Annotated in this window: 64 protein-coding genes and 2 pseudogenes (1 of these 66 cut by a window edge); 33 read left to right on the top strand and 33 right to left on the bottom strand. The window is 60.0% G+C overall.

Annotated features, from left to right (window positions below; all coding sequences use genetic code 11):
• The 8 genes from M1R55_RS28680 to M1R55_RS28645 form a co-directional block, all read left to right on the top strand.
• On the top strand, window positions 1-98 hold the 3' end of the coding sequence (locus M1R55_RS28680; protein ID WP_249396431.1) for a transposase. Its footprint begins 598 nt before the window's first position; only the last 98 of its 696 coding nucleotides appear in the window; its start codon lies off the left edge, out of view; its stop codon occupies window positions 96-98.
• 841 nt (window positions 99-939) lie between these two features.
• Window positions 940-1,452 carry a hypothetical protein gene (locus M1R55_RS28675; protein ID WP_249396430.1) on the top strand — a complete coding sequence of 171 codons (513 nt, stop codon included), beginning with the start codon at window positions 940-942 and terminating at the stop codon, window positions 1,450-1,452.
• A gap of 228 nt (window positions 1,453-1,680) precedes the next feature.
• The gene (locus M1R55_RS28670) at window positions 1,681-4,017 is read left to right on the top strand and encodes a hypothetical protein (RefSeq protein WP_249396429.1); all 2,337 of its coding nucleotides are present in this window, start codon (window positions 1,681-1,683) and stop codon (window positions 4,015-4,017) included.
• Window positions 4,018-4,280: 263 nt separating this feature from the next.
• Window positions 4,281-7,058 carry a DUF11 domain-containing protein gene (locus M1R55_RS28665; protein WP_371827334.1) on the top strand — a complete coding sequence of 926 codons (2,778 nt, stop codon included), beginning with the start codon at window positions 4,281-4,283 and terminating at the stop codon, window positions 7,056-7,058.
• Between the two features lie 43 nt (window positions 7,059-7,101).
• Entirely contained in the window at window positions 7,102-11,886 is a 4,785-nt protein-coding gene (locus M1R55_RS28660) for a DUF11 domain-containing protein (protein ID WP_371827333.1), read from the top strand.
• On the top strand, window positions 11,883-15,173 hold the full coding sequence (locus M1R55_RS28655; RefSeq protein WP_249396427.1) for a DUF11 domain-containing protein: 3,291 nt from the start codon (window positions 11,883-11,885) through the stop codon (window positions 15,171-15,173). Before M1R55_RS28660 ends, M1R55_RS28655 begins: the two co-directional genes overlap by 4 nt.
• Window positions 15,174-15,505: 332 nt before the next feature.
• Complete coding sequence (locus tag M1R55_RS28650) at window positions 15,506-15,850, top strand: transposase (protein WP_249396426.1); 345 nt, start codon at window positions 15,506-15,508, stop codon at window positions 15,848-15,850.
• Window positions 15,851-16,050: 200 nt separating this feature from the next.
• Window positions 16,051-16,545, top strand: a complete 495-nt coding sequence (locus M1R55_RS28645) for a transposase (RefSeq protein ID WP_249396425.1) — start codon at window positions 16,051-16,053, stop codon at window positions 16,543-16,545.
• Between the two features lie 113 nt (window positions 16,546-16,658).
• On the opposite strand, the pseudogene M1R55_RS28640 reads toward M1R55_RS28645, so the two are convergent.
• The 5 genes and pseudogenes from M1R55_RS28640 to M1R55_RS28620 form a co-directional block, all read right to left on the bottom strand.
• Window positions 16,659-17,253, bottom strand: a pseudogene (locus M1R55_RS28640) (IS6 family transposase).
• 121 nt (window positions 17,254-17,374) lie between these two features.
• Window positions 17,375-18,385 (bottom strand): HD domain-containing phosphohydrolase, encoded by a 1,011-nt coding sequence (locus tag M1R55_RS28635; RefSeq protein ID WP_249396424.1) that lies wholly within the window; start codon window positions 18,383-18,385, stop codon window positions 17,375-17,377.
• Complete coding sequence (locus tag M1R55_RS28630) at window positions 18,386-18,907, bottom strand: IS630 family transposase (protein ID WP_249395437.1); 522 nt, start codon at window positions 18,905-18,907, stop codon at window positions 18,386-18,388.
• Entirely contained in the window at window positions 18,892-19,413 is a 522-nt protein-coding gene (locus M1R55_RS28625; protein WP_249396423.1) for a helix-turn-helix domain-containing protein, read from the bottom strand. The genes M1R55_RS28630 and M1R55_RS28625 overlap by 16 nt, the downstream gene beginning before the upstream one ends.
• The gene (locus M1R55_RS28620; protein ID WP_249396422.1) at window positions 19,388-21,061 is read right to left on the bottom strand and encodes a PAS domain S-box protein; all 1,674 of its coding nucleotides are present in this window, start codon (window positions 21,059-21,061) and stop codon (window positions 19,388-19,390) included. The genes M1R55_RS28625 and M1R55_RS28620 overlap by 26 nt, the downstream gene beginning before the upstream one ends.
• A 227-nt stretch (window positions 21,062-21,288) precedes the next feature.
• Between M1R55_RS28620 and M1R55_RS28615 the strand changes: the two are divergent.
• From M1R55_RS28615 to M1R55_RS28605, 3 genes and pseudogenes are all read left to right on the top strand, one after another.
• Window positions 21,289-22,001, top strand: a pseudogene (locus M1R55_RS28615) (DDE-type integrase/transposase/recombinase).
• Between the two features lie 157 nt (window positions 22,002-22,158).
• Window positions 22,159-22,533: a hypothetical protein gene (locus M1R55_RS28610; protein ID WP_249396421.1), complete on the top strand. Its 375-nt coding sequence runs from the start codon at window positions 22,159-22,161 to the stop codon at window positions 22,531-22,533.
• Window positions 22,534-22,626: 93 nt separating this feature from the next.
• Window positions 22,627-22,989, top strand: a complete 363-nt coding sequence (locus tag M1R55_RS28605; RefSeq protein ID WP_249396420.1) for a hypothetical protein — start codon at window positions 22,627-22,629, stop codon at window positions 22,987-22,989.
• 268 nt (window positions 22,990-23,257) lie between these two features.
• On the opposite strand, the gene M1R55_RS28600 is transcribed toward M1R55_RS28605, so the two are convergent.
• From M1R55_RS28600 to M1R55_RS28590, 3 genes are all read right to left on the bottom strand, one after another.
• A complete protein-coding gene (locus tag M1R55_RS28600) occupies window positions 23,258-23,515 on the bottom strand; it encodes a hypothetical protein (protein ID WP_249396419.1) in 258 nt (85 codons plus the stop codon).
• A 67-nt stretch (window positions 23,516-23,582) separates the two neighbouring features.
• The gene (locus tag M1R55_RS28595) at window positions 23,583-24,146 is read right to left on the bottom strand and encodes a GIY-YIG nuclease family protein (protein ID WP_249396418.1); all 564 of its coding nucleotides are present in this window, start codon (window positions 24,144-24,146) and stop codon (window positions 23,583-23,585) included.
• Window positions 24,143-24,361, bottom strand: coding sequence for a helix-turn-helix transcriptional regulator (locus M1R55_RS28590; protein ID WP_249396417.1), 219 nt, complete (start codon window positions 24,359-24,361; stop codon window positions 24,143-24,145). The genes M1R55_RS28595 and M1R55_RS28590 overlap by 4 nt, the downstream gene beginning before the upstream one ends.
• A 152-nt stretch (window positions 24,362-24,513) precedes the next feature.
• Between M1R55_RS28590 and M1R55_RS28585 the strand changes: the two genes are divergently transcribed.
• The 3 genes from M1R55_RS28585 (at window position 24,514) to M1R55_RS28575 (ending at window position 26,778) form a co-directional block, all read left to right on the top strand.
• A complete protein-coding gene (locus M1R55_RS28585; protein ID WP_249396416.1) occupies window positions 24,514-24,957 on the top strand; it encodes a hypothetical protein in 444 nt (147 codons plus the stop codon).
• 368 nt (window positions 24,958-25,325) lie between these two features.
• Entirely contained in the window at window positions 25,326-26,402 is a 1,077-nt protein-coding gene (locus M1R55_RS28580) for a nitronate monooxygenase family protein (protein ID WP_305880284.1), read from the top strand.
• Between the two features lie 199 nt (window positions 26,403-26,601).
• Complete coding sequence (locus M1R55_RS28575; protein ID WP_249396415.1) at window positions 26,602-26,778, top strand: 4-oxalocrotonate tautomerase family protein; 177 nt, start codon at window positions 26,602-26,604, stop codon at window positions 26,776-26,778.
• 160 nt (window positions 26,779-26,938) lie between these two features.
• On the opposite strand, the gene M1R55_RS28570 is transcribed toward M1R55_RS28575, so the two are convergent.
• From M1R55_RS28570 to M1R55_RS28555, 4 genes are all read right to left on the bottom strand, one after another.
• Window positions 26,939-27,220 carry a hypothetical protein gene (locus M1R55_RS28570; RefSeq protein WP_249396414.1) on the bottom strand — a complete coding sequence of 94 codons (282 nt, stop codon included), beginning with the start codon at window positions 27,218-27,220 and terminating at the stop codon, window positions 26,939-26,941.
• A 518-nt stretch (window positions 27,221-27,738) separates the two neighbouring features.
• Window positions 27,739-27,975 (bottom strand): WGxxGxxG family protein, encoded by a 237-nt coding sequence (locus M1R55_RS28565; protein WP_249391336.1) that lies wholly within the window; start codon window positions 27,973-27,975, stop codon window positions 27,739-27,741.
• A 225-nt stretch (window positions 27,976-28,200) separates the two neighbouring features.
• Complete coding sequence (locus M1R55_RS28560) at window positions 28,201-28,464, bottom strand: hypothetical protein (RefSeq protein WP_249396398.1); 264 nt, start codon at window positions 28,462-28,464, stop codon at window positions 28,201-28,203.
• Window positions 28,465-28,541: 77 nt separating this feature from the next.
• Entirely contained in the window at window positions 28,542-28,769 is a 228-nt protein-coding gene (locus M1R55_RS28555; RefSeq protein WP_249396397.1) for a hypothetical protein, read from the bottom strand.
• 508 nt (window positions 28,770-29,277) lie between these two features.
• Here M1R55_RS28555 and M1R55_RS28550 point away from each other — a divergent pair.
• Both M1R55_RS28550 and M1R55_RS28545 read left to right on the top strand, forming a co-directional pair.
• Complete coding sequence (locus M1R55_RS28550) at window positions 29,278-29,523, top strand: hypothetical protein (protein ID WP_249396413.1); 246 nt, start codon at window positions 29,278-29,280, stop codon at window positions 29,521-29,523.
• 322 nt (window positions 29,524-29,845) lie between these two features.
• Complete coding sequence (locus tag M1R55_RS28545; RefSeq protein ID WP_249396412.1) at window positions 29,846-30,358, top strand: hypothetical protein; 513 nt, start codon at window positions 29,846-29,848, stop codon at window positions 30,356-30,358.
• A gap of 362 nt (window positions 30,359-30,720) precedes the next feature.
• Here M1R55_RS28545 and M1R55_RS28540 read toward each other — a convergent pair whose 3' ends face one another.
• From M1R55_RS28540 to M1R55_RS28525, 4 genes are all read right to left on the bottom strand, one after another.
• On the bottom strand, window positions 30,721-30,984 hold the full coding sequence (locus M1R55_RS28540) for a hypothetical protein (RefSeq protein WP_249396411.1): 264 nt from the start codon (window positions 30,982-30,984) through the stop codon (window positions 30,721-30,723).
• A gap of 62 nt (window positions 30,985-31,046) precedes the next feature.
• Window positions 31,047-31,274 (bottom strand): hypothetical protein, encoded by a 228-nt coding sequence (locus M1R55_RS28535; RefSeq protein WP_249396410.1) that lies wholly within the window; start codon window positions 31,272-31,274, stop codon window positions 31,047-31,049.
• Window positions 31,275-31,482: 208 nt separating this feature from the next.
• A complete protein-coding gene (locus tag M1R55_RS28530) occupies window positions 31,483-31,713 on the bottom strand; it encodes a hypothetical protein (RefSeq protein WP_249396409.1) in 231 nt (76 codons plus the stop codon).
• A gap of 156 nt (window positions 31,714-31,869) precedes the next feature.
• Window positions 31,870-32,184 (bottom strand): hypothetical protein, encoded by a 315-nt coding sequence (locus tag M1R55_RS28525; RefSeq protein WP_249396408.1) that lies wholly within the window; start codon window positions 32,182-32,184, stop codon window positions 31,870-31,872.
• 568 nt (window positions 32,185-32,752) lie between these two features.
• Here M1R55_RS28525 and M1R55_RS28520 point away from each other — a divergent pair.
• The 3 genes from M1R55_RS28520 (at window position 32,753) to M1R55_RS28510 (ending at window position 35,716) form a co-directional block, all read left to right on the top strand.
• Window positions 32,753-34,204, top strand: a complete 1,452-nt coding sequence (locus M1R55_RS28520; protein ID WP_249396407.1) for a hypothetical protein — start codon at window positions 32,753-32,755, stop codon at window positions 34,202-34,204.
• Between the two features lie 390 nt (window positions 34,205-34,594).
• On the top strand, window positions 34,595-34,816 hold the full coding sequence (locus M1R55_RS28515; RefSeq protein ID WP_249396406.1) for a hypothetical protein: 222 nt from the start codon (window positions 34,595-34,597) through the stop codon (window positions 34,814-34,816).
• Between the two features lie 54 nt (window positions 34,817-34,870).
• The gene (locus tag M1R55_RS28510) at window positions 34,871-35,716 is read left to right on the top strand and encodes a hypothetical protein (RefSeq protein WP_249396405.1); all 846 of its coding nucleotides are present in this window, start codon (window positions 34,871-34,873) and stop codon (window positions 35,714-35,716) included.
• Window positions 35,717-35,770: 54 nt separating this feature from the next.
• On the opposite strand, the gene M1R55_RS28505 is transcribed toward M1R55_RS28510, so the two are convergent.
• Window positions 35,771-35,962: a hypothetical protein gene (locus M1R55_RS28505; RefSeq protein ID WP_249396404.1), complete on the bottom strand. Its 192-nt coding sequence runs from the start codon at window positions 35,960-35,962 to the stop codon at window positions 35,771-35,773.
• A 197-nt stretch (window positions 35,963-36,159) separates the two neighbouring features.
• On the opposite strand from M1R55_RS28505, the gene M1R55_RS28500 reads away from it, so the two are divergent.
• The 5 genes from M1R55_RS28500 (at window position 36,160) to M1R55_RS28485 (ending at window position 38,333) form a co-directional block, all read left to right on the top strand.
• Window positions 36,160-36,330, top strand: coding sequence for a hypothetical protein (locus M1R55_RS28500; RefSeq protein WP_249396403.1), 171 nt, complete (start codon window positions 36,160-36,162; stop codon window positions 36,328-36,330).
• 88 nt (window positions 36,331-36,418) lie between these two features.
• Window positions 36,419-36,883, top strand: coding sequence for a response regulator (locus M1R55_RS28495; RefSeq protein ID WP_249396402.1), 465 nt, complete (start codon window positions 36,419-36,421; stop codon window positions 36,881-36,883).
• 173 nt (window positions 36,884-37,056) lie between these two features.
• A complete protein-coding gene (locus tag M1R55_RS32530) occupies window positions 37,057-37,365 on the top strand; it encodes an IS1 family transposase (protein WP_371827332.1) in 309 nt (102 codons plus the stop codon).
• A gap of 14 nt (window positions 37,366-37,379) precedes the next feature.
• Window positions 37,380-37,778 carry an IS1 family transposase gene (locus tag M1R55_RS28490; protein ID WP_371827331.1) on the top strand — a complete coding sequence of 133 codons (399 nt, stop codon included), beginning with the start codon at window positions 37,380-37,382 and terminating at the stop codon, window positions 37,776-37,778.
• 90 nt (window positions 37,779-37,868) lie between these two features.
• Window positions 37,869-38,333, top strand: a complete 465-nt coding sequence (locus tag M1R55_RS28485; protein WP_249396401.1) for a response regulator — start codon at window positions 37,869-37,871, stop codon at window positions 38,331-38,333.
• A gap of 108 nt (window positions 38,334-38,441) precedes the next feature.
• Here the strand turns inward: M1R55_RS28485 and M1R55_RS28480 are convergent, their stop codons facing one another.
• On the bottom strand, window positions 38,442-38,678 hold the full coding sequence (locus M1R55_RS28480) for a hypothetical protein (protein ID WP_249396400.1): 237 nt from the start codon (window positions 38,676-38,678) through the stop codon (window positions 38,442-38,444).
• A 498-nt stretch (window positions 38,679-39,176) separates the two neighbouring features.
• Between M1R55_RS28480 and M1R55_RS28475 the strand changes: the two genes are divergently transcribed.
• The gene (locus M1R55_RS28475; protein WP_249396399.1) at window positions 39,177-39,383 is read left to right on the top strand and encodes a hypothetical protein; all 207 of its coding nucleotides are present in this window, start codon (window positions 39,177-39,179) and stop codon (window positions 39,381-39,383) included.
• A gap of 272 nt (window positions 39,384-39,655) precedes the next feature.
• On the opposite strand, the gene M1R55_RS28470 is transcribed toward M1R55_RS28475, so the two are convergent.
• The 6 genes from M1R55_RS28470 to M1R55_RS28445 form a co-directional block, all read right to left on the bottom strand.
• A complete protein-coding gene (locus M1R55_RS28470; protein WP_249396398.1) occupies window positions 39,656-39,919 on the bottom strand; it encodes a hypothetical protein in 264 nt (87 codons plus the stop codon).
• A gap of 77 nt (window positions 39,920-39,996) precedes the next feature.
• Entirely contained in the window at window positions 39,997-40,224 is a 228-nt protein-coding gene (locus M1R55_RS28465) for a hypothetical protein (RefSeq protein ID WP_249396397.1), read from the bottom strand.
• Between the two features lie 184 nt (window positions 40,225-40,408).
• Entirely contained in the window at window positions 40,409-41,254 is an 846-nt protein-coding gene (locus M1R55_RS28460) for a hypothetical protein (protein ID WP_249396396.1), read from the bottom strand.
• Window positions 41,255-41,304: 50 nt separating this feature from the next.
• Complete coding sequence (locus M1R55_RS28455; RefSeq protein ID WP_249396395.1) at window positions 41,305-41,496, bottom strand: hypothetical protein; 192 nt, start codon at window positions 41,494-41,496, stop codon at window positions 41,305-41,307.
• A gap of 290 nt (window positions 41,497-41,786) precedes the next feature.
• Window positions 41,787-42,476 (bottom strand): transposase, encoded by a 690-nt coding sequence (locus tag M1R55_RS28450; RefSeq protein WP_249396394.1) that lies wholly within the window; start codon window positions 42,474-42,476, stop codon window positions 41,787-41,789.
• A gap of 41 nt (window positions 42,477-42,517) precedes the next feature.
• Complete coding sequence (locus M1R55_RS28445) at window positions 42,518-43,072, bottom strand: helix-turn-helix domain-containing protein (RefSeq protein ID WP_249396540.1); 555 nt, start codon at window positions 43,070-43,072, stop codon at window positions 42,518-42,520.
• A gap of 73 nt (window positions 43,073-43,145) precedes the next feature.
• Here M1R55_RS28445 and M1R55_RS28440 point away from each other — a divergent pair, with 73 nt between their 5' ends.
• Genes M1R55_RS28440 through M1R55_RS32520 form a run of 3 tightly spaced genes read left to right on the top strand, consistent with a single transcriptional unit; the run spans window position 43,146 to window position 44,251 of the window.
• The gene (locus tag M1R55_RS28440) at window positions 43,146-43,616 is read left to right on the top strand and encodes a helix-turn-helix domain-containing protein (protein ID WP_249392343.1); all 471 of its coding nucleotides are present in this window, start codon (window positions 43,146-43,148) and stop codon (window positions 43,614-43,616) included.
• A 20-nt stretch (window positions 43,617-43,636) separates the two neighbouring features.
• Window positions 43,637-43,909 carry a hypothetical protein gene (locus M1R55_RS32525; RefSeq protein WP_371827114.1) on the top strand — a complete coding sequence of 91 codons (273 nt, stop codon included), beginning with the start codon at window positions 43,637-43,639 and terminating at the stop codon, window positions 43,907-43,909.
• A gap of 21 nt (window positions 43,910-43,930) precedes the next feature.
• Window positions 43,931-44,251 (top strand): transposase, encoded by a 321-nt coding sequence (locus M1R55_RS32520; RefSeq protein WP_371827178.1) that lies wholly within the window; start codon window positions 43,931-43,933, stop codon window positions 44,249-44,251.
• A gap of 195 nt (window positions 44,252-44,446) precedes the next feature.
• Here M1R55_RS32520 and M1R55_RS28430 read toward each other — a convergent pair whose 3' ends face one another.
• From M1R55_RS28430 to M1R55_RS28395, 7 genes are all read right to left on the bottom strand, one after another.
• Window positions 44,447-44,896, bottom strand: coding sequence for a hypothetical protein (locus M1R55_RS28430; RefSeq protein WP_249396393.1), 450 nt, complete (start codon window positions 44,894-44,896; stop codon window positions 44,447-44,449).
• A 15-nt stretch (window positions 44,897-44,911) separates the two neighbouring features.
• The gene (locus M1R55_RS28425) at window positions 44,912-45,577 is read right to left on the bottom strand and encodes a hypothetical protein (RefSeq protein ID WP_249396392.1); all 666 of its coding nucleotides are present in this window, start codon (window positions 45,575-45,577) and stop codon (window positions 44,912-44,914) included.
• A 75-nt stretch (window positions 45,578-45,652) separates the two neighbouring features.
• On the bottom strand, window positions 45,653-45,925 hold the full coding sequence (locus M1R55_RS28420; protein ID WP_249396391.1) for a hypothetical protein: 273 nt from the start codon (window positions 45,923-45,925) through the stop codon (window positions 45,653-45,655).
• Window positions 45,926-45,936: 11 nt separating this feature from the next.
• On the bottom strand, window positions 45,937-46,191 hold the full coding sequence (locus M1R55_RS28415; protein ID WP_249396390.1) for a DNA methyltransferase: 255 nt from the start codon (window positions 46,189-46,191) through the stop codon (window positions 45,937-45,939).
• A gap of 1,005 nt (window positions 46,192-47,196) precedes the next feature.
• Window positions 47,197-47,727 (bottom strand): hypothetical protein, encoded by a 531-nt coding sequence (locus M1R55_RS28405; protein ID WP_249396389.1) that lies wholly within the window; start codon window positions 47,725-47,727, stop codon window positions 47,197-47,199.
• A gap of 128 nt (window positions 47,728-47,855) precedes the next feature.
• On the bottom strand, window positions 47,856-48,308 hold the full coding sequence (locus M1R55_RS28400; RefSeq protein ID WP_249396388.1) for a hypothetical protein: 453 nt from the start codon (window positions 48,306-48,308) through the stop codon (window positions 47,856-47,858).
• 358 nt (window positions 48,309-48,666) lie between these two features.
• The gene (locus M1R55_RS28395; protein ID WP_249396387.1) at window positions 48,667-48,810 is read right to left on the bottom strand and encodes a hypothetical protein; all 144 of its coding nucleotides are present in this window, start codon (window positions 48,808-48,810) and stop codon (window positions 48,667-48,669) included.
• Between the two features lie 310 nt (window positions 48,811-49,120).
• Here M1R55_RS28395 and M1R55_RS28390 point away from each other — a divergent pair, with 310 nt between their 5' ends.
• Entirely contained in the window at window positions 49,121-49,429 is a 309-nt protein-coding gene (locus M1R55_RS28390; protein ID WP_249396386.1) for a hypothetical protein, read from the top strand.
• Window positions 49,430-50,383: 954 nt separating this feature from the next.
• Here the strand turns inward: M1R55_RS28390 and M1R55_RS28385 are convergent.
• Both M1R55_RS28385 and M1R55_RS28380 read right to left on the bottom strand, forming a co-directional pair.
• Window positions 50,384-50,899 (bottom strand): hypothetical protein, encoded by a 516-nt coding sequence (locus M1R55_RS28385; RefSeq protein ID WP_249396385.1) that lies wholly within the window; start codon window positions 50,897-50,899, stop codon window positions 50,384-50,386.
• A 44-nt stretch (window positions 50,900-50,943) separates the two neighbouring features.
• Complete coding sequence (locus M1R55_RS28380) at window positions 50,944-51,378, bottom strand: hypothetical protein (RefSeq protein WP_249396384.1); 435 nt, start codon at window positions 51,376-51,378, stop codon at window positions 50,944-50,946.
• A 201-nt stretch (window positions 51,379-51,579) separates the two neighbouring features.
• On the opposite strand from M1R55_RS28380, the gene M1R55_RS28375 reads away from it, so the two are divergent.
• The 4 genes from M1R55_RS28375 (at window position 51,580) to M1R55_RS28360 (ending at window position 55,086) form a co-directional block, all read left to right on the top strand.
• A complete protein-coding gene (locus M1R55_RS28375; protein ID WP_249396383.1) occupies window positions 51,580-51,831 on the top strand; it encodes a hypothetical protein in 252 nt (83 codons plus the stop codon).
• A gap of 307 nt (window positions 51,832-52,138) precedes the next feature.
• Complete coding sequence (locus M1R55_RS28370) at window positions 52,139-52,675, top strand: DoxX family membrane protein (RefSeq protein ID WP_249396382.1); 537 nt, start codon at window positions 52,139-52,141, stop codon at window positions 52,673-52,675.
• 418 nt (window positions 52,676-53,093) lie between these two features.
• Entirely contained in the window at window positions 53,094-54,038 is a 945-nt protein-coding gene (locus M1R55_RS28365; protein WP_249396381.1) for an aldo/keto reductase, read from the top strand.
• A gap of 124 nt (window positions 54,039-54,162) precedes the next feature.
• Entirely contained in the window at window positions 54,163-55,086 is a 924-nt protein-coding gene (locus tag M1R55_RS28360) for an NAD(P)-dependent oxidoreductase (protein ID WP_249396380.1), read from the top strand.
• The last annotated feature ends 251 nt before the right edge of the window (window positions 55,087-55,337 follow it).

The raw sequence follows: 55,337 nt of genomic DNA, 5'->3' as shown, positions 1-55,337 counted from the left end.
CGTGGCGTGCCTTCACGACGGCTGAGCCACCCAAGACGCTGCTCGCGTTGCTCAGGCAAGTTGGGCAGGGACAGCCCCTGTCTCTCTATGTCACGTGAATGCCGTCCACAAGGGCATTCTTCTCAAGAGTCAACGGAGTACCAATAAGTTGCCAGAACCGGCACCGCCACGAGCGCTGGAGCCGTTCATGATCTGACACTGTTCCGTCAGTCGGGCAGGCGGTCTCCTCACGAGACGGCCCTGATCGGGGATGCCGGATATCAGGGCCTGTGGAGAAACCACAGGCCTGCCATCACGATCCATCAGGCGACGCGAGCGTCGCCCCTCTCCGCCGAATAGCGTCAGGAAAATCGCGTGCTCGCCCGTACCCGGCAGGGCACCCGGCATGTCATCCGCTGCATGAAGGTTTTTCGCGTGCTGAAGGGGACATACCACCATCGGCGTCGTCGGTTCGCCCTTCGCGTTCAACTCATTGCGGCGCTCTGCAACCTGACCCGGTCATGTCAGTCATGACTTTCGTAAGAGGTCTAGTGAGTACGCTTCCGTTCATTGATGACGCGCTGGCAGGCGTGGCTCAACTATGCGTCAAAGGGAATGAAAGATAGATCTCCTATCCAGTTAGCATCAATCTTCCACTCTTTAAGTACTTGGCCCAATAATAGTTTTTTCGATCGTGTGAGCTTAAAGTACTGATTAAATAATCGTGCGGTTTTTTGTCAGGCGTTAATTGATTTTAGGATTTAATGGGAACTGTAATTATATACAAACTAGCTAAGATTCAGAATCAGGAACGATTACCAGGAAACGGTCAACTTCATCTGTAAGTTATATGGAATGAGTATCTCATTACTCTGGACGAAGTCGCCGTCCTCCTGAGTCGGCTGGCCTTACCGATTGGTCGCTGTTTTCGTCTTACCCTCGCTCATTCAAGGAGCTGTCATGAGAAGTTATTCCTTACTGGTGCTGCTGACTGGAGCATTACTCAGCAGTGTTGCCCTGGCCCAAGTTGCCATTCCTCTGACCCTGACCCTCGCCCAAGCACTGGTGCGTACGGTAATGGTGGATGGCAAAGCCACCGAGCAACTTGTTGCCAATCCCAAAGGCGTGGGTCCCGGTGACGTTCTAAGCCAGTTCATCACTGCCCGCAATACGAGTGGCAAAGCGCTGACCAATGTCATGGTGCGTCTGCCTGTGCCTAAAGGCACGACATACCTGAAGCCCGAAACTGCTATGAACATGGCAGAAACGGCCAAGGCTGAGTATTCCATCGACGGCGGCAAAACCTATGCCGCAGCGCCCCTCAAAAAGACCATCACAGTGATGGAGAACGGCAAAAGCCTGAAGAAAGAGGTGGAAGTCAAGCCTGCCGAGTACACCAACGTCCTCTGGATCTTGCCCCGTATCGAATCAGGCAAAGAACAGAAAGTTGGTTTTCGTATTCAGGTCAATTGACCCCATCAGGACCAAGAACTACCTTCCTTGGCCTGCCTCTCCCCAGTTCCTAAAGACCCCAGTCAGAGAAACGTCAGTACCAATCAGAAACGCTGTAATTAAGGTGAGTACCCGATGTGGCCAGGGTAAATCTTATAAAAGTCTAACTTTAAACCTTTCTCCTCCACATTTTGACCACTTGACGCCACATCACTTGCAGATTCCCGCCGCCCTCTCAAGGAGCACCGCATGAACATGAATTCCCGTTTGATCGCACTCATGGCCGCACTTGCCGCCGGTTCCGCTGCTGCCGCTACTGCTGGCACTACCGCTGGCACCACCATCCAGAACGTTGCGCAGGCCACCTTCGACAATCCCGACGTCCCCGGCACCCCAGCGACCCCAATAACCTCAAACTTCGTCTACAGCACGGTCAATGCGATTGCTGCCTTCGACATCGTGTACACCGACGGCAGCCTAGACGGCAATACGGCCACGACCCCCGCCACGAGCTACGACAAGGCCAATGTCCTCCCCGGCAGCACAGTGACCACACCGTATACAGTGGTGAACAACGGCAACATCGACAACTTCGTGGTGAACTTGGCCGCTGATTCCACAGGCACAGCCAACGCACCTGCCAGCGTCGTCTACTACTTGGCCAGCGACACGAGCTTCACGACGCCAATCACCTTGGTCACGATTCCCAACGGTGGTCAGGTGGACATCGTGCAGCGCCTCACCGTCCCGATGTCTGCTGTCGCAGGAACCACCTATTCAACCAGCCCTCACGGCACCTCGGCAGCGGGCACCATTAGCACTACACTTCCCGACACTACCGTCGTTACAACGCCTTACGTCGCTAAAGACGAAAGGGATAACATCAACCCACCCGCTGTAGCCCCTGTCAACAGCGACTTGCAATTTACCCGCGCCACAATCTACGCCCCGATCATTACTCCCCCCGCAGCGCCCATCACTCCCCTTTCGCCTGTGCTGATACCGCCGACCACGCCTGGTACCCCACCCGCGGATCCGAACAACCCCCCCAGCGCGCCAGGAACACCCACGGTCCCCAGCGACCCCACGACACCTGGCTACCAGGATCCAAACCCCCCTACAGGCACCACGCCCACTCCTGGGGGCACCACGCCGATCACCTCAATTGCGATATCGGGGAACGACCAGTTCGCTTACCCACCCGCGGGTGTCACACAGGTCACGTTCAACAACAACGTACGCAATGGTGGTGCAGTCACCGACGTCATTCAGATTTTCCCCACCGATCCAGCCACCGGCCTGCCCATCGGCGGAACCCCGACCAGCGCTGGCGTGTACACAGTTTCGGCTGTCGGGACCGTGGGTACCTCTGGGTACGTTCCTGGCTACACGGTGCAGTTCCTGAGCAGCACCGGCGCACCCCTGACCATGACCACCGCACCGGGGGGGAGCGTGGCCTACCCGAGCGTGAGCGTGATCTCAGGAAGCGACGTGCAGTACCGCACGGTCGTGACTTACCCGGACCAAGCGTTGGTTGCCAATGCTGATCCAGTCAGTATTCCCGTGCCTGTCGGCCTCAGCTCCACCAACAAGGGGACCGCGCCCACGAAGGCCGACACCTTCTCGACGGATACCATCTTGCCTCCTGGCCTGCTGTTCGGCGACTCGGCAACCCCTCACCCTGATCCTTCGTTGATTGGCCCTGGAAATACCGCGCAGGTCGTTGTCCCCGGTACGACTGCTGTTCCCGGTGTCCCGGCCAGTGGCGCACCAACAACAAACCCAGCGAGTGATCCGACCGCCATCTTCCCGATGGACATCAAGAACACCGGTCAGTACAACGACACGTACACCCTGACCAAGAGCACCGTAAAAATCTTCCTGAACGACGGCAGTTCCGTCGATGTGCCGGTCCGTTATGTCTACGCCAGCGGCGCCGCCGTATCGACTGACACGGCAGGCAACTTCATCACAAACGTCGTGGGAGCCAACACCACACTTACCGTGTACGCCGTCGTTGACGTTCCTAACAATGCCAAGGCCACCACGGGTACCATTGGCTTGAATCCCAACCCTGTCCTGAACCAACCTATCGTGAGCAACTTCAGCAACTCCAGTTACACCGACACCAACGATCAGCTCAAGATAGGCAGCACTGGCACCATCACCATGGTCAAGACGCAGGCTGTCAACAGTGGTGCTTACAGCACTGCCAACGCCACTCCTTTGCCCGGCGATACCCTGAAGTACAGGATCGTGGCCACCAACAGTTACAACGCCTCGATCTTCAACTTCAAACTGGTCGACAGCAGCGCGAACACGGCCTTCACGTACACCAACTTCGTTACAGCCAGCGTGACGCTCACTGGATTCGGTGGTCAGACGCCTGCTCTGGCCAGCATGACCCCTTACTACAGCACCAACAGCGGGGCAAGCTTTAGCAGCGCGGTTCCTACTGCTGCGGCTGTCGCTGCAGGTGGCCTCACGGTTGCCATCGACACCGACAACAGTGGCACCATCACGGTAGCGGATGTTCTCCCCGGCAGCGCGACCATCACGCTCGACATCACCACCACCGTCAAGTAAGCCGTTTTTCCCTGGTGCGTCCTGTGGAAGTGGGGCGCATCAGTTCTTAACCCGTGGGCAGCGTGTATGTAGCCCCTGCTCCGGGTTCACCGCGCTGTCAGGGAGAGGTCAGCACCGCTCCAGCGCAGTCGAAGACGTGCAGCGACTTCTGCTGATCTCACAGCAATTTTGGGGTACCACAAAATTTTAGACCTTCTTTGAATTCCCAATTTCACCGTCCACAAGCTTCTTTGCCCCTTTTCACCGAGGAGAACATAACGATCGTGAGCTACTTGCCCTCTCCACCTCTCCAACTGATGTCTGCTCTGCTGGCGCTTAGTGCGTGTGCAGGCAACCAGTGGGCCAACGCTGCCGGGACGCCCGCCGGAACCAAGATCACCAACATTGCTACGGCCTTGTATGAGCCGCTGGTGCCAGGCGGTCCCACGACGGCCCAGAGCAATCTGGTCACAGCCACCGTGCAGGCCCTGTGCGCAGTGAGCATTGCGCCCAATGGCTCGGTACTTGCACCCGGGCAAAGCACCACACTGCTGCCCGGGGAGACCGCGGCCCTGAAGTACACCCTCGTCAATGCAGGAAACGCAGCGGCAACCTTGGGTGTGGTCGCCCAAGTCGAAACCGCCAGCGCTTTTACGCCTGTGCTGGCTGTACACCACGATCTCAATAACAACGGCGTTCTAAACGCCAATGAGCCCACGATCAGCAGCGTGGATCTGCCTGCCGATGGGAGCGCCAATCTGCTGGTTGTGGTCAGCACGGCCGAAAGCGCACGCGGGGAGGCCTTCGTCAACCTGATCGGCTCTTGTAACGGCGTTGCCGATGCCGACAACGTGAGCCGCATTACGGTGGGACCGCCACCCGAACTGGCCGTGGAGAAGAGCTTCTCTCCTGCATTGGTCCGCCCCGGGACCGAAACCACAGTGACAGTGAATACGGTGAACGGCGGTCAAGGTGAGAGCCGCGAAGTTGTCTTGACCGATCTTCTGACGGATCAACTGGCACTGGGCCTAAGTTTTGTGGCAGGCAGCGCCAGGGTCGGCAACAATGTGGCCGATACCGTGCTGGAATACAGCGCAGACAGCACCACTTGGCAGGCCACCGAACCCGCCCAAGTGCGCGGCGTGCGGATTCGGGTACCAACACTTCAGGCAGGCGCTCGTCTGAGCCTCAGCTTCCGGATGCTGGCCGGGCCGACCGCCGAAAACCGCATGATTCCCAACGTGGCGACCGCGACCACTGGGGGCAAGCAGGCCAGCGGCACCGCCACCGCCGACGTGCGTTACCTGCCCGCTGTCATCATCGGGCCAGAAAGCAACCCAGAAGCGCCCGAAGGTACGCCTGCCGACAGCCAAAGCAGGCCTCTCGCCGTGGTAGGGCAAGTGGTCTGCTTTGACCATACCGTTAAGAACACGGGCGATGTGCGCGACAACTTTACCGTCACCGTGACTTACCCGCAGGGCGCAGCCAAAGCTGAATTCCTGAATGCCAGTGGCGGCCCATTGGTGCAGCCCCTGCTGCTCGATCCGGGCCAGACCGCCTTTGTGCGGGTGTGCTACACCCCCGCGCAGGCCGGGCCGCTCGAAGCCCTGTTGACCGTGAAGGGTGACCGGAGCACCAGCAATCAGACCCGCGACCTGATCGCCAGCGTAGAAGGCGGCCTGCCCGAATTGGTCAAATCCAGTTCGGTGGCTGTCAACGTCACGGTGGCGACTGGGGACAACATGACCTACACCCTGTCAGTGCGCAATCCCTACACCCGCCCGTTGACCAACGTGGTGATCAGTGATCCGGTTCCGGCACATACCGATTTTGTGAAAGCTTCTGACGGCGGCGTGGTGGCAGGTGCAGCAGGCACACAGGCCGTGACCTGGACACTGGGTACACTACAGCCCGGCGAAACCCGCACCCTGACAATGGAGACGCTGGTCTCTACCCGCGCCATTGACGGCGAGGAACTGAAGAACATCTTCAATCTGGTGAGCAGCGAGTTACCCGCGCCGGTTGCCAGCAATGAGGTCAAAACGCCCGTGTGGAGCGCGCGCCTGATCATCACCAAAGAAGTGAACGCCAAAGTCGCGACTTACGGTGACCGCCTGACCTACACGCTGCGGATTCGTAACCTGTCGCCCACCACCGATATTGTGAACGCCATCATCAGCGATAAGCTTCCCGTGGGTCTGGAGTACATCACAGGCACCACCACGCTGGCCGGAGCTACCTACGGTGACCCAACGGCAGAGAGCAGCCTGAAATGGCCTGTGGCTGTCATTCCGGCCAACAGCGAAATCGTGCTGACCTACGCCACCCGCGTGACTCCGCAGGCGACCGGAAACCTGATCAATACCGTAGAAGTAATCGGCAACGGTGCAGGTGGCCCCAACCGGGCCATTGCCAGCAACACTGCCGAAGCCAGCACCCGCCTCGACCCTCTGAAGTTTGCGCCGCTGGGCGACGTTCTGGGGATGGTGTATATCGACCGCAACCGCAACGGTCTGTATGAGGAAGGCTTCGATACGCCGGTAGACCGTGCCCGCATCATCATGGCTGGAGGCCGCCTGGCGCTGACCGACAAAAATGGCCGCTATCATTTCGCCAACGTGCAGTACGGCACCCAAGCCTTCCGTCTCGATCCCAACACCACGCCTTACCCACCCCTTAAAGTGGCTGCCGACAGCGACCTGAGCGGTACCCAGACCGTGCATGTGCGCGGCCTGACCAGCGTGGATTTCCCGCTAGCCCCGCTGAGCGGCGACATCAACGTGGTCCGCCGGACGGTCCTGATCGCAGGCGCTGTGCGGGTCGAAAAACAGGTGATGTCAGTCACGGGCGGCTACATCGTGAACCTCAAAATCACCTCGCCCAACGCTCTGCCCAACTTCGTGCTGACCGATCCCCTGCCCGTAGGCGCGACCTTGAAAGAAGGGCGCAATAGCCTCACGGCTAACTTGAATGCAGGTGAAACAAACCTCACCTACCGCTTCGAAGGACCAGGGGAAGCCCGCGCGGCCACCACCGATCCTCTCGTGAGCTGGAGGTACTGAAGTGAACTTCAAAGTAAGATCATCTCTGGCTGCCCTGACCGCCTTGACTGCCCTTCTGGCAGCAGGTTCGGTGGCGCAGGCCCAGGAAATCGGTACCAGCCTTCCCTTGACCAGCATCGGCGACAACCTGATGTGGACGGTGGGCGATCAAAGCCTGAACCTGAGCGTGCCGATCACAGGCCGCATTAAACTCGATCTCTACAGCCCCCGCGTAGATCAGAGCGACTACCGCAGCGACGCCTACTACGGTGACGAGCAATACGACGCCAACCGTTCGTCCGTGGCGACCACCTTTACGCTGACTGACGCAAGCGGCACCGTGGTGCTGCAGCGCACCTTCACGCCTGGGACTCATGCCTGGGAAACCCTGCTGGAACAAGATCTCACGGCCGGCCAGTACCGCCTGAACGTGGACACCAAGGGCAACGGCAAGAACACTTTTGCCGTGCGCCTGACGGGTGTCAGCGCCGACGTGACCGCCGAGCGCCTGACCGTCAACGTTCGTTCTCAGAATTGGGTGCCCGTCATCAATGTGACCACCGACGGCACCGTCCCCTACGTTGTTCGGATATACGACGGCGATGGCCAGAGCGAACTGGAAGCCCAGTTGCGCGACGAACAGGGCAAGCTTACGCCCCTGAGGGTCAGCGGAGATCTGGAGTGGACAGATCTGGCGTTGCCGGGAGCCGCCGGACGTTACGTGATTGAACTGCGCCAGCCCAGCACCGCTCAGCAGTACTCCAACACCGCTGGGTTTAGCCTGCTGCGTGCGGGGACGGCCACCCCGATCACGCTGACGCGCGTGGACCAGACCGGACAACTGCGCGTGACGGCTGAACTGATTTTGCCCGGCAGCACGGCAGCCACCAGCGCCGACTTCACTCTGAACGGCAAGGCCGAACGGGTAGACGGCAGCCTGACCCGCCGCGTTCCTGTAGGTGACTACGCGCTGAGCGCCGCAAACGTCCCTGGAGCCTCAGTGACGTTGGATCAGAGCAAGTTGAGCGTGCCCAAAGGCGGCATCGCTGAAGGGCGGATTCAGATTCGCCCCGAAGTAGCCCTGAGCATGCAAGCTGACAAAACTGAACTCTGCATCGGTGACCGCGTGACTGTTACGGCCCGGGCCACCACTGCTTTCGTAGGCGACCTGCCCATGAACCTGACGCTGGATATGCCTGGACTCGATGTCAGCAGCGTGAACACACTGGACGGTACCCTGAACGCAGGGCGTCCCGGTGAACTGACGGTGACTGGCACCGCCACCGTGGCTGGCCCCCTGACCGTCAGCGCCCGCCTGAATCCTTGGGAACAAGGCCAGACGGTCAACCTGAATGTGTTGCCCAGCGCCACCAGTCTGCAACTGAGCCGTACACCGCTGGCCGCTGCCCGCGTTGGCGACGAAGTGACCGTCGGCTTGACGGTGAAGAACACTGCCGCCCAGAGCGTGCCCTTTGCCCTGACCGATACCCCCGGCGCAGGCCTGGTGGCCCTCGGTCCCACCGCTTTTGAAGGCACGCTGGCCGCTGGCGAAAGCCGCACGCTGACCTACCGTGCGCGCGTTGAGGCAGCCGGCGAAGCCACGCTGAACGCCCAACTGAACAGTCCCTCCTGCCCTGCGCCTCAACTGGTGAGCGGCCTGCTGACGGCCGCGCCAGTTCCCCTCCCCGAACCCGTCGTGGTGGTGCCCGAAATTGTGGCGCCCGAAGTGCGCCCCGCTCCGACCCAACTCCGTGAAAGCATACTCAGCCTGCCTTACGACGCTCCTGCGGGCTCCACTGAACTGGTGATCTCACATCTGCCTCCTGTGGGCGCAAGCGTGACTCCAGGCAGCAGCCGCCTGAATGATCAGCCGATGGCCGACCCTGTGGTGGGGCCGAGCGGCACACTGTACTGGGTCATCCCGGTCACAGGTGCCAAAGCGCAGCACGGTACCGTGAGTTATGAGTTGACACATAGTGACGTACTGGACGTTCTGGCCGCACCTTCCCTGCTCAGCCGCCTGACGGGGAGCCGCAGCGAACTGCTGGGGGGCACCTTCAACGCCGCCGACCTGAACGCCGCCCGTTTGCTGGCCGCTCCAGCAGCCGCTGCAAGCGCCGAAAACGCCGGAATGATCAAATTGCCGCTCGCAGGCAGCCTGGTTCGCACCCGTGACCGCATCAGCGTGGTTGTGGAAGCGCCGCTGGGCGACCTGCCCGCCCTGACGATCAACGGTCAGCCTGTGGATTCCTCAAGCATTGGCACCAACACTCAGGACGGCGTGCGCGGTGTGCAGCGCCTGACCTACGTGGGCGTGCCTCTGAAGCCCGGTCCCAACGTATTGAGCGTGGGCGCAGACAGCGTCTCCGTACAACTGGTGGGCGGCACCGCCCAAATTCAAGTGCTGGCGACCCAGATGCTGGCTGACGGCAGTACACCGCTACGGGTCAAGTTCCGGGCCCTGGACGCCTTCGGCAACCTCGCTTCCCTGAGTGACGTGACGGTGCGGACCAGCCTGGAACCCCGCACCCCCGATGCCAACCCCTCGGAGAGCGGCTATCAGGTGCGCCTTACGGACGGCGAAGGCCTGCTGGAGCTGCAACCGCAGTCTTCCCCCACCACCCTGAAACTGGATGTGCTGAGCGGCGACCAAGTCCAGCGCCAGAGCTTTGAAGTGCGCCCCGACGCCAGCCGCGTGGGTGTGGGCCTGATCAGCGCGACGCTGGGCCTGGACGGCAGCCTGAGCCTGCAAGACGACCTGACGTGGCAAGCCAAGGGCTATTACGAGGGCCCGCTGGCTGGAGGCAAACTGTATGCTGCCGCCGACAAGGACGGCTTGCCTACCAATGAGAACACCCTGATCCGCTCCCCGGTGGCTGGAGACGCCAGCACCGAGAGCGTGCCGCTGCAAGGCATTGATCCTGTAGCGCTGGAATACGATCACCCGACCTTCCGCGCGCAGTACCGCACCAGCGCGCTGCCAATTGACGTGCTGGCCGTGGGCGAGCAGTTCACGGCCCTCAGTGCCTACACCAAGACCAACCCGTCGGTGGCCGCCTTTGCCGCATTGGTGCCGCGTGACCGCATTACCGATACGCCTCTGACGCCCGAGGGCACGCGCATCTTGCGTCTGCCCAACAGCGACCTTGCCGAGGGCAGTGAGACGCTGGTGCTGGTGACGTTGGAACGGACGCTGCAAGCCGATGGCACCCGGAAAGAACTCAAGCGCGTGACCCTGATCCGCAACGTGGACTACGTACTGGACGTGCGAACTGGCATCGTGACGCTGGCCCGCGCACTGGAAGCCGTGGATAACGACCTGAACACCCTGCGTGTCCTTGCCAGCTACCGCTTGCTGAACGCCGAGGATGGTCGCCGCGTGGCCTTTGGAGCGCAGGTCAAGCAGACGGGAGAACACTACTCGGTGGGAGCTGCCGCTGTGAGCCTGGACGACCGCGTGACCTATGGCGTGCGTGCCCAGTACGACAACGGCACCCTGAACGCCGGTGCGCTCCTGGCCTACTCGGGTGGCATACAGGCCAGCGCTGACCTGAGCACCAAACTGGGCGACGACAACCTGAGTGCCCGCGTGCGCTACCAGGCCGAAGGCTATGCAGGCCTGAACGGGTTCGGCGTGGGCCTGAATGCGGCTGCCAGCTACAACGCGCGCCTCGGTGCGAATCTGAACGCCATTGCCGACGGCGAATATCACCGCACCCCCACGACTGAAGGCGGCAGTGTAGGTGCACGCGCAGAATTCCGGGTGGCTCCCTTTACAGTGGGCGGCGGCTTTAAGTACGCCTACGGCGACGTGTACGGCCTCGGTGCAGTGGGCAGCATCGGCTACCACCGTGCTCCGCTGGATGTCGACGTGGTGCATGTGCAGCCCCTCAGCGGCAATCTGGACGCCACCACCAACATCACGGCCAAGTACCGCTTTAACGACAAGGTCACCCTGGGCCTCAGCGACGCGATTACCTGGGGAGTGGGCAGCACCACCAACATTACGCAGTCGGCGACCCTGACCCTTGATTCCCGACTGGGCAACGTGAACTACGCGCTGGGCTACGAACTGCCCACCGCCAGCGGCGCAGGCAACCGCGCCCGCTTCGGCGTCAGCACCGCCCTGACCCTCAGTGAGCGCGTGAACGTGGGTCTGCGCGGCAGCGCCCTGTACGACCTCGGCAAGAATGAGGTCCAACTGGGGGCAGGCGCGGACGTGAACTACCGCAGCGACAGTGTCAGCGCCACTACCGGCACTGACCTGACCTACAGTGGCGGCAAATTCGGCGTGGTCGTGCGCGGCGGCGTGACCGGCACCATCACTCCCCACCTGACCCTCACCGCCGACGCGCTGGCCGAATGGGTTGGCGACAAGACTGGACTCCGGGCCAGCCTGGGCTACGCTTACCGCAACCGTACCTTCAGCAGCCTCGGCTACGCCCGCTACCTGCAGGGCAGTCTGGGCGGCACGCAGCCTGAACTCAGCACTGGCCTGAGCGCCGAATACCGCCAGCCCACCTGGACTGCCCGTGCAGGCGTAGAGACCCGCACCCTCCTCAACGACGCTGCCAGCTTTACTTTGCAGGCGCAGATCGGCGGCACCGCTTACCTCACCGACCGCTTTGGCGTTGGCGCATGGGGCCGCATGCTGACTCAGCCTTCCAGCAATAGCACTGCTTACGGCTACGGTTTGGAAGCCAGCGTGCGCCCCCTTCAGGGCACGTGGCTGACTGCCGGCTACAACTTGCGCGGGTTCGAAGGCTTGCCCAGCGCCACCTATACCCGGCCCGGCCTCTACCTGCGCCTGGATCTCACGCTTGACGAAACTATTGGGGAACAAAAGTGAACAGATCTCGACTTTTCTGGGCTCGCCTGGTCGCCCTTCTGGCGTTCCTGTTCGCGGTAGCAGCCCAGGCACAGGGCAGCACCTATGTCTGCGACGCCCGCTTCTATCAGATCAGGCAACCTACCGGCAGCACCGGTTCGAACCTCTACCTGCTTGACCGCCGAAACCTTGCGGGCGGGGGGGTAGCGCAGTGGCCGTCGGTATCCAATCTGCCGCTCAACGCTCTGGCGTATAACAAGGCCGACGGCTACTTTTATGCGGTCAACGTCAACCCCATCACCACAGGTGGAGCACCATACCGTCTGTATCGCCTTGGCACCACGGGCGCGGTTGAGTTGGTCCCCCTCGCAAATATCCCGTCAGCCAGTACGGTTGCTGCGGGCACAGTTGATGCCGACGGTAAGATGTATATCAAACTCCTGCAGGCAGACAGCACGATCTACACCGTGCAACTGCCTACCAGTGCAGGCGGTGCTGTTGGTGGGACAGGCGCCATTACACTGACGGGTGCCTCTGTGCCTGTTGCCTTGGCCGATATGGCTTTCGATCCGGTCACCAATCAGTTGTATGGCGTGTATACCGCCAACACTCCCGGGTCGGACGGCGCCTCCGTGGCTGGTGTGGTGTACAGGATTGACCCCAATACGGGCGCTGTGACTCGAAACGGTACGGCGCTAACCGTCAGCGGCACCAACGCGATCGGTACAGCCTTCTTCGACATCAGTGGCACGTTGTACGCCTATCAGAACGGCGGAACGTTCGGTACCATCAACCTGAGCACAGGGGCGTTCACGCGTATTACCGCGGCGAGCGCTGCTACCCAGTCTGACGGCGCCTCCTGCGTATTCCCAGATGAACGCATCAGCGGCAGTAAAGTTGCTGGTGCCGTGCAGGCCATCAGTCCCATGGTCTTCGATGTGCCCTACACCGTGACCGTCACCAACACGGGCGCTATCCCCGACCGCAACGTGCAAATTACAGAAGACCTCACACGCACATTCAGTACTGGAACGCCCACCCTGACCATTACCGCAGCGCCGGCTATCACGAGCGGCACAGCCACGGCCAACACTGGTTTCAACGGGACCTCGGACACCCGTCTGCTCAGTGGCATCAACACGCTCGCTCCGGGGGCAAGCGTGACGGTGCAGTTCACAGTGCGCGTTACCTACCCGAATACAGGCAGTGTGCCTGGGGCTGGTTCGCCCGTAAACAACACGGTGTACGCTACCAGTACAAGCACCGGTCCTAATACTGGCTACACCTTCCCAGGAGGCACGCCCCTTCCTCCGGTAGATCTGCTCGCCACCTACACCACCCCTCCAGCACCCGCGACCGTTCGCGGTGAAGTGGATCTGAACATCACCAAGAGTGGACCGAACACCGCCGTGGCAGGCACAGGCATCAGTTACGTGCTGACCCTTACCAACACCGGCCCCAGCGCTGCAAACGGCGCCACCTTCAGTGACAATGTGACCAGCGCTCTGACCGGCGTCACCGCCGTGTGTCAGAACGCCACGGGCAGTGCCAGCGGTTGTAACGCGACTGTCGGAGCTGGAAACGTCGTCACAGGGAGCGTTGCTGCCCTGCCATCTGGCGGAACGGTAGAGGTGGAGATCAGAGGCACTATTCCTGCCAATGCCACGGGTAGCCTGAACAATCAGGCGACCATCACTGCCCCAGGCGGCACCACTGAAACCAATATCAGCAACAATACCAGCAACACGGTGACTACCACCCTGACTCGCACCGCCGACCTCGCGGTCGATAAGAGTGCGCCCGCCGCTGTGGGCGCAGGCGGCGCCCTGACCTATACGGTCCGCGTCTGGAACAACGGTCCAAGCACCGCCAGTGCCGTGTCTGTGAATGACGTTCTGCCCGCTGGCTTCACTGTCACGGGTGTCAGCTGCACCGTTACAGGCACGGCTACCTGTGACACCCAGAGCTTTACCACCAGCAGTGCCACGATTGCTACGGGTACGCTCTCAGGCGATACCCTTCCCACCAATGCAGTTCCTGACGGCAACTTCCTCACTTACCTCATCACAGGCACAGCCCCCAATAGCAGCGGAATTTTGGATAACACTGCCAGCATCACGGTTCCGAGCGGTGTCACAGACAGCGTGAGCAGCAACAACACCAGCGGCCAGGTACAAACCCGGGTAGTTAATGCTGTGAACGATCCCGGCGTCACGCTGGCCGTTGGCGCGGGTGGCGTTGTTTCCGTGCTGACCAACGATACGAACGGGGCCGTAGCCGCCACGACGAGCAACAGCCTGGCGACCGTGAGCAACGCGGGCGGCCTGACTGGCCTGAGTGTCAACGCCAGCGGCCAACTGGTCGTCCCTACCGGCACGCCTGCAGGCACGTACACCGTCACTTATCAGCTGTGTGACACTACGATTACCACGGCCTGTGATAGTGCCACTGTCCCTGTGACGGTCTCGGCCACCACGCCCAACCTAAGCCTGGCCATCACCGGACCAGCTTTCGCGCGGCCCAGCACTGTAGCCAGCACGAATCCACCGGTGGCCGCAAGCGATCAGTTCGTCACTTACACCTTGACGGTAACAACGGCCACGGCCAACGCGACCGGTACCACTACGGTCACCACAACGCTGCCGAGTGGCTTGAGTTGGGGGGGCGCGTACACAGCCACACCAGGGAACTGGACCTGCAGTGTCAGCGGACAGGTCATCACGTGTACCACGCCCAGCACCATCACGGTGGGCACCCCACAGACCCTTACGCTAAGCAACGTCAAAGTCGCTCCGGGTACGGCTGCCGCGCCGAGCTTTACGACCAGCAGCACTGTCAGTAATGCGAATGAGTCGCCCACGGACGCGGCCACTGGGAACAGTACCAGCGTTACCACCCAGCTGATTTTGTCTACCTTGACCAAAGCCGTGCGTAACGTCACGGTGGATGCCCGGGATAACAATGGGGTGGCGCGCTTTGGTACCAAGAGCAACGGCTTGCCTACAGAAGTACTGGAGTACTGCCTTGACATGCAGAACCTCGGGGGCGCAAATCTTCCCAATTATGTGCTTACAGACGCCCTCGATAGCCTGGGAGTAGCGCTGACTGCGGTCACGACTGACGCAGCGTATGGGGGGAAAGCCATCAAGTGGACCCGTATCACCCCCAGTGTTGCGACGACGGCCGGCAACTATACGGCAGTGGCCGGTGATGATAGTGGCACCCTCAACACCAACTTGCAGGTGACATTCGGAACTCTTTTAGCCGGCGAAATGGTGCGCACCTGTTTTCAAACTCAAATTAGGTAACCTTCTGGGACATCATGAGAGCAAAGGGCCTACCATCACGCGGTGGGTCCTTCGCTAGTCCAGACTGGGTAACTATAGGATTGTATTGCCTTCGCTACGTTTGCCGCACCAACAACATTTTTCTTCCCTCAGTTCTGGCAACTTTGTGTGTTGAGCCAAGCCGTGGGAAGCTTGGTTCGTCACTCCCACTCGAGCCGACAAGCCTGCTGGCAACTTTGGTCATCCAAGACCGTGAGTTAAATCCTGGCCGGCTCGAGGCCCTTTCGATCAGGCGCAACAGTATTCGAGGCGTACGAGCCTGCACACAAAATTCCGCCGACCGGATCCGGGTAGTGACCCGCTTTTCCTTTCTGGGGGGTTGTATGTTTGTTTTGGGTCTTGACGTCGGTAAAAGCGAGCTGTACGCCCGTCTTCTCCAGATTCCTGAACCGGGGAAGTTTGTCCCTTTGGGAACGGGGAAAAGTGTTCCCAACACTGCCAAAGGGCATGAACAACTTCTCGCATGGATGAGGAAGTCTGGTGCGGGTGGAGAAGGGACTTCAGTCGTGATGGAATCCACGAGTGTGTATTGGGAGCGGGTCGCCATGACCTTGTACGAAGCAGGGTGTCGTATCAGTGTTGTCAATGCAGCACAAATCAAATTTTTGCAAAGAGCACGTTGCGAAGAGGAAAACTGACAAGCTGGATGCAGACTTGATCGGTAGGTTTGGAGCGGTGATGCATCCAGCACGCTGGATGCCCCCTGCAGCAGACCTAGTCGAACTCCGTGCCCTGCTGCATGCTCGGGACAATATTGTCGAGCTCTCGACGGTCGAGGCGGGCCGTCATCACGCCATGGATCACCGGTATCAACCCTCTTCCAAAGCACTCGGCTTTTGTGAAGCACGTCAAGCACCTCGCTCAGCAACTGGTTGAAGTGAACGAGGCGATCAACGCGCTGGTTCTCACGTCGGTCCGTCTTCAAACGGACGTGACGTTACTGCGTTCCATTCCTGGGATTGGTTCATTGACTGCGGCAGTACTGCTCGTGGAGACGATGCATCTGAGCCAGATGGAAAGCTCGAACCAGTGGGCAGCATATGCAGGCCTTTCCCCCGTTCCAAGACAGTCGGGCAACTTCACCGGCCGAACGCACATCTCAAAAATAGGAAACGCACGTCTCAGACGTGCATTTTATCTCTGTGCGCTGACAGCCTCTCGAATGAAAAATGGGTTTGGGAACTTCTACCGACATCTGACATCACAAGGCAAACCTAAAAAGGTCGCCCTCATTGCCCTAGCTCGTAAGTTGCTCCGAGTCGCCTTTGCGGTTCTGAAGTCGGGCCAAAAGTTTAATCCGGATTACCAACGTCCCTCGCCTATGGCCGCTTGACGTTCCTGAACCAACACAGTATTTAATCAGCGAGGGGCCGACTGGGAGAAGTGGCCGTCTGACGTTCAGACGGCCACATCAACCGTGTTTTGCCCTGCCCAGTGGGCACGGTGCTAGTTCGATCTTCGGAGGTGGGCGGGAACGGTCGTGCGGGTGTGCTGCAAAAGGTTTGAACTGCGGGCCTGCAGGGCGAGAAAGTTCTGTGCTCGTCTCTGATTTTTGAAGCCCATCGGGCTTCGCTCGTGTGGTCGGGTCGGCCGATGGGATGGTTCAATCAGGGTATAGCAGCGAGCGGTTGAGATGACTTGGACGTGCTCGAAGGGCTGCTCCGGAGCTCCAGAGCGTGTCGGTGTGCATCACCTCTGGCACGTCGTCATTGACCAAGAACCGTTCAAGACAGGTGCTCGCCGCCTGGGGAGCTCGCCGAGCGTGCAGGAGAAGGTCCAACACTGCGCCGGAGGCATCGACGGCTCGCCACACCCCGAGCTGTTGGCCCTTGATCTCGAGGCAGACCTCGTCCAGAAACCACCGGGAACAGGGGCGGGGTTCCCGGTGCCGCCACTCTTCGCTCAGGCGCGGTGCAAACTTGATGTTCCATATGCGTCGCGTCTCGTGCCTCCCCTGGATTCCGCGCTCTTGGCGCAGGTCCTGGACGTCGCGCTGGCTCAGAGAGAAAGGATAGTCGAGCCAGAGAGCGTCCTGGATGATGCCGGGCGGAAAACCGTGGCGATCGGGGTTGCGGTCTGTCCCAGACGATCAGCCTATCGCGTTTAAATTGCCAGAACCGCGCAGTGAGAGATCTCTGTTGGGTTCAGTGCTTCCCAGAGAATCAGTCCCTAAACTCCTCCTCTTGCTGAAGCATGGCCAGAAAGACCTGCACCACCTGGGGGTCAAAGTGCGTGCCTGCCCCGGCTTGAATATGCTCCAAGGCCCGCTCCCTAGTCCAGGCACTCCGGTAGGGGCGGTCACTCGTGAGCGCGTCAAACACGTCCACCACCGCGAATGCCCGGGCCGTCAGGGGGATCTCCGTGCCCTGAAGTCCCCGAGGATAACCCGTTCCATCCCACTTTTCGTGGTGGTAGTGCGGAATGTCTAAGGCTGGGCGCAGGAACCGGATCGGCGACAGCAGCTCCACTGCCGTGTCCGGATGCCCTTTCATGACGATCCATTCCTCATCGGTCAGCGGACCCGGTTTCAGCAAGATGGCGTCAGGAATCGCGATCTTCCCCATGTCATGCAGCAGCGCCCCCCTCCGAACCGCCACGAGCGCCTCGGAGGCCAAACCGAGCGCCCTGCAGAGCTCAACCGTCCGCTCCGTCACCCGCCGGGAGTGCCCTTCCGTTTCTCTGTCCCGAAGATCCAGTGCCCGTGCCCATCCCTCGATGGTCTCGTCATACGCCAGGCGCAGCGCCAGATTCTGTCGCTCCAGTTCCTCGAACAGGTTGCAGTTCTCCACGGCAATGGCCAGCTGGCTCACCAACAGATCCAGGCTGTCGAGCCAGGGCCCCGAGAGCTCGAAGGAAGCCCGGTGCAACACCTCGATCACGCCTAGAACCTTCCCCTTCGAGAGAACAGGGGTGGCGTAATACGACGTGAAACCTTCCTGTTGCAACACGCGCTGCCATTCGGAATCGAGCGAAGCGGCCTGTTGAACCGCTGGGAAATGCCAGGGGCGACGTGACAAGGCCACCTGGCCAGCCAACCCACGGCCAACACGTTCACTCCGGCGGGGCAGCGCCGAGGAGAAGCCCCGAGTTCCTGCATACTCTAGGGTCAGGCCGTCCGGAGCCAGCAACAATACGGTGACGGCGTCTGCCTCTAAGTACACCGCATTTAACATCTAGATAAACTTCGCTTGAAGTATCTTTAGCCCGCTGAGAAGTGCGGCACGAAGTTCAGCGACCGAGTTGTAACAGCGGCGAGGCATGAGGAGGCCCTTGAGCTTGCGCCAGACCTCCTCAATGAGGTTGAGACAGGGCGCGTAGGGTGGAAGATAGCGAAGGTACAGGCCCTGTTTCTCCCATCCCATCGTCTTTTCCTTGAGTTTCGCTCCCTTGTGAAAGGGAGCGTTGTCCAACACGACGACCGTCAGCTGGTCAGGACGACAGTTGCCTGCCAGCGTGTCCAAATAAGCGATGACCTGATCCCCATTGCACGTGCCTTCCAGTTCGCGAACCTCCAGCACTTCTTCGCAGGTGTGAAGGCTATAGCTACCGATGAGATTGATCCGTCCAGAGGATCCCCACCGGGTGGGGATCTCAAACTGCTGCCCAGAACCCCGCTTGAACCACGTCGCCCCCACCGAGAGCATCAGAGAAAGGCCGGTCTGGTCGAGATATTTGAGAGTCAGCTTGCCGTCCAATGCCCCCTTTTTAAGGTCTCCAAGGAGGCCTGATGTGTTTCAGCGACTGCAGGATCGAGTGTCTGGGCGGGTGAATATCGGGCGCGTTTCCAGCTGTACCCCAGGCGTTGCAGGTGATTGGCCAGCGCACGAGGTCGAATTATTACCCCGAACTGCTGTGCGAGGCCCTCGCACAGCAGTGGAGCGTTCCAGAAGCGCTGCTCTCGCAGTTTCTCGTGGAGGAACTGCTCCATCTCGGGTGTGACTTTCGAAGGTTGTCCGGGTGGACACTCGTCGGCCAATCCGAGGATGCCGCGCTCCTCGAAACGGGTGAAATCGTGGTGGATGGCCTGATGGTTTCGGCCAAAATGCCTGGAGAGCTGGGGAATGCTCCAGCCCTGTCGGTGCAGTCGGAGGATGCTGGCCCGCAGGCGAACCTTCGGGTGCGTATAGGGACTGGTCTCCAGTTCCCGAAGCAGCTCATCAGCGTCTTCGGAAATGTCAATGCGGCGAGCAGGACGGGCCATGCTTAAGTCTACATGTTAAATACGTTGTACTTAACACCTGCATCAGGTGATCGATGATCATCCGGAGCGTCAGGGAAAAGTCCAGTCCCGAACTGATGGCCCGGTCGATGTCCCGCAGGCCTGTGAGTTGACGCAACTGGTGCTGGAGGCTCCGGTTCAACTCCTGAATCTGCACTTCGGCCGTCCGGCGATGCGTGATATCCCGGGCCACGCAGTACATGGTCGGATCTCCCGGAAGGACGACTGCGGCCCATTCCAGCCAGACCACCGTGCCGTCTTTCTGGAGATAACGGTTCCGGAAGGCTGCGGTGGGATGGCCTTCCGTGATGATCTCGTCCTCGCTGACGGTCATGGCTCGGTCCTCTGGATGGACGAGTTCCAGATAGGGTCGGCCAATCAGTTCCTCCGGCGTATATCCGAGAATCTCGGTGCTCGAGGCACTCACGGTGAGGAAACGCCCCTGCGAATCAAAGGACGTGATGAGGTCCAGAGACATATCCAAGGTACGCTGCATGTCTGCGGCCAATCGGCGGGAACGGGCCTCGCTGTCTTCCATCGCCCGCCGGACGCGGTTCTCCTCAGTCACGTCCTGAACCAGGCTGATGACGCATGGCTCGCCCGCAATCTCGATCGGTACAAAGGAAATGAAGCAGTCGCGAATCTGTCCGGATTTGCTGCGGAGGCTCACCACCCGTCGTTGAGCGGAATGACCATCAGCCATGGCCTGGAGAGCCTCCAGACGCTCAGCATCATGAACCCAGAGGTTCAGCTCCGGGGATGGACGACCAATCACCTCATCGCGGCGGTACCCCGAGAGGTGCTCGAACGCGAGGTTGGCATCGAGAAAGACCCGATCTGTCAGCCGGGTCAGGGCCACGGGCATGGGGCTGGCTTCAAAGATGGTGGAGACGCGCTGCTCACTTCGTTGGAGGGCGACCCGGGCCTGATGACTTTCGGTGACGTCCCGGGTGAAGATGGAGACGCCGTCCTGAGCGGGGTACACGGTGACCTCGATCCATTGTTGCAGTTCGGTCAAAAATGCTTCTTCTCGCCACGGGGTCATGGCGTTCTGGGCGCGCAGGATGGCTTGACCGAGCGGAAGGGTGGGCGCTGTGGGGAACACCTCCAGGAGTCGGTGGCCGATCAAGTCCGCGGGCGTCTTTCCAGCCATGGAGGCGGCCGAGGCATTCACGTAGGTGATGACGCCGTGGCGATTCAGGGAGGTGACCCCATCTGTGACCCGATCGATCGTGGAAGAGATCATGGAGGAGAGCTCTGCCGCGTGGTGCTTGGCCTGCTCGCGCTCGGTCACATCGTTTTGAAACCCGAGGTAATGGGTGACTTGACCCTCTGCATTCCGGATGGGGCTCAACGTGAGTTCATTGTGGAAGAGTGTGCCGTTCCTGCGGTAGTTGCGTAAAATGACGGTGACGCTATGACCCTGTGCCAGCGCTTGACGAAGGTTCTCCAGACCAGGCTGCTGCCGATCCTCGCCTTGAAGGAAGCGGCAGTTGCGACCCAGCACTTCGGCTTGACTGAACCCGGTCAGGTGCTCAAAGGCAGGATTGGCATACACGATGCGGTGGTCGCCCTGAAGGGCGTCGGTGATGACGACACCGACGACACAGGCCTGAAGGGCCTCGGTCATGAGCGGAGATGGGAGCGCGGATGCGGACATAGGTTGAGCCCCTTCAGGATGTATTCCTCGGAGACCGTGGTCGGTGGTGAAGGAACCGTCTGAATCATGCTTCAGACTCCCCGGGGATGACGCACGAGAATTGCACTTTCCCAGCCAGAGGCAGTTTCTTGGATCACGTCCAATTTCATGCTGAACGGTTGTGTTGCTTTAATCGGCTTGGGGTCGGCTGATCCGCCGTGACCGACCCTCAGCCCGACTGCCACCGATTCAAGGTGACGCTCATCCAGCCTGCCGTTTGGCTGGATCACCGGTTCCCCCTCAGTGACCGTGACGTGCAGGACTGGCTCCACCAGCGCGGCCCAACCGGTCAGCCACGAGACCCGCCGTGAAGGGTGCCTCCCCTTCAGCGCCCACTTCACGGAGGCACGGCGCCACCGGGAACCCCGCCCCTGGTCCCGGTGGGCTCTGATTGAGGGGTGCACGCGTGTCGATGGTGTCCGACACGGGCTCTGGCGGGCCGCCTCGGCGCACGGGTTCGTGCAGGGTATCCTCCTTGGGCGGCACCGAGACCCGGAGGCCGCAACGATCTTCCTGACCCGGCTCCTGGGTGAAGATGATGTCCCGGAGGTCATTCCTACAGATGGGCTGCGGAGGTATGGGGCGGCAATTCGGGAGAGGCCCAGCCGGACGGACGTCGACCACCCACAGGGGAGGTCCACGGCGCGCGGCCACCCTTGAGGTGAACCCTCTCACCGACCGACGCGGTGTCAGGAACGCTAACACCAGGGAGTGGGGCGGAGGAAACGGGCGCAGGACTTCCTCCACCTGCACGCCCGCACCTCTGAACCTGCACCAGCACACCCGAAGGGGCGGTTGCGCCATGACCAGACGAACCCACCAGCAGCAAGCGTTCCAGACGTGGTCTTCGGTCGCAGCGGGGATGGCCTGAGGATCAGGCTACCCCCGTCATCCGTCTACCATGGGCCTGATTTAGGCAACACAACTCACCCAATACACGTAGGAGGTTTCGGACGGGTGGAGTACTGCTGGGCCACGGTGGAACGCTTCGCGCAGCGCGGCCACTTTCCCTTCAATCCGGAGGAGCTGTGAAGCGCCATCCGGTGCAGCAGGCGTTCGTGGCGGCCGAGGCGCGAGTCTCTGCCCTGAATGACGAGGTGCAGCGCCTCGCGGTGCCGTTCCATCTGCAGGTGGAAGCGGGTGAGATCACGGAAGACGCTTGGTGTGACTGCTTGGCGGAGCTGGAGGCGTCCACCGGTTGGGACGCGGCGATCGCTGAGCGGGAGGTGACCCGTCAGGCCTTGATCGCGTGGGGTCTGGAGCAGGTGCAGGCGCTGTGGCCCAAGTATGGTCGGCTGTTCCCCGGGGAAACGCTGGACACGCTGGAGGCGCTGTTTGCTCACAAGGCGACGTGGCGGCGCCTGTCTGCCGTGATCGTGCGGCTTGATCCCGTGGCGGCGTGAGTGCGCCGGAGCTGATGCGGCACCCCTAGGCGGCAGAAGCCTGACGCGATCAAAGAAATTGCACCTCTCCCCTTTCCTCTCTAGGAGCATCCCATGACCACTGACCTCAACGGCTACGCACTGAAAAACGTCAAGACCCTCGACACCAGCGACGGCTACGCCTTCACGGCCACCCTGCACAAGGACGGCAAGAAGGTCGCCAACGTCGAAAACAGCGGGCACGGTGGCCCCACGATGGTGTGGTGGTCAACCCGTGCGCACGAGGACGTCTTCGGTGCGTGGGTGGCGACGCTCGGCAGCTATACCTACCCGCCCATGCTCGGCATGGAAACACCGCTGACCGTTTCCCTTGACCCCACTGATCCCGCCACCCTCAAACTGATCGCGGCCAAAGCGCCGTGGTGGAGCAAGGTGGGCGAGGTCTGGATCATCGGGAAAGGCTGGCAGGCGGTCTGAGCTAGCCCCGCTGGTGGTCAGGCGTCGGTGTTCTGGGGCAATCCCCAGCGGAATGGCGGACGCATCGGCCACCCGGCCACCTGATGGCCAATCATAAAAAGGGGCGAGTATTGCGGGACATGAACCCCCACATAGGCAGCCAGCTGCATGGGCCAGCTTGACCAAGAAGCCGCGCCACAGGTGCAGCGAGTCCCGACAGGTCGCACGAATTCACAATGCAAGCACCAGAGCGCCGCTCCGGGCTGGGCACGAATGGCAAACGTCCACTTCATTGCGGGCAGGGCTCGACAAATTCCACGTCCAGCCAATATTGGGCTTCGTCTTCATCCACGTCGCCCCCTTCGGCCATGACCTCTTGCCACGCGGCCCACGCTTCGGCCTGCACGTCGGGATGGCAGCCGAGGAAATCTGCCAGCTCCGAGCGCACCTCCAGATCTGGGCCCTCCCGCGACAGACCCCGGTCTTGGCGGTAGGCGGCGTCCAAGAGGTCAGCGAGTTCAACGGGCGTCAGATCACGCGGGTGCATAAGCCGAGGGTAGGGCCGGGTGAGCTGCGACTGCGTAAGCTGCCCTTCATTGTTCTTTCTTCTCCTGTCACTTCTGTTTGGGTCGAATCACGATCTCTAGGCCAAGCAGGTCAAGCAGCCGAGGCCACAGGCTGCGGGTTCCCAGTGGCCGATTCTCGTTTAGCAAGCGGCTCAGGGTCGAGGCGTGGGTGCCCAGTGCCTGAGCGACTTCCAGTTGGGTCTTTTGCTGGGTGGCCAGGGCAACTTCGACTGCATGCCGGGCATCGGTGGTTTTGAGATTCAAGTTCGGGGGCAGATTTTCTTTTGGTGGGGCTTCAATAGTCACGATGGACTTCATACTTCGGGGCTGGGCGACCGGACGCTTTAGCTTATCTGAAAAGTAGGCCAAGAGGTAGGTCTTTTGCTGCTCGGTGAGCTCAAACCATTCGCCTACGACACGGCGATCGGCAAACATGGCATGAAAGAAACGCTCTGTTTTGAACGCGTCGTCAACGTTCAATATTCCAGCCACTACGGTGGCAGTTCCGAAATCCTTGCCGACTTGTTTGGCGCGGAATTCTGGGTCTACTGAGATTCCGATCTTGATCAAATGCGTGTTCTGATCCTCTAACACGTACACGAACTGACTCATCTGCGCCATTCCAAAACATCTGACAGCTGGAGTTCTTCGCCCGTCATCGTGCACAAGGCTTCGAGTACCCGATCTAACACACTGAAATCCACCCGCGTGGTCTGACCGTCGTACATCGCCCGAACGGTATTCATTGGCACGCCTGACTCTTTTTGAAGCGCGTAGCGCGTGATGTTGCGGGTGTCAAGGGTGGTTTGCAGCTTCCAAGTGAACATGCTACCAGTCTGAAGTATCTCCATGCCACTGATAATACTACGCGCTTGACATTATATGCAAGCGAATGATACTATTAGGGCATCAAAGAAGGCGCTGCACCCGTCGAAAAGTTCGCGCCTTCTTGAAATCCCCCGCTTCACAGGAGACCCCGATGAATCTTACCCCCTTCACCCCCAACACTGGCCGCAAAGCCGACGCCCGCACCTTTCACGTCCTGACCGTCGTGCGCGAATGCGGCGTCACGGTGGACACGGAGATGAACGTCGTGACCCTAACCCGCAACGCGACCGGCAACGTCGCCACCATCGACGGTGAAGCCACCACGATGGATCAGGCCGTGCGTCTGCTGAAGGGGGCCGAAATCGTCTGGCTGCAGGCCGAAGTGCTGAGCCCCGTCGCGCCTATGACCGACACGCTCAGCAAGGCGGAGGCGTGCGACCTGCACCGCTTGCTCGGCAGCTTTGGCTTCCGCAACCACTACGCGGTAGCCGAAGAGATGGTCGGGCGCGAGGTGCGGAGCCTGACACAGGTCACGGCTGATGAGGCTGCCCTGATCCGCTCTTACGCCTACGGGCAGTTCGGGCTGGTGGGCTGATGCCCACCGTACTGGTGACGTTGCAGGCCCTCCCCGCTGGGCCGAAGCTGAGGCGGGGCGCTAAAGTGTAGGCAAGAGGTGGTCAGAGCGAGTCTTCCTTCCGCTCTCCCACTCTCGGGTACACTCCGCGCACGCTTCGGAGAGAGTAGATCTCCCTAAACTCAGAGCGCCTCACCCTCACCGGCGGGTGGAGGCACCATAACACCCTTGCTGTGGTCTGATGACCGCTTAGGTTCTGCGCTCCCTACACAAAACATGTTCAGGGACGCCCGACCCCTTCTGTTCCTCCAGCGAGAACACGTACGGCACTGTATTTTCTCTTTGAGAATGGATAGAGACGGTGAGTCTCGCCCCCAAGAGGAGCCCCTTTGCAGAGCACCCAGGACTTTCTAAATCGCTTCGACCTCCAGCACCCGGTCATCCAGGCGCCGATGGCCGGCGTTTCCACGCCCCATCTGGCGGCCGCTGTGTCCAATGCTGGCGGTCTCGGATCGCTGGGCATCGGGGCCAGTACCGTGACTCAGGCCCGCGAGATGATCAACCAGACGCAGGCTCTGACCTCTCGGCCCTTCAACGTCAACGTCTTTTGCCATGCGCCCGCCCCGCGTGACGCTGCCCGTGAAGCGGCGTGGTTGCATCACCTCGCCCCGCTGTTCACCGCCGTCGGACTGGAGCTTCCCACCGCGCTTAGCGAAATTTACCGGCCCTTTCAAACGGATCCAGCAGCCGTTGAGTTGCTGCTCGAGCTGCACCCGGCAGTGGTGAGCTTTCATTTCGGCTTGCCCTCGGCTGACCAACTGGCGGCGCTTCGTCAGGCGGGTATCCGAACCATGGCGACCGCCACCAACCTGCAAGAAGCCCAGATGGTTGAACAGAGCGGGATCGACGCCATCGTAGCTCAAGGGATGGAGGCTGGAGGCCACCGCGGCATCTTTGATGCCACCCTGACCGACGAAGGCCTGAGCACCGCCGTGTTGACGCGGTTACTGGTGCGGCAGACGCGACTGCCCGTGATCGCGGCGGGCGGCATCATGGACGGCCAGGGCATCAAGGCGGCTTTGGATCTGGGTGCGGCCGCTGCGCAACTCGGGACGGCCTTTATTCTGTGCCCGGAGTCCGCGGCCAACGCGGCCTACCGGGCGAATCTGAAGAGTGCGCGGGCAGCCACCACCCGCCTCACTGCCGTCATCTCGGGACGGCCCGCGCGGGGCCTCGTGAACGACCTGATCACTCACGGTGAAGTAAACGGAAGCCCAGTTCCAGCGGCCTATCCCGTGGCGTATGACGCGGCCAAGCAGCTGCATGCCACTGCGGCTCAGCGAAACAACCATGAGTTCGCTGCGCATTGGGCGGGACAAGGCGCACCCCTGGCGCGTGAGTTGCCCGCAGCCGACCTGGTCTGGCAGCTCTTAGAGGAATGGCGCGGTGAAGGAAGACTGGCCTAAGCCGGGAATGGGTCGTCCCTGCACCGAAGGTCGACCAATGAGCCTCTCGTTCGGTGGCACAAACTGGAAATCATTGTGCTTGAAGATCGCTAAGGGTCAAGCCGCTCTTGCCCGGTTGAGCCAGACCCGTCAAACTGAGGCTCCGCTGAACTTCAGATCTTCGTTCATGGGCGGCCACCTTCCAACGTAAGGAGTCTGTATGCCGTACATCTACATCCGCATTCCCGATGAACACGTGACCCCTGAACAGAAGGCCGAGCTGGTGACCCGCAGCACGCAGATGCTCGTAGATGTCTTGGGGGAAGATCCGGAGACCACGATGGTGGTGATTGAAGAGGTGCCCCCTGAGCATGAGGGCATCCGTGGAGAAGGCTGACGGGTGCTGTGCCAGCGTGGTGGAACAACGCTTCGAAGGAGCTTCCGGGGAGACGTGGGAGTGCTGAAGGGTTGGTTGGCATTCTCCTGAGGACAAGTTGTTCCTGACCCACACGAAAAAGTGCCCCCGCTTGCCAGCCGAAGCTGGGGCGGGGGCGTTTTTAAGAGCGAGACGTGATCGGTAAGCTGAGTCCGGTTTGAGCCCGACCACGTGCGCCACCTGCCTCCAAGCGAGCCTCCAGCAGCCTCAGTTTGCTGTTCAGTTTGGCCAGCTCAATCAGGGTCTCTCGGTGGGCCCGGCTGTCGCCACCTGTGGCCAAGACTCCAGCCAACCGGCGCTCCGCTTGCTCGACCTCAACTTGCACCCCCGCCCTGACCTGTGCAAGTTCGACTGGATCAGCAGGCAAGCCGGCGACCCACATTTGCCAGGCCGCAGCGGTCACCGTGTACCTGATCCCAGCAAGAACGGAGCGGCACTCAGAGGAGTGAAGAATCTTATATTGAAAAGTATGAGAGAGGGAAGCTGATGCTAGAGAGCGAACTTCCTCAAGAGAAGCTGAATAAAGAAATGCCCCTGCCTACCAGCCGAAGCTGGAGCGGGGGCGTTTTGCCGAAGTAGAGTGGGGAAGACAGGGAGAAGAGTGTATCAGAGTAGGTTTTCCATCGTCTCTCCTGCTCTCGGTGACACTCCGCGCACGCTTCGGCGGGAGCAGGTCTCCCCAAACGTCAAGGCGCCCCACTCTGAACAGGGCGGGTTTTTTGTTGGGAGCGAGAACGCCGAAGCCCGATGCATCCCCTCGATATGGGCTCTATACCGCGCGCTCCTGGAGAGACCAAAGGTGATCCCCCACGGGTCACCTTTTTCCTTTGCCACGTGCTTTGTGCACCACCAAGGCACAGAACGCCAACGCCAAGAAAAAGCCCGACCGCTGGAATGGGTCGGACTTCTTGTGGCTGAGGGTTAACGCGGGGTGGTGGAGGTGACGACGCGTTCCTGCTCCGGCTGACGGCGCAAGCCCGCCAGACCCGCCAGGCCCAGAAGACCGAGCCAGCCCCAGTCAAATCCGTCGTTGTTGTCATCGTTCTGGTTGGCCGTCGCGGTGGTGTTGGTGGTATCGGTGGTGTCCTGAGCCTGGGCCACGCCAGGGGCCAGCAGCAGAGAGAGCGCCAATAGAACAGTCTTCGTTTCAGATTTCATGGGTTTACCTCCAGTGGATATGAATTGCTCGCCCGAAGGCTCCAGGACAACTGTGTCAATAAATACCACTGGGCTGATGCGCTATGTCTAAAGCGGCCTTTTTTGACTGTGTGGGAAACCTTGCGGGAACGCGCTTGCGCTTGCAATCCGGGAAATTGTGTACTAGCGGGAACCACTCAGGCGAGGACAAAAATCTCCCTGTTGCTGCATGGTTATAGCGGGGCTTCAGCTCTGTTCTGGGCACGGTTCCACAAACTCTACGTCCAGCCAGAACAGAGCATCCCCTTCTTCCACGTCGCCTTCCAAGATCAGCATCTCCTGCCAAACCTCCCACACCTGTGCTTGTAGCTCAGGATGGCAGCCCAGATGATCGGCCAGCTCAAGGCGCACCTTGGCCTCAAGACCGGCGGTTCCCAACCCCCGGTCTTCGCGGTAAGCATCGTCAAGCAAGTCAGCGAGTTCGGCAGGGGTGAGATCACGCGGGTGCATTGAGCCCCACGACACGCTCTTCCCGCTGCTCGCCCTGACTCAGTCTGCCCCTCCACTGACCCAGAACAGCGGAGCACTCAAGCACGAGGCACCTGACGCTGAAGCCAGAGAAGTTTGCTGTTGAGCTCCGCAATCTCAATTCGGGTGTACCGGTGGGCTTGACTGTTGCCCCCCATGATCAAGACGTTGGCCAAACGGTCTTCTGCTTGCCCCACTTGGCGCTGCAGTTGGGCCACGACCTGTTGAAGTTCGCTCGGCTCTGCTGGCAGATGGTTCACCCACACTGCCCATTCTCCCGTTTTCATCGTGCACCTACAGGCAGGCCCCAGTAAGGCGAGGACGTGAGGCATCTCATGCTTCTCAGGGTAGAGAGGGAAGCTAACTCGACTCCCAGAACCTCATGAAGAGAAGCTGGGTGATTAGAGGCCCCGCTGTTCAGCCAGAGCTGAGGCGGGGGAACGTTCTTGATACTGTCCAAAGTCAAAGTCGCTGGCTGGTTGGCGGGATAGAGGTGGCTCTTCTTCAAAGCCCAGGGTCTCTAAACGTATGTCTTGGACTTGTGGGGTTAGTAATGACTCCTCTTTCTGTGTAAGTGCAGAGTTTTACACCAATCTAATGGAGAGCTCACGCTTGCCGAGGCATGTTCCGGTTCTTGTTCTCGCTGGCAACGGCATCGGGTGCCGACTTAATTCAACTGCCCTAATTCACATACTCAGACTTCACTGACTAAATCTTTTAGGGAAACTCACACAAGTAACGTGCCAACTCATATCTAACTTAACCATTCACTGCCCTCAACCTATAGGTTTCGGCATGACCGTCATCGTTAGAGTAAAAGGTGAAGAGAGCACGCTCAGCTACAAAGAGTGGAAAATCTTAAGCAGCGATCATCCTCTGTTTGTCGCTCAACACCGCTCTATGCAGCTTGGAACTTGGGGTGAGGGAGATACTATTGTCTACAACCACCAAGTTCTTATTCTCAAGAATCTTCAGTTCACTCCTGCCAAACATGGTTACCAAGTGGCGACCTTTGAGTTGGAGGCCGCTGCGTCCGGTTAGTTCTGTTCTTAGTTACCCCATTTTCGGATGGGGTCATTTATTCTCCCTATGAGCGTCTGCCCTGTCTGCGCGAGGACAGCTAACACCAGCATCACTGGTTTATCGGTACTCCGTTGGTTCTCGAGCAAAATAACGTCCAGCACGCAAGAACTGCAGCCGTTAGAACAGGTGCAACCCTTATAAGGGGCAGATTTTCCGAACAGTCAACGGAGTCTGAATAAGATTCAGAGCGCTCCAGATTGAGCGTCAGTCCTAGCAGTGCCCCGACGCACGTCAAGGTTCACCTGTCCACCGGGAGTCTCCCAGCCCGTATGCTCGGCAAATGCTCCTTCACTTCCAGAACGTCATCGCGGCGGCCTTGCCTTCGGAGACCACGCTAGGGGCGCGCTTGGCTACCCTGGACGCCCGCGATTGGGCACGGGTCGCCGACCGCTTCAGCGCCGTGCTGCCTGAATTTGGCGCCGTGATCGCGCTTCCCAGGGCCACGCACCTGGCCTCCCTGCTGAGCGAAGCCCGCGGCGTGCCGACCCTGCACGCCACGCCGGACGCTCACAACGGACACTGGGCGCTGCGGGGCCTCGACCCAACGATCACGGGAGAGGCCATCCTCGTCACTGAACAGTTGGCTGAGGGCATCGCCGAGCTGGAAGTGCTCTTGCTAGCGGCCTCTCAGCGGCTGAACGTCATCGCCGTGGTATCAGGGGTCGAGCGCACGCCGGCGGGAGGCCGCAGCCGGTTGGAACTGCAGGAAGTCGCGGTGTGGTCGGCGGTGCAACTGGCCCAGACCCCTGCAGGTTGGGTTCTCGAGCGCCGCCGTCCCCCAGCTGAGCGCTGAAGGGCCATCCCACCATCAGCCGCAGCCCCTTCCCTCACTAGGCGGGTGTTCATTGCAGCACAAGGTGACGCTGACGCGGGCAGAACGATGGATCATCGTCTCTTCTGTTCCATCCTCGCGGCCCGGTAGAGCAGCGTCACCGACAGCACCACGACGCTGACGAGCAGCCCCAACACCGTCCATTGCGCGGCGTCACCGCTCATGCCCCGCTCTCACCCGCCTTTACCGGCACTGGTGTCTGGTTCAGGGACTGGGGGCGGCGGGGTTGGCCTTTCTTTTGGCATGATCCAGCGTGCACCTGAACTTCTTTCCAGATCCTGACAACAAAAATCTCCCTGTCGCGGCATTGTTATAGCGGGGCTTCAACTCTGTTCCGGGCACGGTTTCACAAACTCCACGTTCAGCCAGAACAGAGCGTCCCCTTCTTCCACGTCGCCTTCTAAGATCAGCAGCTTCTGCCAAGCCTCCCAGACCTGTGCTTGTCTCTCAGGATGGCAGCCCAGATGATCGGCCAGCTCAAGCCGCACCTTGGCATCAAGACCAGCGGTTCCTAAACTCCGGTCTGCGCGGTAAGCATCGTCCAGCAAGTCAGCGAGTTCGGCAGAGGTGAGATCACGCGGGTGCATCAAGCCCCACTCAGCGCTCTATCCGCTGCTCATTCTGACCCGGCCTGAGAGCAGCGCAGCATTCAAGCATGGGCCACCTGACGCTGAAGCCAGAGGAGTTTGCTGTTGAGCTCCGCAATCTCAATTCGGGTGTACCGGTGGGCTTGACTGTTGCCCCCCATGATCAAGACGTTGGCCAAACGGTCTTCTGCTTGCCCCACTTGGCGCTGCAGTTGGGCCATGAGCTGTTGGAGTTCGCTCGGCTCTGCTGGCAGATGGTTCACCCACGCTGCCCATTCTCCCGTTTTCATCGTGCACCTACAGGCAGGCCCCAGTGAGGCGAGGACGTGAGGCAGCTCATGCTTCTCAGGGTAGAGAGGGAAGCTGACTCGACTCCCAGAACCTCATGAAGAGACGGGAGGTGATCAGAGGCCCCGCCTTCCAGCCGAAACTGGGACGGGGCGTCGTGAGGTGTGAGCAGCCCGAGTGAAAGGGTGCGACTCAACTGCCCGTGAGATCTTAAACCGCCACCAAACGAGCTTCCAGCAGCCTCAGTTTGCTGTTCAGTCTGGCCAGCTCAATCAGGGTCTCTCGGTGCGCCCGACCGTTGCCACCTGTGGCCAAGACTCCAGCCAATCGACGCTCCGCTTGCTGAACCTCAACTTGCAGCTCCGCCCTGACCTGTGCAAGTTCGGCTGGGTCACTCGGCAAGCCGGCAACCCATGCTTGCCAGGCCGAAACAGTCACCATGGAGCTGAGCCCAGCAGAAGCGGGGTGGGGCTCAGGGGAGTGAGGAATCTCATACTTCTGAGTGTAAGAGATAGAGACTGACTTCAGAGGCTTAAATGCCGCAACAGTAACAAAAAGCAAAAAATCCCCCACCCACAGCCGAAGCTGGGGCGTCTATTAGTGGAGGGTGCGGCGTGTGAAACCTTCAAAACCTTTGGGCGGCAACCCCCTCACCAGTTCCGCCTGAACGATCGCGTCCACGTCCTCAGTCACTTGTTGCTGTGTTTTCTGCTTCCATCTCCGCGCTACAAAAGGCAACTCGACCCCCGCCAGCGTCGCCGTGTTGACCTGATACGTCTTCACAGTGACGGTCACAACGTCTGGTTCCCTGGCTGGCCAGGCTTGCACGTACACGGTACAGTTCGCAGGCAGGCGCTCTTCAAGATCTTGCTTGAGCTGTTCCAGGTGGACGGGGTGGGTTTGGGAGGGCATGTTCCGCAGCCTAAGTGCAGGGGGCTCACTGCTGTCTGACGGGGACGTCGGGGGGGCAGATGAAGGAGCCGGCCAATGCCTCGCGCCGCTCCAGATCTGGGCTTCCACGTGACAGGCGGGCCCTTGGTCTTGACGGGGTTGGCATTGAGAAGGTCAGCAACTTCGACAGGTGTGAGGGCGCGCGGGTGCATCGGCGGAGGGTAAAGGGAAAAGCCCCTGCCATCCAGCCGAAGCTGGGGCGGGGACGGATTCGCCGGAGTCGTCTGGTGTTCTTGAGGTGACTGAACCCTGCCGTCCATCTCAGTCGGGCGAAGACCGTTCGGGTTTACCCCCTTCCCCCAACACGCCACCCGGCCTGTAAGGTTTGAGTCAGAATCGCAATTGCACGCTATGAGGCGAAGATGAAGCTTGTGAGCCAAACCCTCATGAGCCTCGTCCCGTTGTGACGCAACGACGCCTGCCGCCGTATCCGGGCACCTGGCACCGAGCAAGTGGTGCACCACTGCACTCCCCCTCTGACCATTCGCCACTGTTCATTCAGCTTCTCAGGAGCTGAACAGGAGTTCTCATGCGCAAAACCCCCACTGCCTTCGCGTTCATGTCCCTTGCTCTGGTGCTTGCCAGCTGTGGTGCTCCCAGCACTCCCGGTACCCCCGGAGCCACCGGCCCCCTGGTCAAGGTTGACGTCGCTGCCCTCGGTGGTTTGCGTGCCCAAGGCCTGACCGGCAATGCAGGGCCCTTGTTCTTCAACGTGAACGTGCGTGACAGCCAGAACCAGCTCGTGGCCTTCAACGGCACCACCTTTGACCCCACTGGCACCGGCACCAAAACCCTGACCCTGAACGTTAGCAATGCCTTCCACCAGACCCTGCTGCTCCCCGCTGGCACCTACTCCTTCGAAACCGCCGCCAAGGATGGCGCCACCGGCAGCACCCTGCTCGCGTACGGTCCCGCCACCGAGAACACCGCCACGATTCAAGGTGACGGCGCGGTCGTGCGTCTGAAGTTCCACGCCGTCTTTGACAAAGCCAGCAGCAGCCTGGACTTCAGCACCAACACGCCTTTGCTGTTTACCAACACGACCTTCAACCTTAAGCTCTCCCCCAAGATCGCGCCCGTGGGTGAGGTGAGTGCCACCGTGCCCACCACCGACATCGGCAACGTCACCTACACCCTGGGCAACGCCAGCGACGCCGTGCTGACCAACGCCGGCAGCAAAATCGGCATCAACCTGACCGCCCGCGGCACAGCTGAAGACAGCACCTTGAATGTCACGGCCAGCTTTAACGCTTGGACACAAGTTGCGGGCACCGACACCGCCGTGTACGGGCCCACCACGCTGGACTTCAGCAAAGCTATCGAAACCAACGCCCTGGTCGCGGACACCGTCATGCCCACCCTGATGTTCAACGCGGTGAGTAATGCGGCGGTCGGCGCGTCCAGTGCGTTGAGCGGCACGGCCACCGATGATGTGATGCTCAGTGAGATCCGCGTGTATGACGATAACGCGTTGGTCGCAAGCAATGTGGCGAGCGACAACGTCACCGCTATTACGATGGATGAGACCGGCCACTGGAACACCACTTGGGTGCCTACCACGACGGGCAGCCATGACTTGAGCGTCATCGTGTCTGACAGCTCGGGCAACGAAACCCGCGCGGATCAGACGGTCTCTGTGGCTGCCGCGCCCCTCAACAACTATGACGTGCTGCTCGACTACGCGAACCGTGGTGGTTACGACTATCAAGACGTCACGATGCCTGCGAACAGCGAGTTGTGGGTCAAGGTCAACACGGATGGCTACACAGGCGGGAACGTCACCTACGCTTATAACTTGAACGGTCCAGGCATGACGGCCACCATCGGAACGAGTCGCCTGGATCAACGGGCCTTTGCGCAAAACTACTATGATTATTCCATTGAGTACGGTTTCGGTTCTCCGACGGGCGAGATCTATATGCATATCAAGAACACGAACGATTCCGCCATTCTGGTTGAAGCCTATAGCGGACAGTACTAAACTTCGCTGAGCGGCACACTGCCTGACCTCGCTACGAAAAACCGCCCCCACCCACAGCCGGAGCTGGGGCGGGGGCGGTTTGCAGAGTCGTGTGCGGAAGGTAAGGAGGAGAGGGTATCAGGGATAGGTTTTCTATCGTCTCTCCTGCTCTCGGTGACACTCCACGCACGCTGCGGCGGGAGCAGGTCTCCCCAAACCCCAGGGCGCCCCCACCATGATCAGCCGGGCTTCTGTCGGTAACAAGCAGCCCCTGAGCGAGAGCTTGGCCGTGCCGGAGACTGGACTGGAGGGCGTCTTCAATCTCTGGGCCAGGGCAAAACGTTTCGCACCTGTGAAGCTATGGGCAAGACGCACTTCATTGTGGGATATCCCGCTGTTCTAGCCTAAGCCATGAACGTACTAAGGCATAATGGTGAGCAGGTGCTGGTGGAAACCGAAGACCGAGTCGTGACACTGGTCTACTGCTTAGATCGCTATACCGCCCATGACAACGCACTCAACATGCCCGGCGGTGAGCAGGTACAAGTCTGGGAGGACGAGCAGGGCACGGTGATTCGCCTGAGTCAAGCCAGAACGCCCGGCGCCCTGTGGATGGCCCATGCCTGGGTCTGAGGTGAAACGCCCTCTCCACTCCACCCGGACGCTCACCAGCGCTTACCCTGCCTGATGGCTCCACCGGATGAGTACACGCTGCCCCCTGAGATTGATGCCCACGAGGAGCGGAGGTCCTCGTCCTCTGCCCGGAGGCATGTCGGGGCAGCAGGACTGACTCAGCTCGATATTTTGGACAAGATTATTGATGCTGGACGTGAACAACTGGTGGTCACGCAAGTGCTCCGGGAAGTGGTGGCCTCTACCCTCGACCAACAGCGGGCCACCCCATTGGCCCAGGTGGGCACCCTCGCCCACGAACACCAGACCGAGCTGAGGAAGATTATCTTTTCTGGACGAGTGCAGATTGAAACGGCCCATCACCTGCGCCTCAAGATTCAACAGACCCTCGCTCAAGTGCGCGAAACCCCACTGGAGCAGGTCAGTGGTCAGTTGCTGACCACCTTGAGCGAGTCGGTTCACCGGCAGGTGCAAGATCTCGAAGACATCATCCAAGCCGCGGTGGGGCAAGCCCACTCCCTGCAACAGATTGCCCAACTGGAACAGGTGGGCGCTCAAGCGGCGCGCCGCTTGCAGCACGTGGCGCATGAACGGGGGGAACAAGAGTTGATGGAGCTGGAACGTCAGGCGGCCGAGGCACTGAAGCATATCCGGAGTCTGGAAGGGGAAGGGCAGAGCCACGCCGTTCAGAAACAGGCGCTGATAGAGGAAGCACAGGCGGCCCGAGAGCAGGTGGCTGAGCTGGAGGAGACAAACGCGGTGAATCAGCGGGAGATCACCCGGTTAGAAGATGAAGGGGGCGTGACGCAGGGCCAGCGGCAGGCGTTGGGCCGGGCGACGGAACAGCTCCAGCAATACTTGAGGGACTTACGCCAGCGCCTGGCGGAGCCGAAACAGTGACCGCATCCTTCCTCGGCCGCACGTGTAGGTCTTGGGGCAGGTGCAGGCAGCCGTCTAGCGATCAAGAGGAAGAGTGGAATCGGCCTCTTCTTGCTGGTCGAGGGTGGGAATGGCCAGGGCGGCCAGCAAGAGTGCCGCGACCGCCGTCGCGGTCATGGCGCAGAGGTTACCGGTAGAGAGCAGGAGCAACGTCACCACGCTCAGGGCGCAGGCGCTGCCCATCAACACAGTGGGGAGCACGTTCATGCCCTCAGTGTGGAGTCTGACGGGAAGAAACAGCCCTTCAGTCGGCCTCAGGAATCTGGGGGTGGGGAAGGCCGGGAGAGAGGGAACACGCCCTCTGCATCCACTCATGCCCGAGCAGATCGGCCGTCATGAAGGACACCTTCAGGTTTTATCCCGCACATTCGTATTCATGCTTACAGGTTTCACTAAGCTGAAGCGTGGCAGACGACGAGGACGTGTTGCAAACAGCCAAAGAACTGCTGGAGCGTTCTGCAACACTCCAACAGGAACTAGAACAGTTCTTCCAACGCGAGGCCGAGAGAGAACTGGGCTGTCTTTCTTCGGTAAATCAGTCATCTGAAAATATGGACACCGGAGACGACGAATAGCGCGCTGATGGAATGCGGGATGCAGGCGGTGTAGTTCTCTACCTGTGACTCATGAACCAGAGGCGCACTCTGAACGGATGGAACTCCTATGACCCGGCTTCTCCGCATTGCCGTCATTGATGACAATCGTTCCGAGCTTTTCCTCTTGGAAGAGGTCTTCAAAACCTTTGCCGCTCAAGTGAAGGTGACCACCTATTCAGATGGAAAAGCAGCTTTTGATGCCATGCAGCACTCTGACGCTCTGTGTCCTGACGTGGTGTTACTGGACATCAACATGCCTGGAATGAATGGATTCGAGGTGTTGAAGGCGATGAAGGCGGATGCCAAACTCAAGTGTATTCCGGTCGTCGTGCTGACGACTTCGATGGATGAGTCAGACGTCATGCAGGCGTACGCACTCTTTGCCAGTGCGTATCTGGTGAAGTCTGGACACTTTTCCGACTTGCTTAAACAGATGAAAAGCTTGGTCGAGTTTTGGACGAGAACCCGCTTGATGAGCTGGCCTTCGCCAAGTGCGTTAGACATCCTGCAAGAAGTGCCGCTGAGCCGTTGACAATCATTCTTCGCTGAGCCGGGATTGTGACGGCGCGTAACGATCCCAAAGAAGAAAGGCGATCCTCACGGGTCGCCTTTGATGTTGAACATACTAGCGCGGTATGCAGCGGGGGTCAACGGATGCAGGCCCCCGGTCGTGGTTTCTTAGGAATGATTGAGGTTTAATAGAGCATGAACGGTCTGACGTGTCCAGCGTGTGATGGCGTCTACATCGTCAAAAACGGTCATGCCCACACCGGCAAACAGCGATACCTCTGCCGGGTCTGCCGGCATCAGTTCACCCTAAACCACACCCGAACTCCGGTTTCCCCCGAAACGGTCATCTTGGTCGACCGCTTGCTGTCCGAACGCCTGTCTCATCGCGGCATTTGCCGCGTCGTTGGGGTCAGTCGGAGCTGGTTCCGCCGCCACCTTCAATCTTTGATCAAGGCCGTGCCACACACCATCGAGCTCGAATCACCTGTCACAAAAAAAGTGTAAGCACTCCAGCACCAGTGGGGCTGGTGCTGGAGTGCGATGAGTTATGCACCTTTGTGACACGGCAGACAAAGACATGCTGGATTTGGCTCGCTATGAACCGTGCCACCTGCCAGATCGTTGGCTGTTTCGTCGGAAACCGAGATGTTGTTGGAGCCTTCGGATTGTGGCAGAGCCTTCCTCCCCCTTATCTCGATGCCGTGTGTCATACCGACGGCCTGAGTGCCTATAAAAGCGTTGTTTTTGGTGCGCTGCACGTCATCGGCGGGACACAACATATCGAACGGTTCAACGCTACCTTGCGGCTCCGAGTCGCCCATTTGGTGCGCAAGAGCCTGTCCTTTAGCCGCAAGCAAGAGCATCTTGAACTCTTGATCTGGATGTTCATTCATCGCTACAACGCGTCATTACGTTGAATCCACGACTAGGCCCCCCAATCCTAACCGTGAGGGTGACAGTTCTATGTCAGATGAAGGGAAGAGCGGAACCTCTACCGTGACACCGCGATGACCCGGCGACTGCATGTATTCGTAATTGATGACAGTGTTCCTGACCTGCTCTTGGCCGAAGAGGTGTTTGCCACCTTCAATGACAAAGTGACGGTGACGACCTATCAGAGCGGTCAGGCCGCTCTGAATGCCATGTGGCTCTCAGATGCCGTCTACCCAGATATCGTGTTGCTCGACATCAACATGCCCAAGATGAACGGTTTCGAAGTGCTGAAGGCCATGAAAACGGATGCCCGATTGAAATCCATTCCGGTGGTGATGTTGACGACCTCCCTTGCGGCCCAGGATGTAACACAGGCGTACTCGTTGTTTGCCAACTCGTATGTAGTGAAATCAGTGGACTTCTCCCAGTTTCTCCGGCAAATCGAGAGCCTTGTCGAGTTCTGGACGAGGAGCCGCTTGCTGAATTGGCCGACGCCTCTCTCCATGGAGAGCACCTCATCCATCAGGCTCAAGGACTGAAACGGCACCGACGTAGGCTCCAGCTGAGCAGGGCAAACACAACAGGCGACCCGTGGGGGATCGCCTTTGATTTTTCCAAGAGTACGCGATCTGCAGGCGGTGTCTCGCTCATGCAGCCGCTGGAGGTTCTTCGTAAGCTCGACAGCGCAACATGTCCTGCTCGAGGGCATCAAAGTGCGGTTCAGCCTGCTTCGCCGAAATCCGCCCGACGGCGAGCGAGACCCACAGGTCAATAAAGAGTCGTCGGAGACGGGCCACTTCCGCTTCCCGTGCCGCCGTGGGGTATTGCCTCACGTGATAGATGGTTAATGCCAATGAACCACAGACTCGGTCTACAGGTTTCATAAGCACCTCAAGCTCAACCTTACTCCCTTTCAAGCTGAGCCGTGTCCATTGACCTTCACTGTTGTGCGGGGAGAGGAAATGAACTGAACCTTTTAGGAGAGGCCACACAGAATGAGTTGGTCTGTGTTTGACTGTGGTATGTGGCCTCCGTCAGAGGAAGAGAACGTATTGGCAGAGCGTATGGAGCGTGTGAGAGAGCAGCACAGGAAGACTGAACGGATGGCTTTAGAGCTGGCATCGCGACAATTGGAGCGAGAGGCCATCAGGCAGGAGCTAAAGTGGAGAAGAGACAACCGGCATAAATAAGGCTGCTCTGCCCTAAACGCAAAAACGCCCACAGCCGAAGCGGAGGCGGGGGCACGCTGTGAAGGGCCAACCAGGACGGAGTTCAAAGCTAAACTCAGCCTTAAGCCCAGTGAGGCATTACCTTTAAGCCTCAATTCCTCCCCTTCATGGAGAAGTTATTTCCCTTTCTCAAGGCCTTTTTACACTGCCTGGATGAAAGCTCTAGAAGAACAGCGCCAAGACACCTTGCTGGCGCTGTTGCAGACTCCACAGCTCCTCCCCAAAAGCAAGGCCACAGAGGATGAGCGCTTTAACCGCCTAGTGTACCTCTTGGTCAAAGCCATCACCTCGCAATCGATCTTTGAACTGCAAGGCTTGCAGCACGAGGCCCAACACTTGCGTCCCTGTCAATTTAACTGAAGCACAACGATTACTACCTGCGCCGCGCTTCCGTCCCTTTGACCTGTGGCAGCCCCTCACGCACGGGGCCACCGCTCACGCCTTCACCAGCTGTGGATGGAGGCGGTTTCCTCTGCTCTGAGTGACCCGCCCCTACCGCCACTGGTGTCGGGTTCAGGGACTGGGGGCGGCGGAGTTGGCTTCTCTTTGGGCATGATTCAGCGTGCACCTGAACCTCTCTCCAGATCCTGACAGCAAAAATCTCCCTGTTGCTGCAGTGTTATCGCGGGGCTTTAGCTCTGTTCTGGGCACGGTTCCACAAACTCTACGTCCAGCCAGAACAGAGCATCCCCTTCTTCCACGTCGCCTTCCAAGATCAGCATCTCCTGCCAAACCTCCCACACCTGTGCTTGTAGCTCAGGATGGCAGCCCAGATGATCGGCCAGCTCAAGGCGCACCTTGGCCTCAAGACCGGCGGTTCCCAACCCCCGGTCTTCGCGGTAAGCATCGTCAAGCAAGTCAGCGAGTTCGGCAGGGGTGAGATCACGCGGGTGCATTGAGCCCCACGACACGCTCTTCCCGCTGCTCGCCCTGACTCAGTCTGCCCCTCCACTGACCCAGAACAGCGGAGCACTCAAGCACGAGGCACCTGACGCTGAAGCCAGAGAAGTTTGCTGTTGAGCTCCGCAATCTCAATTCGGGTGTACCGGTGGGCTTGACTGTTGCCCCCCATGATCAAGACGTTGGCCAAACGGTCTTCTGCTTGCCCCACTTGGCGCTGCAGTTGGGCCACGACCTGTTGAAGTTCGCTCGGCTCTGCTGGCAGATGGTTCACCCACACTGCCCATTCTCCCGTTTTCATCGTGCACCTACAGGCAGGCCCCAGTAAGGCGAGGACGTGAGGCATCTCATGCTTCTCAGGGTAGAGAGGGAAGCTAACTCGACTCCTAGAACCTCATGAAGAGCAGCTGGGTGATCAGAGGCCCCGCCATCCAGCCGAAGCAGGAGCCAATGTCGCCCTGCTGCCGCTCCCTCTCCCCACAGCGTTACTGAGCTGACTTATCAGCGTGCTGCCGCAAGTCTCCCAAGTCCTGCTGAAGCTGCTCAGCCGCGGTGTCCAACGCCCGCTGCTGCCCTCTCCTCACGTCGCGTTCGTCTTCTAACCGGGTAATTTCCCGTTGATCCACCGCATTCGTTTCCTCCAACTCAGCAATATGCTGTTCAGCGGTGTGGGCTTCCTCCATCAGCTCCTCTCTCTGCGCCGCATGGGTCTGCCCCTCCCGTTCGAGGCGGCGAATGTAATTGAGGGTTCGAGTGGCGTGCTGTTCCAAGGCCACCAAGTCATGTTCGCTGCGGGTGTGCTCCGCCTCCCGCAGCCGGGCTTCCGCTTGGGCGCTGATCTGTTCCAACCGGGCGATCTGCTCGAGCGAGTTGGCTTGCCCGACCGCCGCTTCAATAATGTCTTGCAAATCTTGGGCCTGTTGATGCACCGCGACACTGAGGGTCGTCAACACGTGACCACTGATGTCTTCTATCGGGGTTTCGCGAACCTGGGCCAAGACCCGTTGGATGGTGAGCCGCAGGGCGTGCGCGGTGGCCAATTGCGCCTGACCGGAAGCAACAATGCCTTGCAGCGTCGCTTGCTGAGCGGCAGCGGCCGACCCCACCTGTGCCAGCGGCGTGGAACGCTGCTGCTCCAAGGTCGACGCCAGCACTTGCCGTAAAGCCTGGGTCACCCCGATCTGTTCGCGTCCAGCGGCAATGGTCTCCTCCAGAATATGGAGTTGCTCCAACCCTGCCGCCCCAACATGTTCACGGGCCGTTGAGAACGACGTCCGTTCAGCGCGAAGATCAAATTCTGGGGGGAGCCCAGTCTCTTTGGGAGGAGTCATTCCGGGAGTGTAGAGCACAAGGGAGCGGTGGAGTGACGCGGGGTTTCACCTCACACCCACCGCTGAGCTGTCCAAGCGAGGCCGGGGGTCAGGGCTCGGCTCAGGCGGATCACCGTTCCCTCTTCGTCTTCCCAGATTTCGATCTGCTCGCCGCCGCCCTGTTTCAGGCCATTGGCATGAGCAATGTAGCGATCCAGGCAGCGCACCAATACGATGGTGTGCCCTTCCATTTCCACGGTCACCTCCTCGGGAGTGTGACTCACAACGTTCATAGATCAAGCTGAAAGAGCAAGGGAGGCTGACCTTTGACGGGCCAACTCGCAGAGAAGCCCAGGGCACGTTCAGAAGTGTGGAAGGAGAACGGTTCCGACATGCCCCAGTTGAGCGTCCGTCCGTGCTCTGGGGATGACGTTTTTGCAAAGTTGAGTTTACGGAGGGGTGGCCCCCCCACCAATCAAATCATAGGGGGAAAACGAAGTGTATAGGAGTGGCCGCTACCTGCTAGTGGGTCACTTGGTCAAGGCATAAGGATTCAGTGGATGACCTGTAGGGTATAGGCACCAGAACCACCCAGAGGATGTCGTTGTGTCCGAGCCCGCTGACGGCGGGCTCGTCGCTTGCCTCCCCAGATAAAGGGTGTCGGGTGCTGATTCCATCCTCGTGCCGTGGCTTCCAACCACTTGATGAGTTGTGTCGGACTCGTCGGCGACTGACCTGCGAGCGCGCGGCGGACGAGGATGCGTTGAATGGACTCGGCCATGTTCAACCCACTGCCTGCGATGGGCGTATAGAGCGGCATGATGCCCTGTGCCATCAACCAGTGCACCAGTTTCGGCGTCTTGTGTCCACTCAGATTGTCCAACACCAGCAACATCCGCAGGGGGGGCAAACTCTCTCGCAACGTCCATTTCACACTCAGTCCTTCCTGCCAACGCTCCCAAATGGCTCGGTTTTCTGCCGGAGGCAACGGTGTTGCCTCCGGCAGACTCGCCAAGATGTCGGTCAGGGTCTGCTGCATCCAAGGATGCAGCACGGCATTCGTGCAGCTCGTGACGCCTTGAACGCGGACTGCTCCGCTGGCGGGGTGGAAGAGGGTCAACAACTTGGCAGTGCCCGCTCGAATGTATTCGTGAGACTGACGAGCAGGTTCGCCTTGCGGTTGCCAACTGGACCCGAGGTGGGGAATGGCCTGATAGGGGCCAGCTTCATCTTCCGTCCACACCGCGACTCCACCAAGTTCAGCTTCGAGATAGGCCCGTTCAATCAGCTTTTTTTCGCCTCAGCATTGGGGTCAGTCACCTTCACCACGCCACTCTTGCGTTGTCGCTGCGCCACTCCCGTCTCGCACCACGTTCGGTCTCGCTGCCACGTGAGGCCAGCCTCGTGTAACACACCCAGGATCGTGTACGTACTGAGCTGCTCAAAGCCCGGCTCACGGCGCAAGACCCGTTGCAGTGTCGAGAGCGACCACGTCGCCGTCCCGTCCTGTTCTCGATCCGGCGGACGACGGGCCGTGTCGAGAATACGGTTCCGCTGAGCGGAACCGTAAGTACGGGGAGGACGTCCACCTGAACGTGTTGCCAGTGCCTGGAGACCGTGTTGGTTGAATCGCGCGACCAAGTGAGCCACGCCATCCCCTGAGGTTCGACCCGCCTCTTGTGCCGCCTGGGTATAGGGCAGACCAGCGGAAACGCCTAGTAACACCTTGGCGCGCCCGACAACCACCACAGCACCGTGATGCGATCGGCTGAATCGCTCCAATTCCAGACGTTCTTGATCCGTCAGGGGACGCAGCGGATTTTTCTGGCGACGAGGCATCTTCAAACCTTACACCTTGACCAAGTGACCCACTAGTGGACAGCCACAGGCATGACATGGGTTAGACTCAGGAATGGGACGACAGAAGCAGTGGGTTGTGAAGCTGAGTGACGATGAGCGGCAACAGCTGACGGACATGACGCGCAAAGGCGTGCACAGTGCGCGGGTCATGACCCGCGCACGTCTGCTGTTGCTGAGCGAGCAAGGGCTCCTCGATCAGGAGGTGGCCCAGCGTCAGGGCGTCAATGCTGCGACTGTGGCATCCATTCGCAAGAAGGACGCTGAGGGCGGCCTGCAGGCTGCCCTGTACGAAAAAGAGCGTCCTCAGCAGCCCCCGAAACTGGATCCTCAGCAGACGGCGATCCTGATTGCCGAAGTCTGTCGGGCACCTGATGGTCGGGAGAAGTGGACGATGCAGCTCTTGGCGGATCGTCTGGTGACCTTAGGCGTGGTGGACAGTAGTAGTGACGAGACGGTGCGGCGCACACTGAAAAAAACGCGCAGGGACCGTGGCAAGTTCAAAGTGGGTGTGTCGCTCAGGTAGGCGCGGACTTCGTCTGGCGCATGGAAGCTGTGCTGGACACGTATGCTCAGCCCTACGACGCTTCGCGGCCGGTCATCTGCTTCGATGAAACATCCTACCAGCTGCTTGATCATGTCCGTGAGCCATGGCCACCCGTGCCGGGAATCCCGGCACGGGTGGATCATGAAGACAAGCGGTGCGGCACGGTGAATTTCTTCGTGGCCTTCGAACCCCTGACGGGTCAACGTACGGTCACGGTGACCGAGCGACGAGGAAATGCGGAGTTCGCAGCGCAACTCCAGAGCCTGGAGTGACGCTCTCCCGAGGCAGAGAAGATCACACTCGTCCTGGATCAGCTGTCGACACACAGCCCAGCGGCGTTATATCAACCTCTTCCGGCAGAGGAAGCCCGGCCATTGACTCGTCGATTTGAGTGGGTACACACGCCAAAACATGCGTCTTGGCTGAACATGGCCGAACTCGAATGGTCGGCCCTGCAACGTCAGTGTCTTGGGCAACGTCTGGCCAGCAAAGAGGCCGTCGAGCGTGAGATACAGGCCTGGGAAACCGACCGCAATGCGCGGGCGGTGCGCGTGAACTGGCAATTCTCAACACCAGCTGCGCGGGAGAAGCTCGGACGGCACGACCCAGCGTGAGAATAACTACAGACATGCCTGTGGCTGTCCACTAGTGGACGGCCACAGGCATATCTAATGAAAAACCATCGCCGTCGGATACTGATCTCTCGCTCTCCAAAACACACCACCTATTCTCATCATTCACAAGTCATAGCCCCAGACATGCCTGTGGTGATGCACTAGCCGAAGCTGGGGCGGGGGCGACGTCAAGATTTAGCTCACCACAGCAGCGCGTTCCAGATTCAGCGCCAGCAAGCGGGCCAGCACCTCATCTTTAGCCAACGGCCACTCCCAGCCGTAAGCAGCAGCCACGGTGGTATCCAGTCGAGTATGGGCTGATTGCAGGGTGTAGGCAGGTGACATGGTGCCCTGAACCTGTGCCAAGGCGTTGTACATCTTAGTTAAGGTCAGCCCCTGCGCTCTGAGCCCGGCTCTGGCCTGCTCCACGAAGCGAGCAGCCTGAGCGACAGCGTCTTGCGTGGTGGGCGCCCACTGCGGAAAGGGGAAGGCTTCAAAGCACGTCGTGGAGGTGTAAACCAAATCGTTGCCTTTCCCGTGCGTGCTGGAATTGGCTGCTGCCCAATGGAGATGTGCCTGACTGTTCAGCACCCCGTGCATCCAGTCCTGATCGCTGGCCACCACCACCAGGCGGCCTGAAGGCAAGTCCCGCGCCAAGCACTACACGAACGCCCGGTGCTTGGCGACGATGGACGTGGCGAGATAGCGGGACAGGGGCGCGAGGGCGCGGCGCATCCCAAGACGGAACTCAGCAAATTGCCAATATCGATCACGTTGCGACTTGCGGTTATTGAGGAGACGCACAGGCTTTACATGCTCAACCACATGGATAAACGGCACCGCATACCGCGCCGCTTCCGCTTCCGTCCGGCTGCCAAAATCAATCACCCAAGTGTCGCCGCGCACGTCCGTCAGGTCGTCGCCGTTCAGGAGGAGACGCAGCACGTTGGCATTGTTGGCCCCATCTGGATTGGGCAGCGTCAGCCAAGCGCGAGCTGTCGCTCGGGTGATGTCGAACGCTCCAGCTAACTTAACGCCCTGAAAGCTAAGACCCAGATTGGCCGGAAGACGCACTGCCTCGGCCACATTGGAGCCAGTGGACAAGTTGGCGTGAATGGCTGGAACAAGGGTGAGTACCGCAAGCTCCCCGGGTTTCCCCTCTGCGATCAGCCTGCCCATCAACCGCTCTGATTCCTGCCCACCGTCAAACGCAGCTGCGGCCACCCGCACCGCGGCTCCATCTTGCACCCACGGCAAGTCTGGCCACGCCCGGAATATAGCTCCGCTGGCGTTAATGCGTTCCAGCGCCGCCCGGTTTCCCAGCATATTGATGGAGTTGGTGCTGATCAGTCCTGCGCGGTGCGTCGTCCCCTGCTCAATGGCGGCCCGCGCCTTTTCGAGCTAGTAGCAGACCAAGTCACTGCTTTTGGCAACGCGGCCCATGTAGGTATCCCGAAGGGCGTCCACATAGGGCCGCCCCAGCTTTGGCCCCTGTTTTTTCTTACCCAGAAACGGTGGATTCCCGACAATGTACTGGGCGTCCGGCCACTGCGCTTCCGTGCCGTCCTCATTCAAGAGCGCATCCCGGTTCTGAATCGTGTCCAGCCGTTGCAGCACCGGCGTCTCCCACTCGCCCCCATGCGCTGCCTTCCATTGAAAATACGAAATCCACACGCTGACAGACGCTAGTTCGTGCGCGAAGGTTTCGATCTCGATGCCGCGAAGTTGCTGGGGTGAATCTGCGGCGGCATGGCAAACGGCCCGGCCCCCAGCTCAAAGCCTAGGCTGCGAACTTCATGCTCCAAATCCAGCAGCAGACCGAGGGCTACGACGAGGAAATTCCCACTGCCACAGGCCGGATCAAGGACGGTTAGCGTGCCTAGTCGAGTGTGGAAGGCTTGCACGGCTTCGAGCGCCGCGGGCTTGCCCCCTTTCTTCACGGCTAGGGCCTGTATGCCAAGGTGTGCGTAGGGTTGATGAGGTAACACCAAGCACCTGAGGGATGACGGAAAGAGTTAGTCGTGCCCCCAGACCCTAAGCAACTGAAACGGTAAGACAGCTCCCTCTCAGATAGGATGGAGTCATGGGGCAGCCAAGGAAACGTCGTGGTTACCGCTTCATTACGATTGACGGGCAACTCTACAGCTGGCGTTTCCAATCTGGGAAGGATGCGGGTGTCTTGACGGTACTCAGTCCTGAGAGACGGACAGGTCGTCTGGTGGTGCATCTTCCTGAATCTCCAGATCCCTGGCTTTCTGAGTGGTGCCCTGAAGGGACGCGCCCCGTCACTCCAGCCGTTGTCGCTGCGATTATTCGAGCAGCGGTGCGAAGCGGCTGGTCTATAGACGATTCGGCACCACTCCAAGGGGTTGAGTGGCGCGATGGTCTTCTTCACGAACGAACCTTAGATAGCCCGGCCACAACGTGATGCATGCCAGAAACATGCCCATATAGAAAGTTCGACCTCTCTTCTTATAGCGAGTAGCAATGACTCGAAAATCCTTGTTTCGGCAACGCACGGCACGTGACGGAGCCTTTGCCTACACGCCCTAGTCTAGCGTTGACTCAACTTGGAACCATTCACCTGATTGGGACGGTACCTACCTGCCGCGCTTGACGCAGAGGCAGTAGTTTCCAGTCCGTCGACAATCATACCCTCCAGTATCCCAGCGAGTTCGACAGGCGTCAGGTCACGCGGGTGCATGGGCTCAGGGTAAAACAAAGCGCCTCCAGCTCTTCGCCCCGTTGCTGTTTGCTTTAGCGGAGCGGGCCCAGGTCGGCAACGTGGAAAAGGCTGTCGAAGCAGTCTTGCGGGATCTAGAGACCCCCCATCTGGGGTGACCCCGCTCCCGCCTGAGTACACGTGTGTGGGTGACGGGGATGGCCCAACGTCGGTTCCAGCTTCTGAGTCAGCCCGCGGTTGCGGCGTAGGACTGGGGGAGGCATCATCGCTTCTGAGTGTTCCTTTCCTCAGGCCAGCCATACGCTTGATCCACCGCCTCACGGTACCGCTGCAGCATCCGGCTTTGTGTGGCTCGGCGGGCCACCGTCGGCACCCCGGTCAACGTCGCATCGTATTGCGTTTGCCAGCGAGAGAACCGCTGTAAGTGAAAGTGCCACACTGTTTGGTCGGTGGACGGGCGCAGATTCATGACCAAGGGACGCACTTGAATTTCCGGGAGGGGCAGCGCTTCATAACGGGCGACAAGCTCGGTTTGCCACGCTTGACGGGTCTGCTTGGCTTTGAGCATGCCCACCGCATGGGCCCTGGCCCGTTCCTGAGCGCGTGCAAACGCCTCCGTTGCCTCAAGTTCCATGACCCGGGCTGTCCGGTAGAGCCGGGCCGGTTGGTTCATCCGCTGGCCCAACTTGTTGGTCATCTGCTCTTGATCATGGGCACCCAGGAGGGTGCGGATCATCGTGCGACTCCAGCCCCGGGCTTCCAGGTCTTGAAGGGAGAGGAAGGGCGCGGTCATGGGTGTCCCAGTGTGCCCAACGAGGGAGAGAGCAACATTAAGCGTGCAGCACGGAAGGGCGGACACCTGTTGAACATGGGGAAGCACCTCGTCTGCTCGCCAGAGCGGGCATATGGGAATTTCTTGGCTTACTCTATCCAGCCGTACGCGTGAGACACCGCGGCTTGGTAGCGCTGATACATTCGAAGTTCTGCTGCCCTGCGCATAGTTTGAGTCAGTCCGGACAACAAATGTTCCTGCGCCAGGTGCCAGAGGTAGAACTCCTGCAGATGCATCTGCCAGAGTTCTTTCTGGTCAGCCGCCTTCCCCTCTCGCTCGACTGGATGCACCTGCACTTCGGGGAGGGGAAGCGCTTCATACCGTGCCAACGCTCTGGTGTTCACGAGTTGACGGGTTTGGACTGCTTTGAGCATCACCACTTGGTGGGCACTGGCACGCTCTCTGGCGTGGGCGAAGGTTTCGGTGGCCTCCACCTGCATCACCCGTGCTTCGAGATACAGCTTGATCGGCTTGGGCATCCGACGCCCGTGTTTGTTCGTCCAGCGCTCGTGATCGTGGGGATCCAGAAGCGACTTGATCATCCCCAGAGTCCAACCCCGAGCTTTCAAGTCTTGGAGAGTGAGATACGAGTCAGTCATGTAGAGGGCAGTGTGTCAGACAATTTGGAAGGCAGCACCAGGCGGGTCATGTGCAGAACATGGATGTCAATCGGCGGCGAACGCGGGACGGCGGGACTTCAGGGTGATGTCCATGACACTGGGGGTGTCTTCAGTCTTGAGGTGCAGTACAGGCGTGCTGATAGGGCGGTCTTCGACGTCCACCACTTGACTGGAATTGGCTTTGAGTTCCCAGAGGCCCAGATACCGGCTGAAGTCGGCGCGGGTCGCGTCCGACTCCAGTTCAGCGGGGCAGGTGCGGTAACACGGGCGGGTTCGTTCTTCACGTCGTAAGCGCAGCCTTGGTCAGTCGGGTGAGCAAGTCACGCGGCAAGCTGCCCGTTTGGGTGGCGGCGGCGAGCTGCGCCATCAGGTATGGCAATCGGCTTTTGTGGCTGGCGTTCAGCAGCGCCCGGAGCTGGGGCATCCGTTCGGGGTCACGGGCAGGCCGGGCCCTCCCACAGCGTGTGCTGGTGATTGATCTGGTCTTGATGGGGTTGAGTCGTCACTTGACTTTAGTAGAACAGATCTTCCGGACAGGCTCTAAGGTTCACCCTCTAAGGCACAGTGAGCTTGATTAGCATGGGCAATGGCGCGAAGTTCCGGGGTGGTGCGCTCAGACCGTTAAGGCAGGCGCATCACTCGGACTTTTCACAAAAATCACCTCTACAGTGGCAAGGCTCACACCCGGCCGCGCTTGTATCAAAAGGGTCAGAACTGGCGTGCAAGGCTGCGCCATGTCGGCAACCTCCATCACCCACGGCAAGGTGTCCCGCAACGGCTCATACACCGCTTGGGTGGACTACCCCGATGAACCCCTCTCCCACGAGGCCAACGCCCTCATTGCGGCCAGCACCAACAACGAAGTGGTGTTGCTGCAGGGGCCTCCCTTTAGCATTCAGGGCAAAGTCAGAGTGACCACCATCGGCTGCGGCGCTCTCTCCCGCGTCGCGCGCTTAGACGGCGGAGCATGCAGGCAGAAGCAACGCGCTCCGAACCCGTTCGCGCGGGTTGCAATTCACGGTACGGGCAGGCTAGAGCGGTGACTTCCGCTCAAATCTCACTCCACGAAGCGCTCGCTTCCCTCCCCACTCGAGCTTGGGCGACCGTCACCGCGCTGCAGCAGCAGGGGGTCGAGGTCACGTGCTCGAGAGAAGCTGGACGTTGGATCCTCCAAGGCCACTTGGAAGGACGCGCGTTCCACACTGAGCCCGCGCAGGTACTCACCGGGCAAAGCTTGGATGACCTCTGGCGACGGATGCAACCCGCCACCGAAGAACGCGACTATTTCCTCCAAAAACGTCAACAACGGGGGGACTAAGCAATGGGGCCTGAACGTGGTTCGGGCCGGACACGTGGAATGTTTAAACCCAGCGTGAGCGAGGCATTGTTTAAACATGCAGCACCCTCCGACCGGACAACAGCATCAAACATGAGTCAAGGCCTGTTAGAGGAGGTCAGTCCACTGGCAGCGCACCCGGCAGCGGTTACGGCACTCGGTCAGAATGGCGGCGCCGGCGCCGTACCCGTGCCCGCGTGTCCCGCTCCATGACAGGGCTGTGAGGCGTCCACGGGTATACCGCAATCTGCTCCAGAAGCGGGGAAGGTCTTCAGCCTAAGCTGTCTCAGGCAGGTGTTGTGAAGGCACGCTGTGCATGTTCCATCAGCGGAGGCACTCCACGAAAGGCCGCCTCCCCAAAACCGACATTTTGACGAGCATAAAGGGTGATCAGCCGACCCAGAGCCGCCACGTCAGCAATTGACTCACCGGAGTTAAATCAGCCCGCCCCTACGGGAGGAGCGCGCTTGCGATCTCCTGAACTGCGTGGATTGTTCGGCCCGCACCACCCGCCGCTCGTCATACAACTTCAAGCACACGGGACGCTGGGTCGGCACATACACCCACTGCCTGGCATCCGGCTGCCCTAGCAAATACTCAATCATGGCGGGTGACCACCCCCGCACTTTCAGCTCTTGGTGATTGAGAAACGCACCGCTGCTCAGTGCCACGGTCGCTCACCGTACAGAGCCTGAAACGCCTCGCGGTATCGCTCATACGCCCGACTCTCAGCCTCACGCCGGAGGGCTTTGGGCAAACCACTGAGCGGGTGCTCATGCTCCATCTGCCAGGCGTAGTACGCCATCAGGTGGTGCTGCCAGAGCTGCTGCCCGGTCATCGTGGCCTCCCCCTCGTACCGCTGAAGCACCGGTGGGGGGAGGGCATCGTACCGGGCGACGTGCGCGGCTTGGTTGACCTGCTGGGTGTCTGCCGCTTTGCCTGCCCGGTCTTGCCGGACGCGGGCACGCTCCTGGGCCAGGGCAAAAGCTTCGGTGGTCTCCGCCTGCACCACCCTTTCTTCGAGATACAGCTTCACGATGCCCTCGGCCAGGCGCCCGCCCACCCGCAACTCGCTTGGGCGCTCACGGTCGTGCTGACCCAACAGATCGCGGATCATCGCCAGCGTCCAGCCCCGCTCTTTCAGTTCAACAGTGCTCAGCAGCACGGGCAGCTTCATGCACTCAGTCTCTCAAATCAGGCTGCGGTCATCAGGTCATCAGGTCAGAGCAGCGGAGAGTGCGGCCGCTCTCTCAGGACGTGGCTGGCGCCCTGCACGGCCGTCACTTCTGCCTCGGCCCCGGTCGAGAGGTCGCGGTACACCGTCCGCACTTTGGCGAGCACCACGACCTCATCGCTGGAGGCCTGTGCGGCCACCACCGGCTCAGTCTTGGGTTTGAAACTGGTCAGATGCCCGACCACGAAGCGGTCAAGTGTGATTAGGTCGCTGCCGTCCAGTTCGACGATGTACCCGTTTTGCCGCCCGCTCTTGACCATGCCCAGCTTGCAGCGTGCCCCTTCCAGCAGGTGCGAATCGAGGGGCGAGAGAATCCACTGGCCCCAGCACTTTCTCACCGGCAGGCACGCTGGGTACGACAACCTTGGGGGTTTCACCGCCCCGATCAGGCGGTCGAGGCCGTGCACGGCCAGCGTGATCATGTGGTCGTTGCGGCGCTGTTGCCTTAACCAGCCCCATGGCAGAGGGGCTGCCAGACTTCTCCCTGTGGCAGCGGGCGCAGGAGCATCTCCTGTCTGGGCTGCCTCACGCGTGGCGCAACGCGATCGGAGAGCGGGTGCTTGAGCAGTACCAGCCCGCGGTGTCCCCAGCATTCTCCTGCCCCCTGTCCACTGAGGGATACTGTGTGCTCGCCTGAGACCGCGCTTGAGCCAGTCGAAGAGTCCCTCATTCCCAAAGAGAAAATTCCCATCTATTACCAAACCTATCCACCCGACCTCGCCACCATTGAAGCCTTGAAACTGGAAGGCCGACAACCTGCAGATGGTCAAGGCGTGGCTGCCTTGTTCAAGCTCCGGATCGGCGACCGTGAACACCTCTGTGACCTGTGCCGACGCTCGGAGGCCGTGCTGCTGCAGATCAGGGAAAACACATAAGCCTGTTCACGTGATGTGCTGTCCTGAACGTGTGATGGCTGGGGAGTGCCTGGAAGATTCGAGGCCCCCCCACAGCACCCTGCCGCTGACTTCAGATCGTCGCCCGCGTCGGCGGTATGACCACCCTCTCCACCGCGTTTTCCACTCATTCCACTCACACTTGTACAGGAGGAACATCTGAAGCGTTGCGCTCTGCATATACCTCAACACGACAGGGGACGATGTCCCCTCTGGAGGCCAGATGAGCGCAATCGAACGCACCACCCCCCAAGAATCCCAAGCCACTTCTCGACCCACATCCTCGTTAGTGGCTCGTCTCAATCTCTTAGACGCCCGTTTGGTGGGCTGGTGGGCACGGCACGGCATTACCTTGCTACGCTGGTCACTGGGCCTGATTTTCTTTTGGTTTGGAGTTCAGAAGTTCTTCCCGGGTCTCAGCAGTGCCGAAGGTTTGGCCACCCGCACCATCTCCGTGCTGACGTTTGGACTTGTCCCGGCGCACATTAGCCTGCCTGTGTTGGCTATCTGGGAATGCCTCATTGGCTTGGGCTTGTTGACTGGACGGTACTTGCGGCTGACGTTGCTCCTGCTGTTTGCTCAAATGGCGGGCACGTTTCTCCCGCTGCTGTTTTTTCCGGCAGAGACGTTCAACCTGTTTCCTTGGGCACCCACGTTAGAAGGGCAGTACATCATCAAAAATCTGGTCTTGGTGTCGGCTGGGCTGGTCGTCGGCGCCACGACACGGGGCGGGAGTCTGATCGCCGATCCCAAAGCCGCCCGGGTGGCTGAACACACCGAAGCGCTGCACCGCCGCTTTCGTCGCCGCTTCCAGCGCGAGCCCTGAACCTCACGAGAGAACTCCTTTGATGGCCCGCTCGACCATCAAAGGTCGGGTCATTGAAGTGTGACCATTCGAGGAAAATGTTCCCCGTAAAGACCGGCTGTTGGCCAACTTGGCAACATTGTGACCGAGATCAGGGGAGACTGAAGTTGAGCTTGACCCGCGATCGCGGGTCAAGTGTCGTGCCGCCCGGAGACAGCTCCCGAGGTGCAGTTGATTGCATAGCGTTGTCACGAAGTGGCTGGGCCCAGCCACCAAGGTTCATCCTCTCTGCGGCCATGAGCCGAGCTCACGCCGCAACTGGACGGCCACAACGCACCGGGCCTTAGGCTTTCTTCACGCCGCCGCCGCAACGACAAAACATTTTTCCCACCGTCTAAGGTGAGTTCACACCACGTTGATGCAGTGAAAGGAGCTAGAGATGCACCACCGGCAGCTAGGGAAATCAGGCCTTCAGGTCTCTGAGATTGGGTTCGGCGCTTGGGCGATTGGGGGGGATGCTTGGGGCCCGGTCGAGGACAGCGCCTCGCTCAAGGCCATGGAGCGTGCGCTCGAACTGGGCGTCACCTTCATTGACACCGCAGACGTGTACGGCAACGGCCACAGCGAGACGCTGGTTGCGAAGGTCATCAAAGGCCGCCGTGACCAAATCGTCGTGGCCACGAAAGGCGGCCTGATGGGCCACCACCGCGATCCGCAGCAAGCGCCGGTCTACGACCGTCCTGAGAAAATCATCGCAGCCTTCGAGGCCAGCTTGCGCCGATTAGAAACGGAGTACATAGACGTCTATTTCGATCACATCTGGTGGAATGCCCCACGGGAGACCGAAGCGTTCCTGACCGCCTTTGCTCAGCTGAAACAGGAAGGCCGGGTGCGGGCGGTCGGCGTCTCAACCGATGACTTCGCGTATGTCCAGCAGTTCAACCAGGGCGGCACCCTGGATGTGGTGCAGCTCGATTACAGCCTGCTCAACCGCAAAGCCGAGCAGGACATCCTGCCGTATTGCCTGGAGCATGAGATTGGGGTGGTGGTGCGCGGGCCCCTGAGTAAAGGCATGCTGACTGGGAAGTTTAGCCCTGAGACGCGGTTTCCAGAGGGAGATGTGCGCCACAGCTGGCCGCATGAGGATTGGTATCAGACGCAACTGGATCAGGTCACGCAGCTGCGGGTGCTGTCCTCTGCCGACCGTTCCCTGGGTCAGCTGGCCTTGCAGTTCGTACTGAACCATCCGGCAGTCTCGGTGGCCATTCCGGGTGGAAAGACCCCAGAGCAGGTCGAACAGAATGTCCAGGCGTCCACCCGCCCCTTGCTCACGGAACAGGATATCCGCCAGATTGAGACTGTCACGCCAAGAGCCCGGGAATGACGGCGCAAAGCGGTGGAGCGCCGAATGTGGAGGGCGGTGACCTTGTCCCGCTGCTCCACAGCGCCACCCTCATTGGTTCTGAACGAAGGCGAGTGGCCCGAATGAAGGGGCTGAAGGAGGCGAGATGAGAGTCTTGATCACCGGTGCAGGGGGGAGTCTGGGCCGGGTGCTCGCCCCAGTCCTCCAGAAAAACGGGTATACCCCAGTGTTGATGGACTTCCGGCCACTGGACACCCCGTATGAATTCATTCAGGGAGACGTGACCAGCAAAACGGATGTGTTCCGGGCTGCCGAAGGTGCGGATGTGATTGTCCACGGCGCGGCGCTGCACGGCGTTCACCTCCGCGACCATTCTCGGGACGAGTTCTGGAAGCTCAACATGGAAGGGACGTACCACGTCTATGAGGCGGCCCGTGAGCACGGCATCGCGAAAGTCCTCCTGTGTAGCACCATGGGCGTGTATGGCGCGAGCATCACCGTGCCTGAGAAGAGCTTTGCCGTGGTCACGGAGGCGTTGCCTTGCCTGCCAAGCGACTTCTACGGGCTGACCAAGACGCTCGCCGAGGAACTGGCAGGGTTTTACAGCCGCGTCCACAACATCAGAACCATTTCGTATCGTCTGGGCATGTTCGTTCCGGAAACCTTTGTGCGCTACGGCTTCCGGCTGCTCAAGGGCGGGGTGGACGACCGGGATGTGGCTCAGGCCTTTATGCTGGGCCTGCAAAACGACTCAATTTCGTGTGACGCCTTCAACATCATGGCGGCCGTTCCATTCTCAACCGAACAGTTGCCGTTGTGGCGCGAGAACCCTCGGGCGTTGGTCGAGGCTCAGTTTCCTGGCATTTCAGAGCTGGTGGCCCAGCGCGGAGCAAACATCGATGACCTGCTGGGTGCCTGGGGTCAGGTGTATTGGTCAATCGAGAAAGCCAGGGCGGGGCTGGGCTACCAGCCCCGGTATACTTTTGCGGAATTTTACGCAGCACTCCAATCGGGAGACGACACGCATTACCCCTTCGCGAATCTCCCCTGGTGGGGGGTGCCTGAGTAGGCTTGACGGTGGTGTTGCCTGCACTGTCCTGGAGGACGCTCAACCCACTGAGGTGAACGACGAGTTCAGGATCAAGGAAAGATCCCGAAGAGCAGATGGGCCATTCCATCTAGGAATGGCCCATCTCTTTGAGCGGATTAACTTGCTGCTGTCGTTCAGCCCGTTGGGGAAGAATTTGCCGTTATTGGCATTGAGCGCGGGAGGCAAAATATTCAGGCTTCAGCAGGTTGGAGTGAGCCGAGAACGACTCT

This window comes from Deinococcus sp. QL22 (genome assembly GCF_023370075.1).
Taxonomy (GTDB): Bacteria; Deinococcota; Deinococci; order Deinococcales; family Deinococcaceae; genus Deinococcus.
The sequence above is the reverse complement of the archived record's forward strand: the minus strand, read 5'-3'. Positions and strand labels throughout refer to the sequence as shown.

Bases quoted from the DNA above. Each gene is read 5' to 3' on its own strand.
- M1R55_RS28525 (WP_249396408.1), bottom strand. From the start codon at position 32,184: ATGCCCTCCCAAACCCACCCCGTCCACCTGGAACAGCTCAAGCAAGAT.
- M1R55_RS28620 (WP_249396422.1), bottom strand. From the start codon at position 21,061: ATGACCGAGGCCCTTCAGGCCTGTGTCGTCGGTGTCGTCATCACCGAC.
- M1R55_RS28365 (WP_249396381.1), top strand. From the start codon at position 53,094: ATGCACCACCGGCAGCTAGGGAAATCAGGCCTTCAGGTCTCTGAGATT.
- M1R55_RS28550 (WP_249396413.1), top strand. From the start codon at position 29,278: ATGACCGTCATCGTTAGAGTAAAAGGTGAAGAGAGCACGCTCAGCTAC.
- M1R55_RS28625 (WP_249396423.1), bottom strand. From the start codon at position 19,413: ATGGCCCGTCCTGCTCGCCGCATTGACATTTCCGAAGACGCTGATGAG.
- M1R55_RS28585 (WP_249396416.1), top strand. From the start codon at position 24,514: ATGAATCTTACCCCCTTCACCCCCAACACTGGCCGCAAAGCCGACGCC.
- M1R55_RS28400 (WP_249396388.1), bottom strand. From the start codon at position 48,308: ATGATCAAGTCGCTTCTGGATCCCCACGATCACGAGCGCTGGACGAAC.
- M1R55_RS28535 (WP_249396410.1), bottom strand. From the start codon at position 31,274: ATGAAAACGGGAGAATGGGCAGCGTGGGTGAACCATCTGCCAGCAGAG.
- M1R55_RS28465 (WP_249396397.1), bottom strand. From the start codon at position 40,224: ATGAAAACGGGAGAATGGGCAGTGTGGGTGAACCATCTGCCAGCAGAG.
- M1R55_RS28635 (WP_249396424.1), bottom strand. From the start codon at position 18,385: ATGTTAAATGCGGTGTACTTAGAGGCAGACGCCGTCACCGTATTGTTG.
- M1R55_RS28555 (WP_249396397.1), bottom strand. From the start codon at position 28,769: ATGAAAACGGGAGAATGGGCAGTGTGGGTGAACCATCTGCCAGCAGAG.
- M1R55_RS28470 (WP_249396398.1), bottom strand. From the start codon at position 39,919: ATGCACCCGCGTGATCTCACCCCTGCCGAACTCGCTGACTTGCTTGAC.
- M1R55_RS28395 (WP_249396387.1), bottom strand. From the start codon at position 48,810: ATGCCCCAGCTCCGGGCGCTGCTGAACGCCAGCCACAAAAGCCGATTG.
- M1R55_RS28480 (WP_249396400.1), bottom strand. From the start codon at position 38,678: ATGAAACCTGTAGACCGAGTCTGTGGTTCATTGGCATTAACCATCTAT.
- M1R55_RS28380 (WP_249396384.1), bottom strand. From the start codon at position 51,378: ATGATCACGCTGGCCGTGCACGGCCTCGACCGCCTGATCGGGGCGGTG.
- M1R55_RS28510 (WP_249396405.1), top strand. From the start codon at position 34,871: ATGGCTCCACCGGATGAGTACACGCTGCCCCCTGAGATTGATGCCCAC.
- M1R55_RS28475 (WP_249396399.1), top strand. From the start codon at position 39,177: ATGAAAGCTCTAGAAGAACAGCGCCAAGACACCTTGCTGGCGCTGTTG.
- M1R55_RS28405 (WP_249396389.1), bottom strand. From the start codon at position 47,727: ATGACCGCGCCCTTCCTCTCCCTTCAAGACCTGGAAGCCCGGGGCTGG.
- M1R55_RS28520 (WP_249396407.1), top strand. From the start codon at position 32,753: ATGCGCAAAACCCCCACTGCCTTCGCGTTCATGTCCCTTGCTCTGGTG.
- M1R55_RS28390 (WP_249396386.1), top strand. From the start codon at position 49,121: ATGTCGGCAACCTCCATCACCCACGGCAAGGTGTCCCGCAACGGCTCA.
- M1R55_RS28605 (WP_249396420.1), top strand. From the start codon at position 22,627: ATGACCACTGACCTCAACGGCTACGCACTGAAAAACGTCAAGACCCTC.
- M1R55_RS28445 (WP_249396540.1), bottom strand. From the start codon at position 43,072: ATGCCTCGTCGCCAGAAAAATCCGCTGCGTCCCCTGACGGATCAAGAA.
- M1R55_RS28530 (WP_249396409.1), bottom strand. From the start codon at position 31,713: ATGGTGACTGTTTCGGCCTGGCAAGCATGGGTTGCCGGCTTGCCGAGT.
- M1R55_RS28540 (WP_249396411.1), bottom strand. From the start codon at position 30,984: ATGCACCCGCGTGATCTCACCTCTGCCGAACTCGCTGACTTGCTGGAC.
- M1R55_RS28425 (WP_249396392.1), bottom strand. From the start codon at position 45,577: ATGCTGGGAAACCGGGCGGCGCTGGAACGCATTAACGCCAGCGGAGCT.
- M1R55_RS28565 (WP_249391336.1), bottom strand. From the start codon at position 27,975: ATGAAATCTGAAACGAAGACTGTTCTATTGGCGCTCTCTCTGCTGCTG.
- M1R55_RS32525 (WP_371827114.1), top strand. From the start codon at position 43,637: ATGGAAGCTGTGCTGGACACGTATGCTCAGCCCTACGACGCTTCGCGG.
- M1R55_RS28495 (WP_249396402.1), top strand. From the start codon at position 36,419: ATGACCCGGCTTCTCCGCATTGCCGTCATTGATGACAATCGTTCCGAG.
- M1R55_RS28675 (WP_249396430.1), top strand. From the start codon at position 940: ATGAGAAGTTATTCCTTACTGGTGCTGCTGACTGGAGCATTACTCAGC.
- M1R55_RS28670 (WP_249396429.1), top strand. From the start codon at position 1,681: ATGAACATGAATTCCCGTTTGATCGCACTCATGGCCGCACTTGCCGCC.
- M1R55_RS28560 (WP_249396398.1), bottom strand. From the start codon at position 28,464: ATGCACCCGCGTGATCTCACCCCTGCCGAACTCGCTGACTTGCTTGAC.
- M1R55_RS28485 (WP_249396401.1), top strand. From the start codon at position 37,869: ATGACCCGGCGACTGCATGTATTCGTAATTGATGACAGTGTTCCTGAC.
- M1R55_RS28575 (WP_249396415.1), top strand. From the start codon at position 26,602: ATGCCGTACATCTACATCCGCATTCCCGATGAACACGTGACCCCTGAA.
- M1R55_RS28590 (WP_249396417.1), bottom strand. From the start codon at position 24,361: ATGTTCACTTGGAAGCTGCAAACCACCCTTGACACCCGCAACATCACG.
- M1R55_RS28460 (WP_249396396.1), bottom strand. From the start codon at position 41,254: ATGACTCCTCCCAAAGAGACTGGGCTCCCCCCAGAATTTGATCTTCGC.
- M1R55_RS28600 (WP_249396419.1), bottom strand. From the start codon at position 23,515: ATGCACCCGCGTGATCTGACGCCCGTTGAACTCGCTGACCTCTTGGAC.
- M1R55_RS28515 (WP_249396406.1), top strand. From the start codon at position 34,595: ATGAACGTACTAAGGCATAATGGTGAGCAGGTGCTGGTGGAAACCGAA.
- M1R55_RS28385 (WP_249396385.1), bottom strand. From the start codon at position 50,899: ATGAAGCTGCCCGTGCTGCTGAGCACTGTTGAACTGAAAGAGCGGGGC.
- M1R55_RS28505 (WP_249396404.1), bottom strand. From the start codon at position 35,962: ATGAACGTGCTCCCCACTGTGTTGATGGGCAGCGCCTGCGCCCTGAGC.
- M1R55_RS28360 (WP_249396380.1), top strand. From the start codon at position 54,163: ATGAGAGTCTTGATCACCGGTGCAGGGGGGAGTCTGGGCCGGGTGCTC.
- M1R55_RS28545 (WP_249396412.1), top strand. From the start codon at position 29,846: ATGCTCCTTCACTTCCAGAACGTCATCGCGGCGGCCTTGCCTTCGGAG.
- M1R55_RS28440 (WP_249392343.1), top strand. From the start codon at position 43,146: ATGGGACGACAGAAGCAGTGGGTTGTGAAGCTGAGTGACGATGAGCGG.
- M1R55_RS32530 (WP_371827332.1), top strand. From the start codon at position 37,057: ATGAACGGTCTGACGTGTCCAGCGTGTGATGGCGTCTACATCGTCAAA.
- M1R55_RS28595 (WP_249396418.1), bottom strand. From the start codon at position 24,146: ATGAGTCAGTTCGTGTACGTGTTAGAGGATCAGAACACGCATTTGATC.